Below are 56,541 nucleotides of genomic sequence, written 5' to 3'. Positions count from 1 at the left end.
GACGTGACGTTCCTGCCGCCGTTCTCCGAGGTGATCGCCGCGGGCTGGCAGCTCGCCCAGACCGGTGAGCTCTACGACGACGTCGGTGCAAGTCTGCTTCGAGCCCTGAGCGGCTTTCTGATCGCCATTGCCCTGTTCGTGCCGTTGGGTGTGCTGACGGGATGGTACGCCCGGCTTGGCGATCTCCTGAACCAGATCATCGAGATCGCGCGTAACACGGCGCCGCTGGCGTTGCTGCCGGTCTTCATCCTGCTGCTCGGGATCGGCGAGCTCTCGAAGGTCACCATGGTGGTCTACAGCTGTGCCTGGCCGCTGCTGCTCAATACGATCGCTGCAGTCCGCCAGGTCGATCCGCTTCTGGTCAAGTCGGCACGAACGATGGGCGCGACGCCCAGCCAGCTGTTCCAGTGATCCTGCCGGCGTCGCTGCCGACGATCTTCGTCGGCATACGCTTGGCAAGCGCCTCCGCGATGCTGGTCCTTGTCGCGTCCGAGATGGTCGGTGCGAAATCAGGGCTCGGCTATCTCATCATCAACAGCCAGTACGGCTTCCTGATCCCGCAGATGTATTTCGGCATCCTCGGAATCACCGTGATCGGCCTCGCCTTCAACGCAATCCTCGAGGCGCTGGAGCGCCGTCTGATGCGCTGGAAGGCGTCGGCCGTCTAACCCTGCTTGTTGCGGGCGGTGGCCTGCGTCAAAATAGTCGATATTCTCGCCGTCGAGATCGAACTGCCCATAGTGGCGTGGGAACAGCGCCTCGGTCAGGCCGTCCAGGATGGCTTGAAGGGCCTCGCGCGATGGCGCGCGGCGCGCCTCGCCATCCCGGCGGATGCTGTGGGTCTCCTCGCGGGAGACGCGGAGCGCGGCGACGAGCTGTTCGAGCTGCCAGCGCTTTTGCGCCGGGCTATCGCGCGCCTCATCGTCGTATGGCTCGCGGGGCATTTCGTGCTTCATGCCGCCTCACCTGACATGTGCCAGCGGAATGCTGATCTCGGCCAGCAGGTCGAGGTCGAAATCGTGCTTGACCTCGATGTACTGGCCGTTCCAGTACACCAGCCCGGAGAGCTGGGGCGACAGCTCGAAGCTCAAAAGGCTGCCGACAATGATTCCATGGGAGTAGCGCTCAATGATCTCCTCGACCCGGCATTCAACGGTCGCCAGCAAGTTTCCGAGCAGTGGCACGCCCGAAGTCCCGGCGGACCAGGGAATGCCCTCGAAGCGCTGTGGTCCCTTGAGGCGGCCGTCGCTGAATCGATCCGCCAGATCCTGCTGATCAGAGCCGAGGATATTCACGCCGAATGTACCGAAGCGCTCGATCAGCGCGAAGGATGAGGCCTGCCGATTGACGCTGACCAGCACACGCGGCGGGCTCGCACTCAGCGAGGTCAGCGACGTGACCGTCATCCCCGTGATGTCGTCGTCGCGGCCCGCGGTGATGATGCTGACGCCGCCTGCGAGGCGGCGCATCACGGCGCGAAATTGGTGTTCGATCTCGTTGCTGTCAGTGACGAGATGGATCTCCGACCTTCCCATGTCCGGTTCTCCTGTGTCGGACCGCCGAATGAAGGCCCCTTCCTGCCTAGAAGAAGCCCTTCGCCGGCAGCGGCGTGCCGCTGATTTCGTACTGGCCGATCGAGCGCGCCTTGTAGGTGGTGGGATTGTGCGAGGACAGGGTCCGCGCATTGCGCCAGTGCCGGTCGAAATTGGTGACCTTCTTGGTCGCTGACGCTCCGCCGACATCGAACAGCAGGCTGCCGCCGCGGATCGCGAAATCGTCAGCGACGATCTTGGCTTTGGCCGAGAGCAGGGCGGCGGTGTGGGCGGCCTCCGCGGCGTTCGATGCGCTCGCGTCAAAGGCATCGGTGGCGATGTCGAGCGCTTCGGCAGCCGCCAGCACCACGGTTTCCGCCGCAAACGCACCGCTGGCGATCTGGCCGACGGTCTGCTGAAGCAGGGGGTCGTCGGTCGAGATCTCGGTCGGCGCGTAATAGAAGGTGCGCTTGCGGGAATGGATCAGGGCTGTGGCGTCGCGCAGGGTTGCGCGCGCAATGCCCGCAACGATCGCGGTCAGGAACAGCTGGGCGAACGTGTTGGAGTAAGGCACGCCGTAGCCCGTCTCGGGCGTGTCGAAGACGATCTCCCGGCGTTTGACCTTGACGTTGCGGAAGTGCGTGGTGCCGGTCGCGGTGAGCCGCTGGCCGAGCCCATCCCAATCGTCGACCAGCTCGATGCCGTCGCGCTTGATCGGAACGATCGTTGCGCCGCTGGTGCCGTCAGGATCGGCCGCGCGGACGAGGACGTAATCCGAGTACAGCGTGCCGGTGCTGTAATATTTGGTGCCGTTCAGCAGGTAGTCGCCGTTTCCATCGGGCGTGAAGGTCGTCCCCGGCGTGACGTTGCCGACGCGCGGGCTTTCGAGCTCGGTGGTGGCGAGCCCGATGATCGCGCCCTCGGCGACGGCCTTCTGCCAATCGCGGCTCTGCTCGTCCTTGGGCGTGCGCACCAGCCGCTCCACCACGCTGAAATGATTGCGCAGGATATGGGCGACATTGGCGTCGGCCTCGCCGAGGCGGACGACGAAAGCGAAGAGATCGCGGATCGTGCTGCCCGCGCCGCCGGCGCTCACGGGCAGCCGCAAGGCGCCGAGACGGGCGCGGCGGATGAGATCGATGACCTCGAAGGGCAGCACGCGATCGCGTTCCCGCGCGCTCGCACCTTGGGCGATGTGGTTGAGCAGCGCCTCCAGCTCCGGTGATGCGGTCTTGAGCGGCTCCGATTTTCCGAGGGAGGGAGCGGGCACGGTCTTGTTCATGATTGGCCTGTTGGTCACGTTCTCAGAGCTGGGCGAGATGGTCGGTCACCTTGACCGGCTCGGGCAAGACCTTGCGGGTGACGAGCCAGTCGGCGGCTTTCCGCAACTCGCTGATGAACCGCTCGTCGTTGACGGCGAAGTAGCGATATTGGCGCTTGAGCGCGATGAACTGGTCGCGGACCTCGTCGCTGTACTTGCCGGCTTTCTGGGCGATGTACTCGGCCTCCTTGCCGTTCTCAGAGATCCACTTGCCTTCGGCACGGAACGCATCGTTCACGGCGCGGACGAGGGCTGGGTTGTCGGTCGCGAATTTGCGGGTGGTGAGGTAGGACGTGTAGTCGATCTGGAAGTCGAGATCGCGCCCCTCCAGGAAGATGTTGTGCGCCTTGTATTCGAGCCGGGCGATGTCGACGCCGGGGCTCCACATCGACCAGGCGTCGACCTTGCCGGAGGCGAGCGCTGGCGCCGCATCCGGCGGATTGAGATAGACGAACTTCACCGCGGAGCGGTCGACCTTGTGCTTCTCGAGCGCGGCGACCAGCAGGAATTCGCCGAGGCCGGAGCGGTTGACCGCGACTGATTTGCCGACAAGGTCTTCGACCTTGTCGATGCCGGAGCCATCCTTGGCGATGATCGCCGTGGTGCGGGGCTCGTAGACCACGAACTGGGTGAACACAAGCGGCGAGCCGGCGATGATCGCAGCCAGCGCCGGCGTCGTGCTGCCGCCGAAGCTGAAATCGGCGCTGCCGCCGGTGACCGCCTGCAATGTCGGAGCATGGTTCGGGAAGGGCCCGAGCCATTCGACCTTGATGCCGTCCTTGGCCAGCACCTTCTCGAACTCGCCGCGCTCCTTGGCGATCAGATTGAGGCCGCCCAGACCCCACGTCAGGCGAACCGTGTCGGTGGTCCGGCCAGGCGCGGCCTGGGCGAATTCGCTGATATTCATGCCGGCGAGCGCGCCAATTCCGAAGGCTGCGGAGCCGAGAAAGCTGCGCCGGGATGATTTGGCGATTGAGGAGTCGGACATATTTGCCTTCCGGATGAACTAATTGGGAGAGTGGGAAACCACGCCAAGCTCGCCGAGGAGCTCGGCGCGCGAGATGGGTATCGAGCCGTCACGCACGGCGCGATGCTCGAAAGCGATTGCGCCGTTGCGCATCACCAGGATCCGATCGGCGAGCGCAATTGCCTCATCGACGTCGTGGGTGACGAGCAGAACGCCCGGCTGATGATTGGCGACCAGCTCGCGAACGAGCTCGTGCATGCGGATGCGGGTGAGCGCATCCAGTGCGGCGAACGGCTCGTCGAGGAGCAGAAGTTCGGGCTGCTGGACCAGGGCGCGGGCAAGCGCGACGCGCTGGGCCTGTCCGCCGGAAAGATTGCGCGGCCAGTCGTCGAGACGGTCGCCGAGACCGACCTCGGTCAGTGCTTCGGCTGCGCGTTCGCGCGCGTCCGGCACCTGCAAGCCAAGCGAGACGTTGCGCCAGAGACTGTCCCAGGGCAGGAGCCGGTGCTCCTGGAATACCACCGCCGGCCGGCGCGGCGCCACGATGCGTCCGCCCTGGATGGAGTCCAGACCTGCGAGCGCCCGCAGCAATGTGGTCTTGCCGCAGCCGCTCTCGCCCAGCAAGGCAACGAACTCGCCTCGTTCGATGCGCAGGTTGAGCTTCTCGATGACCACGCGGCTGCCGTAGCTGCGCACGAGATTGCTGACGACGACGGCCGGTCCGGTTTCGAATGAAGCGGCCGATAGCGGAGCGACGTGAGCATTCATCGTGCTGCCCCGTAATTCGGGTGCCAGGCGAGAAAGCGCCGTTCGAGGAAGCGTGCAATTCCGTCGGCTGCGACGCCAATAAGCGCATAGATCACGATCGTCAGCACGATGACGTCGGTGCGCAGGAATTCACGCGCGTCCATGGCGAGAAAGCCGATGCCCGACTGTGCGCCGATGGTTTCGGCCACGACCAGCGCAAGCCATGCCGTCGCCAGCGCATAGCGGACCCCGGTCAGGATCGACGGCAACGCGCCGGGAAGGATGATCCGGTGGATCAGCTGAATGGAGCTCAGGCCCTGCACGCGGCCGAGTTCGAGGAGTTTCGGGTCGACCTGGCGAATACCGAGGACCGTGTTGATGTACATCGGGAAGGTGACGCCGAGCGCCACAAGGAAGATTTTTTGCGTCTCGCCGACGCCAAGCCAGACGATGACCAGGGGAAGCGCTGCCAGAAACGGAATGGCCCTGATCATCTGCACGCTGCGGTCGATTGCGGCTTCGGCGATCTTTGAGAAGCCGACGAGAATGCCGAGGCCGCCACCGACGGCCGTGCCGATCGCGAATCCCGCGGCGGCCCGCAGCAAACTTACGCCGAGATCGTTGAGCAGTGTCCCCGTGGTCGCGAGCTTGAACGCGGTCCGGATCACCTTGCTCGGTGCGGGCAGGACTTGCGGCGAGAGCCATCCCGCCTGCGCCAGCCATTCCCAGATGACGACCAGCACCACCGGCGCCAGCCACGACAGCAGCTGAAGGCCGCGCCTGCCAAGCTTGCTTTTCACAGCGGTCGAAGCGAGTGCGTTGCCGCCGTTTTGCGAGGATGGCGCGCTGTCCGCACCGATCACGCTGCGGCCGACACTGCTCAGTTCCATATTGCTCAAGACGCGAGACCTCGTTTCACGCACTGCATTTGATGCAAGAAGCGTGACGGCAATCACCTGCCGTCTCCGCAAAATGTCCCACGAAATCGGGCGGACAGAAATAGAGCGGTATTTCAATTGTCGTCGGATCCGGAGTGATCTGCTGTCGCCGCCGCGTGGATGCGCGACAAAGAAAATCTTTTGATGCAAGTCTGCTTGAACTTGCGCCGGCCATTGGCGAGAACGCTCAAAGTCGAGAGAGTTACGGGAGAGCACGATGACGGCTGGACCTCTTCGCTTCGGCATCTGGGCGCTGGTGCATGGGCCACGTGCCGCGCATCAGGACCCGGAAGAGCCCTATGATGCCTCCTGGGAGCGCAATCGGGATCTCATTCTCGCTGCCGAGGAGCTTGGCTACGACTCGACGCTGATCGCGCAGCACACGATCAATCCGCATCAGGAGGATCTCGATCAGCTCGAAGCGTGGAGCGCTGCCGCTGCGATCGCCGCGCTGACGCAGCGCATCGAGATCATCGCCGCGATCAAGCCGTATCTGTATCACCCCGTGGTGCTCGCCAAGCTGGCGCTCGGCATCGAGAACATCAGCCGCGGCCGGTTTGCGATCAATCTGGTCAATGCCTGGAATCGTCCGGAGCTGGAGAAGGCGGGGATCGGCTTTCCGGAGCACGATGCGCGCTATGCTTACGGCAAGGAATGGATCACAGTCGTGTCCCGTTTGATGGAAGGCGAGCGCCTTAATTTCAGCGGAGATCACTTCAATGTCTCGGACTATGCGCTGCGACCCACCAGCCTCTACCGCAAGCGGCCAGCCATCTATGTTGGTGGCGAGTCCGAGCCGGCGCGCGATCTCGTCGCCGGCCATGGCGACGTCTGGTTCATCAATGGCCAGCCGCTCGACGATGTCGCCGGATTGATTGCCGATGTCGCGGCGCGGCCGCGCGGTGCAGCGCCGCCGTTGCGCTTCGGTCTGTCCGCCTTTGTCGTCGCGCGAGAAACCCGGGAGCAGGCGCAGGTCGCCTATGAGCGGCTGCTCAGCCTCGCTGCAAAGGATGCGCCGATGAAGGCGATCCAGAAGCAGAACACCGACCCCAAGGTGGTGATGATGCAGACCATGCAGAAGACGTCGCGGGTCGGCAGCAATGGCGGCACGGCCGCGGGGCTGGTCGGCAGTTACGAAGAGGTCGCCGAACGCATCGAAGCGTTTCATGCCGCGGGCATCGAACTGTTCATGCTGCAATTCCAGCCGTTCGAGGCCGAGATGCGGCGATTTGCGCTCGAGGTGATCCCCCGTGTGCGGGCGAGGCAATCGACTGGGCCTTCCGAGCGGCTGGCCCGGTCCCTGGGGTAAGTCAGGCGAACGAAACCTCCGGCGCCCGGTTCGCGAAGCGGCTCGCCGGTCGCGCAAGACCAAAATGATCGCGGAGCGTCGTGCCGGTGTATTCGGTCCGGAACAGGCCGCGTTTCTGAAGGATCGGCACGACGGTGTCGACGAAGGTCTCGAGCCCCGTTGGCAGGACATCCGGCATCAGGTTGAAACCGTCGGCAGCGCCGGCCTTGAACCAGGCTTCGATGTCGTCGGCGATCTGTTCCGGCGTGCCGACGATGATGCGGTGGCCGACACCGCCGCCGAGCGCACGGAGCAACTGGCGAACGGTGAGATTGCCGCGCCGGGCGAGGTTCACGGTGCCCTGGAACATCGTGTGATTGGCGTTGACCGGCAGTGGCAGCGGATCGGGCAGGGGCTTGTCGAGTTCGAGCAGCGCAGGGTCGATCTGGAGCGTGCTGGCCAGTCGCGCCAGGCTGTATTCGATCGGCACCAACTCCCAGAGCTCATCCTGTCGCCGCTTAGCCTCGACCTTGGTGCTGCCGATGACGGTGGCGAGTCCCGGCAGGATGACGATCGAACCGCCAGAGCGCCCATAGGCCGCGGCACGCGCGCGCAGATCGCGCGCATACGCCACGCCTTCCTCGATCGACTGGGCCAGGGTGAACACCGCCTCGGCATAGGCCGCCGCGAAATCGCGTCCGTCATTCGATCCGCCCGCCTGCACCGTGACCGGTCGCCCCTGCGGCGAGCGCGGGACGTTCAGCGGTCCGGCCACCGAATAATGCGGGCCGCGGTGCGCGATCGGATGCACTTTCGACGTATCGACAAATCGCGCGCTGGACTTGTCGCCGACGAAGGCGTCGTCCTCCCAGCTGTCGAAAAGCGCGTGGACGATTTCCGTGAACTCCTTGGCGCGTTCGTAGCGGGCCTTGTGCTCCAGCGCACCCGAGAGGCCGAAGTTGCGGCTTGATGCGGCATCTGCCGTGGTAACCGCGTTCCATCCCGAACGTCCACCACTGGCGTGGTCGAGCGTCACGAAGCGGCGCGCGATATTGTATGGTTCGTTATAGGTCGTGGATACCGTGCCAATCAGGCCGACGTGCGTTGTCACGGCCGCGACCGTCGCCAGTACGATTGTCGGCTCCAGCGACGTGAACGACCGGTAGTCGATGCGGTCGTTCACGGCCGGCGAATCCGCCAGAAAGATTGCGTCCAGTTTGCCGCGCTCGGCAATTTGCGCCACCCGCACATAATGACCGAGATCGAAGAATGCGCGCGGATCGCTGTCCGGCAGGCGCCAGGCCGACGGATAGACGCCAGAGTGAAGCAGGTTGACGTTCAAGTGCAGCTGGCGTGGCGGCATGGGAGTTCCGACGGTCAGCGTGGTGTGCGATCGCGATGTGCAACAGGGGCGGCTGCCGGAGGTCAGGACCCCTTCGGCGACCAGATCTTGATGGTGCTGGTGTCGATCTTCACGGGGATCAGACCTTCAGCTTGGAACGCATCTGCAATGCGCTGCTGTTCTGACAGGCCCGCGCCGGTGACCGCGCCCACCCGGTAGGAGCGGTGGCTGTTGGCCTCTTCGACGGTCGCCGCATCGATACCCCAGAGCCCGGCTAGCAACGTGGCGGCGTCCTTCGGCTGGGCCTTCACCCATTTGCCGGTCTCGGAGAGTTTTGCGAAGATCACGTTGAGCACTTCGGCATGCTTGTCTGCATAGGCTGCCGAGGCGAGATAGTAGCGCTTGTAGCTCGCAAGGCCATTGCTGCCGTCGGCTAGGATGCGGCCCTTCGTTTGGTGCAGGGCGCTGGTCAGGAACGGATCCCAGGCGACCCAGGCATCCACATTGTTGCTGACGAAAGCCGCGCGGCCGTCGGCCGGCGTCAGATAGGCGGGCGTGATGTCCTTGAAGCTCAGCCCGGATTTCGCCAGCGCCGCGAGCAGCAGATAGTGGCTGCCGGCGCCCTTGGTCACCGCGATCTTCTTGCCTTTGAGATCGACAATGGTCTTGAGCGCGGAGGATTGCGGGACGACGATCGCCTGCGCCGCCGGCGAGGCGGCTTCCTCCGCGACATAGGCGAGTTTGGCGCCGGCGGCCTGAGCGAAGATCGGCACGGTGTCGGCGACGTCCGCACCGAAATCGATGCTGCCGATGTTGATGGCTTCGAGGAGCGGCAGGCCGCTGGTGAATTCGTGCCAGGACACCGTGATGCCGAGCGGCGCCAGAGCCTTCTCCAGCTCCCCGTTCGTCTTCAGGATCGCCGTAAGGGTCGAGGATTTCTGAAAGCCGATGCGGATCTCCTCGGACATCGCGGGCTGAACGGACGCCATGGCGAAGAAGCCGAGCGCAGCCGCGGCGAGGGCCCGCAGGCGGGAGGTGGGGCGAGACATGAACAATGATCCTGAAGCTGAGCCGCTTTGGCGACGCGTTTTATCAACTGCAGCACGCAATGTGCGGGCAATCGAGGCCGCGTTGCAATTTCAGAATACGGCGCTGTTGGAGAACGAAGCGTTCCCGGTCGGACGCAATCCGAGAACGGAATTTTCCATGCTATACGGCTCGTCGCCTGAAATCGGCCGCCCAGCTATTCGGCGGCGTCGGACCGAAGCGTGGCGACGGTCGAAGGCGAGCGCCGAAAACTCGCGCCGGGATGTGTCGCGTGCAGTCGTGGACCTCGTCCCGGGAAAAGCTTTTCGCGCAGCGTGCCGTCGCGGTAGGCGGTCTTGTAGACCCCTCGCGACTGCAGCTCCGGCACCACGAGATCGACGAAAGCGTTCAGCGATTCCGGCGCGACCAGGCGGAACAGATTGAAGCCGTCGACGTCGGTCTCGTCAGCCCAGGCGATCAGCTCGTCGGCGACGTCCTGCGGCGAGCCGACCACGAAAGGCGACCGGGCGCCGGCGCGGCTCAATCTGGCGAGGTCGCCAATATTGACCGGCCGGTCGCTCCGGACCGTGAAATTCTCGACCATCGATTGGATCGCGTTGCTCTCTACATATTCGATCGGCTGGTCCGGCCGATAGGTCGAGAAGTCGATACCGGTCCAGCCTGACAGCAAGGCGAGCTGGCCGGCCTGGTCGACATGCCGTGCGTAGTCCTCGAGCAGATCATTTGCCTCGGCCCGCGTCGGCGCCACGATCACGGTCGCGCCGGCAAACAGGCGGATGTCGTAGGGATCGCGGCCATAGGCCTTGGCCGCTTCGCGTATCTCGCGGACGGCGCGTGCCAGGATCGGCTTGGTCTGGCCGTTGAGAAAAATCGCTTCCGAATGTTGGGCCGCGAAGGCGCGGCCGCGCTTCGAGGTGCCGGCCTGATACAGAAGCGGCGTTCGCTGCGGCGAAGGCTCGGCGAGATGAATGCCATCGACCTTGAAGTAAGGGCCCTCATGCCGAACCCGGTGGAGCTTTGCGGGATCCGTGAAGACGCGGCTGCCGCGATCGCGGCGAACCGCATCGTCCTCCCAGCTTCCCTCCCATAGCTTGTAGGCCGCGGTGAGGAAGTCCTCGGCCGCGTCATAGCGATCGTCGTGAGCGCGGCCGGCCGAAAGCCCCATGCCGCGCGCGCCGCTGTCGAGATAGCCGGTAACGATATTCCAGCCGATCCTGCCCTTGGTGAGATGGTCGAGCGTCGAGAACGTGCGCGCGAGTTGATAGGGATGCTCGAACGTCAGGTTCGATGTGACGCCGAAGCCGAGATGCTTGGTGACGAGCGCCATGGCGGACACGAGCAGGGTCGGGTCGGCGTTGGGCAGCTGCACAGCGTGCAGGGCGGCGGCATCGGCAGTGCCGCCATAGACGTCGTACACGCCGAACACATCCGCCAGGAAGATGCCGTCGAGCAGTCCGCGCTCTGCGGTCTTGGCATAATCGACCCAATAATCGAGCGTGTTGTAGTCAATGGACGCGTCGCGCGGATGAGACCACAGGCCAGCCCAATTGTGGCTCGGCGCGGTCATGTTGAAAGCGTTGAAGCGCAGCTCGCGCGGTCTCGTCATGGTCTGGCCCGATCGTCTATTGCGAAGCACATCCGCTGTGCGTGACCGTTTTTAACATTTTGTGCGAGCGAGTTTGTTTTCAATTCGGCGAAGGCGCGGAAACAAACGCGTTGCGAGGCGGCGATGATGCAGCACGCGCATCGCTATTTTTCCGACACGCTCGACAGAGGCGGAATCCGGCCGCATCATTTTCGTCGACAAGTATGGCGAGCCGCGCACAGCGCTCGCTTTCGGGATCGAAAGGGAATTGCAGATGACGTTGGAAACCCGGAATTTCGAGACGCTGGCATTGCATGGTGGATCGTACCGCACCGACCCTGCCACCGGCGCGGTGGCGGTTCCGATCTACCAGACCACATCGTTCCAGTTCGAGAACACCGATCATGCCTCGCGTCTGTTTGCGCTCGAGCAGCTCGGCCCGATCTATACTCGCATCGGCAATCCGACCCAGGAGGCGTTCGAGACGCGACTTGCCGCGCTGGAGGGCGGAGCGGCCGCCCTTGCCGTCGCCTCGGGACAAACCGCCTCGGCCTTCGCGATCTTCAATATCGCGCAAGCCGGCGACAACATCGTGTCGTCGACCGATCTCTACGGCGGGACGTGGACGCTGCTCTCGCAGACCCTGAAACAGTTCGGCATCGAGGTGCGGTTCGTCTATCCGGCGGACCCCGAGAATTTCCGTCGCGCGACCGATGCGAAAACGCGGGCCTATTTCGGCGAGACGCTCCCGAACCCCAAGCTGAACGTGTTTCCGATCAAGGAAGTCGCGGATATCGGCCGTTCGCTGGGCGTGCCGCTGATTCTCGACAATACGGCCTCGCCCCTGATCGCGCGACCGTTCGAGCACGGTGCCGCGGTGGTGGTCTATTCCACGACCAAATATATCGGCGGCCACGGCACCGCGATCGGCGGCGCCATCGTGGATGGCGGCAATTTCGACTGGGCTGCCCATGCCGAGCGCTTCCCGCTGCTGAACAAGCCCGACGAGGCCTATCATGGCGCGATCTGGACCGAGGCCGCGAAGCCGCTCGGTCCGATCGCCTACATCCTGCGGGCTCGCGTCAAGCTGCTGCGCGACCTTGGCGCGTCGATCGCGCCGCAAAATGCCTTCCAGTTCATCCAGGGTCTCGAAACCCTGCCGCTGCGCATCCGCCAGCACAACGAGAACGCGGTGAAGGTTGCGAACTTTCTCGCCAAGCATCCTTCGGTGTCGAACGTGATCTTCCCCGGCCTGCAGAGCGGAGAGAACAAGCGCCGGGCCGACGCGTATCTGAAGGGTGGCTACGGCGCCCTCGTCGGCTTCGAACTCAAAGGCGGTATCGAGTCCGGCCGGCGGTTCATCGATGCACTCAAGCTGTTCTATCACGTCGCCAATATCGGCGACGCCCGGTCGCTGGCGATTCATCCGGCATCGACGACGCACCAGCAGCTTACCCCAGCCGAGCAGCTCGCCGCCGGCGTTACCCCCGGTTACGTCCGCCTCTCGGTCGGGATCGAGCATCCCGACGACATCCTGGCAGATCTCGGCCAGGCGCTGGCGCAAACCGACGCCGGTGCGCGCAAGGCCGCGTGAGACGCGTCATCTGAATTGCAATGGGAATTGAGATAATGAAAATCCTTCGTCGCACCGCCCAGGCCGCAGGTCTCTGGCTCGCGTTCACCGCGGCCACCTTCGCCGGCGAACCGCTGAAGATCGCGACCAGCGCCGGCCCGGTTGGCCAACTGGCCACGTTTGCCGCCAAGCTCGCCAAGGAGAAGGGGCAGGACGTCAAGATCGTCGAGCTATCAGACTGGGTCGCGTTGAACGAGGTCGTGAATAGCGGCGAGGTCGACGCCAATCTGTTCCAGCATGCGACCTATCTCGCGCTTCAGAACAAGCAGCGCGGATTCAATCTGGTGCAGGCCGACAAGGTCGGCGTGATCGCGCCCGTCGGGCTGTTCTCCAAGAAGATCAAGACGCTCGACGAGATCAAGTCCGGCGACAGCGTCGCCATTCCGAACGAGCCGCTCAACGGCGCCCGCGGACTGATCCTGCTGGAGCGGGCAGGCTTGATCAAGCTGACGCCGGGCAAGGGCTTCTCGGTCAGCAAGTTCGACATCGCCGACAACCCCAAGAATCTCAAGATCGTCGAGCTCGATCCGGCGCAGACCTACCGATCGCTGGACGACGTGACGCTGGCGCTCGTCAATATCACCTACCTCATTCCGGCCGGCGGCGATCCCAAGTCGGCGCTGATCATCGACCGCACCGTTGACGACGGGCTCGTGCTGCGCTTCACGGCCCGGCCCGACAAGAAGGACGACCCGCGCCTGAAGGCGTTCATCCAGGTGTTCAACTCGCCGGAGGTGAAGCAGTTCATCGAAGAGAAGATCCCGGCGTTCATTCCCGCGGGGTTCGGAAGCTAGGAGAGCGTCCTTCGTTGGGAAAGCCGCCCCATGATCTATGTCGTCGACGTGAATCGAATGAGTTTTGCCTTCGTGGCGGCAAGCGAGAGGCACGCAACGGAGATTGCGGGCTCGCCAGGGTTTGTACGGGCTCTGAACCGTTTCTTTCTGAAACGACCAGGCTCTAAGGGTTCGAGCCATCGTCCGCGTGCAGCGACGGTTCAGGAACTTGCTCTCTTCAACGATATGTCTTCCGAATTCGCGGATGCAACGGCGGACGTCCTGGTTGCCCGCGTCGGCTAGGCACCCAAACAGATGATCGCTCGATAAGGAGATCGTAGACCATGAGACGTCGCTTGTTCCTCGTGATGGCCGCCTTTGCTCTGTTCACCGCCCCGGCGTCCGCGGATCAGAAGATCAAGGTCGGGATATCGGGCGGCGATGCCGAAATCGTCTGGACCAAGGTCAAGGAGATCGCGGCCAAGGACGGCCTCGACGTGCAGGTCGTCGTCTTCAACGATTATCTGTTGCCCAACGCCGCGCTTGATGTCGGCGATCTCGATGCGAATGCCTTTCAGCACAAGCCGTTCCTGGACAATCAGATCAAGACACGGGGATACAAGATCGTGGCCGTCGGCGAGACGATCGTCGCCTCGATCGGGCTGTATTCCCGCAAGGCCAAGTCGGTTGCCGAGATCAAGGAGGGCGCGTCGATCGGCACGATCCGTCGAACGGCGGCCGTGCGCTGCGGCTGCTTCAGGCGGAAAAGCTGATCGAGCTGAAGGACGGCGTCGGGATCCTGCCGACGGCGCTCGATGTGACCGCAAATCCAAAGAAGCTCAAGATCCGCGAAATCGACGCCGCCCAACTGCCCCGTAGCCTCGACGACGTCGATGCTGCGGTCATCAACACCAATTACGCCGTCCCGGCCGGCCTCATCCCGGGCAAGGATTCCATCGCAATCGAGTCCTCGACCAACAATCCCTACAACAACTTCATCGCCGTTCGCGAGAAGGACAAGGATGCTCCCTGGATCGCGAAGCTGGTGCGCGCCTATCAGAACGACACGATCCGCCAGATCATCAAGGACAAATTGCCGGGGCAGATTCCGGCGTTCTGAACAGATTCAATCCGGAGACGAGCGATGACAAACCCACCTGGTCGCGCCGAGAAGCTGTCGAGTTCGGCAGGGTCCGTCGTGTTCGACGCGGATGTGCTGGTGCTCGGTGGCGGTCCCGCAGGCACATGGGCCGCGATCAGCGCCGCCGAGCGCGGCGCGCGTGTCGTGCTGGCGGACAAGGGCTTTTGCGGCACCTCAGGCGCAACCGCTGCGGCGGGCACCGGTGTCTGGTATGTCGACCCCGCTCCGGAGCGCCGCGAGGCCGCCATGGTCAGCCGTGAGAAGCTGGGCGGTCATCTCCAGGATCGCCGCTGGATGGCGCGCGTGCTGGACCGGACCTATGCCCAGAGCAACCAGCTTGCCGATTGGGGCTATCCTTATCCGGCCGATGACGACGGCAAGCCGCAGCGGAATTCGCTCCAGGGCCCCGAATATATGCGGCTGATGCGCAAGCGGACCAAGCAGGCGGGCGTGACCATCCTCGATCATTCGCCGGCGCTCGAGCTGCTGGTCGATGGCAACGGCGTGGTGGCCGGAGCGGCGGGCTTGCGCCGCCAGAAGGGGAATCGCTGGGCGGTGAACGCCAAGGCCGTGGTGATCGCCACCGGCGGGTGCGCTTTCCTCAGCAAGACGCTCGGGTCGAACGTGCTCACCGGCGACGGCTATCTTCTCGCCGCGGAGGCGGGAGCGGAATTCACCAGCATGGAGTTCTCCAACGCCTATGCGATCTCGCTGGCCTTCGGATCGGTGACCAAGACGTTGTTCTACAGCTGGGCGAGCTTCACCGATGAGCAGGGCAGCGTCATTCCCGGAGCTTCGTCGAAAGGTGGCCGCTCCGTGATTGCGCGCGCGCTCCGTAAGGGCCCTGTGTATGCCCAGCTTGATCAGGCCGATGCCGAGACTCAGCGGCACATGCGCGCGTCACAGCCGAACTTCTTTCTCCCCTTCGACCGCACCGGTATTGATCCCTTCACGCAACGTTTCCCGATCACGCTGCGCCTGGAGGGGACGGTTCGCGGGACGGGCGGCCTGCGGATCATCGACGACAGTTGCGCGACCACCGTGCCGGGTCTCTACGCGGCAGGCGATGCCGCGACGCGCGAATTGATCTGCGGCGGCTTCACCGGCGGCGGCAGCCACAATGCCGCCTGGGCGATGTCTTCGGGGTATTGGGCCGGCCAGGTAGTTTGCGCGACAATTGGGCACAACAATCGGGCGTCAGGCGTTCCGGCGCGGCACCGTTGGCTTGCGTTCCGGCAACGGACGGCCGTTGCAGGGCGGCGCGGTCGCGCGGAGCGTCCAGGACGAGGTGTTCCCCTACGAGCTGAACTACTTCCGCGAGGCCGGACGACTGGGCGAGTCGCTCGGTCGGCTGGATGCGTTGTGGTCCGATGCGTCGGGTGCTGATGCGCCGGACGATCAGGAACTGCTGCGCGTGCGCGAAGCTGCAGCCATGCTTGCGACCGCGCGCTGGATGTATCGCAGCGCGCTGGCGCGTCAGGAAAGCCGGGGAATGCATCGCCGCGACGATTATCCCGAGCAGGACGACCGCTATCTCCATCTGGTGACCACCGGCGGGCTCGACGACGTCTGGACAGCGCCACGTCCGCTGGCGTCTCCGCAGTATGCGGAGGCCGCGGAATGATCGAGGTCATCGACGCCGAACGGTGCACGGCCTGCGATATCTGCGTGAGCGTGTGCCCGACCAATGTCTTCGACAAGACCGACGGCATTCCCAGGATCGCGCGCCAGAGCGATTGTCAGACCTGCTTCTTGTGCGAGCTCTATTGTCCAGAGGATGCGCTGTTCGTCTCGCCGTTCGCCGATGCGCCGCAAGCGATCGACGTCCCGGCGTTGAAGGGGACGACCCTGCTGGGCAGCTATAGGCGAGCGGTAGGCTGGGTCGAGGAGAGCCGGCACCTACGGGTGGCCGACCGAAGCTTTCGGCTGTTTGGCCATTGAAAACCATGTCGTCTCAGGAGGCCGGCCATGAGCGGAGATCGCCTCTTCCTGTTGAAACCGGGATTTGAAGATCCCGAGCAGCCGGGCCGTTTCTTCGTCTGCCCGCACTGCAATGCGATCGAGGGATTGCTGGCGTCGTTTCCCGGACTGGCAACGCAGATCGAAGTGCACCGCCTGCCATTCGCGCGGCCGCGAATGGCGCTCGTCGAGATCCTGAGCGAGCAGCATCAATCGCTTCCGGTTCTGGTCTTCGATGAGAGCCGGCCGGTGCCTGAGGACGCCGGCGTGGCCAACGGCCGGCGCTTCATCGATTCCTCGGAACGAATACTTCGCTATCTGGCCGACCGCTACGCATTCCCGCACGTTCATCGCTAGGCCGCTTGCTGGCGCGGGCACGAGGAGGCGCACGCGCCGGGATTCCGTTCAAGTGATCCGAGGCGAGGCCGTCCTGGCTTGGCCGCGCGTCAGCTTTGCACCTGACCCCAGCGTTGGACGGTGATCCGCGTCAGGCTCCGGAAGATCACGCCCTCCACGAGGAGACCAATCAGGATCACGGTGAGCAGTCCCGCAAAGACGCTCGCCGTCTCCAGCTGCGCGCGGCTGGTGTAGATGAACCAGCCAATTCCGCCGGACCGCGCGCTGACGCCGAACACAAGCTCGGCCGCGATCAGCGTGCGCCAGGCAAACGCCCACCCGATCCGCAAGCCCGACAGGATCTGCGGGAAGGCCGCAGGCACCAGAATTTCCGCGACGAACCGGCCGCCCGAGAGGCCGAGGTTGCGGCCGGCCATTCGCAAGGTCGGCGGCACCGCGAGGAAGCCGCCGTAGCAGGCGAGGGCTACCGGCCACAGAACGGAGTGCACGATGACGAAGATGAGACTCGGCGTTCCCACCCCGAACCACAGCAGCGCAATGGGAAGCAGCGCGATGGCGGGGAGCGGGTTGAACATCGACGTCAGGAGGCCAAGAGCCTCATTGCCCCAGCGCGACAGGGCGGCGAGGGTCGTCAGCACCGCGGCGACGGCAACGCCCAGCGCATAGCCGGGGATGAGAACCCGCAATGAGGTCATTGCACGGTTCGGCAGTTCGCCCGACAGGATGGCCGACCATAGCGCCGACAGCGTCGCGCCCAGGGTTGGCAGCAGAAGTGCGTTGTCGAGCCAGCGTGCATAGAGCTCCCAGGCGAGCGCGAAGCCGGCGAGGATGACGAAGCGCCGCCATGGTGTACCCTCGAGCGCACGCCGCAGCGCTGGCGCACGAACGAGTTTTGGGGCCGCGATGTCAGACATGGTCGACTTCCGGAGCAGAAAACACGGTCTCCTGGATGCGTCGCTCCAGTTCGCCGAAACCTGAGCTGCCGCGGGCGCGAGTCTCCGGCGGGACATCGAAGGTAGCGGCCAGTCGTCCCGGGTGCGGCGTCAGGGCCAGAATGCGGGTTCCGACGCGGATCGCCTCGTCAATGCCATGGGTCACGAACAGGGCGGTGTTTCCGGTCTCCTCGCACAGCTTAAGCAGTTCGTCCTGCATCTGCCGCCGCGTCAGCGCGTCCAGCGCGGCGAAGGGTTCGTCCATCAGCAGCAGCGCCGGCTCCAGCGCAAAGGCTCGCGCGATCGCGACGCGCTGTTTCATTCCGCCAGACAAGGTGTGAGGGAAAGCGTCGACGAAATTCTTCAATCCGACACGCTCGAGCCAGCGCCGCGCAATGCCCTCTGCATCTCGCCGCGGCATTGATTTTCCCCGTTCCAGGGCATAGCGGACATTGCCGAGCACGGTGCGCCACGGCAGCAACTGATCGAACTCCTGAAACACGGTCATGCGGTCGGGCCCCGGGGCTCCGATCCACCGGCCGTTCATGCGAATCTCGCCGGCGCTTGGCTTGAGGAAACCGCCGACGGCGCGCAGCAGCGTGGACTTGCCGCAGCCTGACGGGCCGAGCAGGACCAGCCGTTCGCCGGCCGAGATCGTGAAGCTGACGTCTTCAACCGCCGTGAGGATGCCGTCCGGCGTCGGATAGCTGATGCTGACGTGATCGAGCTCGAGCAATGCGGGCGACGCGATATCGCCGACGAGGCCAGTCAGTCGCGGAGCGACGTTCATATCAGCTTCCCGGCTTCTCTCCGAGGCCGGACCAGAACAGATCCCGCCATGACGCCGGCGCCTGCTTGATCAGGCCGACCTTGGCCTCGAAATCCGCGAACTTCTGGGCTCCCTCGGGCGCGGTGGTGAAGCTCACGTCCTTGTCGCGGATGATGCTCTCGACGAAATCAGGCGTAAGCTTCGAGCCCTCTGCCTTGATGTAAAGCGCGGCGGCTTCCTTCGGATTGGCCCTGATCCATTCGTTGGCGCGGTCGAGACCGTGGACGAACGCCGAAATCGTCTTCGGATTGTCGTTGACGAACTTCGTGGTGGAGTACACCACGTTGAAGGTGTGGGGGCCGCCGAGCACGTCGTAGCTGTTGAGGACCTGGTGCACCTTGCCACTCGCCAGCTGTTGCTGCGAGAACGGCGGCGAGGTGAAATGCGCCGTGATTTCCGAATGGCCCGAGAGGATCTGGGCCGTCGCGTCCGGATGCGGCATGCTGACGGTGAGTTCGTCGAGCTTGTCGTATTTGCCAAACGCCTTGTCCGCCGCCATCTGGAGGACGATCGGCTGGAAGCCGACCTTGACCGAGGGGAGCGCGATCCGGTCCTTCTCGGTGAAATCCGCCAGCGTCTTGATATTGGGATTGTTGGTGGTCAGGATATTCGCCATCGAGCCCAGCGCAGCGATGCCGATGATCTTGGCGGTGGTTCGCGTCTTGTCCCAGGTCAGGATCATCGGCGTGATGCCGGCCGTTGCGAAATCCAGGCCGCCTGAAATCAGCGCCTCGTTCATGGCCGCTGCGCCGGACAGCCGGAGCCATTCGATCTTCGGCGGCGCAATGCCGAGTGCCTTGGCTTCCTCCTCGATCAGCCCCTTCTCGCTGGCGACGATGAGCGGAAGATAGGCGATGCCGAATTGCTGGGCGATGCGTAGTTGCGTTGTTTCGGCACGGACGAGATTTGCGCCACTCAGCGTAATGATCAGCGCAAGCGCCGCCGCCTGCAAAGGCTTCGATTTAATCATGTTGACGTCTCTTGAATTCCCGCTCGCGCGACGGCTCACCACGAGCCTTTGCGGCACACTTCAGGAAATCAGTCATCCGGTCCAGTGAACTGATGTCGCTGCGCCGTTTTCGAAAGAATCGCACTTGGTTGCCATGTTTGATGGGAAGTCTGTTCTCCAATCGCACTCGATCAAAGAAGCCTGTTTCCATGCCTTGAGGAGCTTCGATCCGCTTTCGGGCGTCCGAAGGGACCTGACAATGCAAGGACGTTACGTTTCATTCGCCGTCCTCGCTGGAGAAGTCTGTTCTACGGTGAAATAGACATATTCCCGACATCGAAGACGGCAGGGTGTCTCGTTCGCCGCAGGCTGCCAAAAGAGTTTTGCCTTTCATTGACGCGGCAATGGGCCGGCCCAAACATTGAGCGATGGGCATGGCCCGGCATCTTCACGCTGCCGGCTGAGCCGTCCTGTGTCGCCTGAGGCAGAGATCATGATGTCGTCCGCGCTCGAAGAGCTGTCGCTAGCGACCGACGTGCTGATTGTCGGCGGCGGCATGGCGGGCGCGTGGGCAGCGACTTCTGCGGCAGAGGCGGGGGCGAAAGTCGTGCTGGTCGACAAGGGCTATTGCGGCACCAGCGGCGTTACGGCCGCGGCGGGTCCGGGCCATTGGTGGGTGCCGCCGGATCCTCCGGCGGCACGCGATGCGGCTGTCGCCAATCGTATCGCGAGCGGCCTTGGTCTTGGTGAAGCTGACTGGATGTATCGCATCCTCGACCAGACCTGGCGCACACTGCCGACGCTGGCGCGCTACTACAAATTCGGCGTCGATGACGAGGGACGGGTGAACTACCGGGCCGTGCGGGGGCCCGAATATATGCGTGCCCTCAGGCAGCAAGCGCTGAGCCATGGCGTCACCATCCTCGATCATTCGCCCGTCCTCGAACTTTTGGCGCGATCCGACGGCTCGATCGGCGGTGCTCGCGGCCAGCGCCGACAGGATGGCGGGAGAGCTTATCGGATCGAGGCCGAGGCGGTGATCCTCGCGGCCGGCGGGACCAGCTTCCTGTCTCATCTGCTGGGATCACGCACCAATACGGGTGACGGCTATCTCATGGCGGCCGAGGCCGGCGCGGAGATGTCGGGCATGGAGTTCACCGCGGCCTACACCATTGCACCCGCGCATTCGACCATGACGCGAAGCATGGCCTATTCGTTCGCGGCCTATTACGACGCCGACGGGCACGAGCTCGATCTTCCCTTCGGTCCCGACCAGACCGTACGTCTGGCACGAGCGCTCCAGCGCGGTTCCGTCTACTGCGCGCTGAACCGTCTGCCTGACGATATCAAGGCGCGGCTGCATACGATTTCACCGAACGTCCCATTGGTGTTCGATCGCTGGGGCATCGATCCCTATCGCGACCGCTTCGAGATCACCTTGCACAACGACGGCACCATTCGCGGCATCGGCGGGGTCCGGGTGCACGATGTGGATGGCACGACATCGGTGCCGGGGCTGTTCGTGGCCGGCGACAATGCCTCGCGCGAGAAGGTTGCGGGCGCGATCTCCGGCGGCGGCAATGTCAACTCGGCCTGGGCGCTGTCGTCCGGTGTGTTTGCCGGACGTGCTGCCGCACGCCTGGCGCGCGGCGCGAAGCGGAGCGCGGGCCGACTACGGCCGCTTGGTCGCGTCGGGTGCGAGTCCCGCAGAGGCGCCAGGACGGTCGATCTCGCCGCGCTTCGTGACGGCGTGCGCGCCGAAATGCACCCGTTCGACAAGAATCTGTTCCGAACCGGGGATGGACTTGCAGCATCCGCACGCGTGCTCGAGGGCTTATGGACCGAGCTGGCCGATCACGCCGACACGGGCACAATCGCCTCGCGCGAGACGGCGGCTCTGCTGGCAACAGCGCGCTGGTCCGTCGCCACGGCGGCGGCGCGCAAGGAGAGCAGGGGGCTTCATCGCCGCGAGGACTTTCCTTCGCGAGATCCGGAACTTGCAGTCCGCCTGCTCAGCGGTGGCCTGGATCAGGTCCGGGTCGCGGTTGAAGGTGCACCTGCGAGCGCCAAAGCCGGTCGACTCGAGGCGGCATCATGATCGAACTCATCGTCGCCGACCGCTGCACGGATTGTGGCATTTGCATCGAGGTCTGTCCGGCCAATGTGCTCGACCGAGGGCAAGGCGGTCTTCCGGTTCCCGCGCGTGTCGAGGATTGCCAGACCTGCTTCATGTGCGAGCTCTATTGTCAGGCCGACGCCATCTACGTGGCACCGGATTGCGACCGCCGTGTCGCCGTCGAAGAGGCCGAGTTGGTGGCCTCCGGCCGCCTCGGCCAATACCGCAAGCATTCCGGCTGGGACGAATGGTCCGATCGATTTCCGAACGAGCAATGGCTGATGGAAACCGTGTTCCGTCGTGCCGGCGAGGCCGCGGCGCAGGCGAAGGTGATGTCGGCTGACGCTATCCGCACGAAGTGAGCCCGGACGACCCCACAGAGACAAACTCTTATGTCGTGCCGAGATGCGTCGTCCTGTTGTTGCATGACAGCGACGATCTTTGAAAAGACTATCTTGGGTCGAGCGCCTAGCATGTCCTCGTTGTTGCCATCGTAAAAGCTGCAGGACATGAATACTCCGCGAATTGAAAGCAGACGCGCGCCCGCCAGCGTGCGATCGCCGATCATCGTCAATCAGCTCGGCGCGGAGGTTCGTGCCACGTTGGCCGATCACTGGTCGCGTCCGCTGATCATCGATCATCCCGTCGATCGCGCGCCATGGGAGATCGCGCCGGAGGCGGACGTGCTGCTGACCCGGCCGCTGGCGGGCTGGCACAAGGCGCCCGCGGAGAAGCCGGCCGGCTGGCCGTTCGGCCTGCGCTGGATCCAGACTGCCTCGACGGGCGTCGATTTCTTTCCGGCATGGCTGCTCGACGGTCCCGTGGTTACGGTCGGCCGTGGCATCTCGGCCGATCCGATCGCGGAATACGTCCTTGCGGCGATCCTCGGCTTCGAAAAGCGCATCCACGACATCCGGCCGCGCAACCGCGAACAATGGAAGATTGCTCCGCTCGGTTCGCTCAACGGCAAGACCATCGGGATCGCGGGCTTCGGCGCGATCGGCCGCGCCGTCGTCGAGCGGGTCAAGCCGTTCGGCGTCAACATCAGGGTTTTGCGCCGCTCGGCCTGGCCATATGTCCTTCCGGGTATCCAGCCTGTCGACAGCATCGAGCAGCTGGTCGAGGTCTCCGATCATCTCGTTCTCGCTTTGCCGGCGACGACGAGGACGGCGCGTCTGATCAATGCCGACGTGCTGGCACGCGCCAAGACATCGCTGCACCTGATCAATGTCGCGCGCGGTCGTATCGTCGATCAGAATGCGCTGCTACAAGCGCTCGATGAAGGGCGAATTGCCGGTGCGACGCTCGACGTCACCGACCCCGAGCCGCCGCCGGAAGGCGATCCGATCTATTGCCATCCCAAGGTCGTCCTGACCCCGCATGTGTCGTGGACGGGTGGCGAGGATGCCAAACGGCTGGCCGACAAGACGCTGGTCAACCTCGACGCCTATGCGCATGGCGTGGCGCTGGCCGACGTCTTCGACAGGAATCTCGAATACTAAAAAAGGAGCCGCAACAATGAACAAGGTCGTCGAGAAGCCCAAGAAATACTCTCTGGTCGAGCGCACACCGGCCGCGACGTTCGAGGAAGAGCGGCTGCACCGCAAGCAGCGGCTTGCCGCGACATTCCGCCTGTTCTCGCGCTACGGCTTCGATCAGGGGCTCGCAGGTCATGTCACCGTGCGCGATCCGGAGTTTCCCGAACGGTTCTGGATCAACCCGCTGTCGAAACATTTCAGCCAGATCAAGGTGTCCGATCTTCAGCTCGTCGACCACGACGGCAACATCCTGATCGGTGACAAGCCGATCAACCAGGCCGGCTTCGTGATTCACTCGGCGATCCACGCCGCACATCCGGAGGTGATCGCGGCGGCCCACACCCATTCGACCTACGGCAAGGCCTGGTCGGCGCTCGGTCGTCTGCTCGATCCGTTGACGCAGGATTCCTGTGCGTTCTATGAGGACCACGTGCTGTTCGATCCGTTCTCCGGCGTCGTGCTGGAGGCGGAAGAGGGCCGCAAGATTGCGCAAGCGCTGGGATCGAAAAAGGCGGCGATCTTGCAGAATCACGGCCTGCTCACGGTCGGACCGACCATCGAGGCGGCTGCGTGGTGGTACATCGCCATGGACAATGCAGCGCGCGCCCAGTTGCTCGCCGAGGCCGCGGGGACGCCAAAACCGATCCCGCATGGGATCGCCAGCCTGACCTCGCGGCAGGTCGGTACGCACAAGGGCGGCTATTTCAGCTTCCAGCCGCTCTGGGACTGGATCACCGAGGCCGAGCCGGATCTGTTCAACTAGAGCATGATCCGGAAAAGTGTGGAGCGGTTTTCCGACAAGATCATGCCCAAACAAAGGGAATCTCGATCGCGCGGAGCCGCGCTGCCAGCTCTGCGCATTGCTGCCGGATATCGGGAACGGCAATGATCTCCCAGAACGCGGCCCGCGTGAGCGGGCCGACAGCGTAGAGGCGGCGAGAGGGAGATCCGTCGCGATCGATGATTGCGCAATCGCGTGTGACGTCGATACCGATTCGCAGCGGATCGATGCGGGCAAGGCCCTGGTCGAGCAGGCTGCGCACGGCCGGGTTGGTGCTGGCGCCGGGATCCCGGACGATCCCGGTGCAGTCGACGATGGCTCCGACCTGAAGCTCGGAGGTCTCGCTTTGGCTGCGCCGGCGGTAGCGAACGAGGGCGCCGCCGGGGTTCGGAGTGATGGCGGCGAGCTTGCCGGCGATGATCGTCAACCGTTTTGCCGCGAGAGCCTCCGCAATGCGCGCTTCAACCTCTGGCGCTGTGCGGTGGCGATGGACATCCCACCAGGGCGGGCGTGCTCCAGGAATCGGCGCTTCGAGCTCAGCGGCTGCTCCTGCCAAAGCCGCCTCCCCCGATGACGATCGCGTGCCGTCCCTCCGGACCCATCGTGCCGCCCCCCGCTCTGATCGCTCGGTCAACGTCGCAGGACTGGAGAAGTTCTGCCGCTCAAATGCGTTGATTGTCAGACAAGCGCGGTATTCTCTTATTCGACAAACAAACAGAGGTGGCACTCTGTTGAAGCGCCATTTGCTGGAACGATCTTGTCAAAATTCCTTGCAAACACGACTGACCAATTCGATGAACCAGCGCAGCGCCGGATCCGCGATAGCGCGGCGGGTATGGAGCAGGTCGATATTGAACTCCTCTAAATCGTAGGGAACTGGAACGACGGATACACCGGCGGCGGTCGCAAAGCGGCGCGCGATGCGCTCGGCCATGGTTGCTACCAGATCGGTTCCGGCGACGGCAAATGGCACCGCGACGACGTGGGCGAGCGTGATCGCAGTCCTGCGTTTGCGTCCGTGCCGGCTCAGCATCGTGTCGATAGCGCCAGGAAGCCCGTCGCCGCCGGCGGATGAGAACAGCACATGCGGAAGACGCGTATACTCATCCCGGGTGAGCCGCGCCTTTCGCCTGGCGCGCTTGGCGTCACGAATGCAGACGAAGTTCTCCGCGAACAGCGTGCATCGGGTGATGCGCTGGGAAGCGGGAAGGTGGCCGCCGATCAATACGTCGACATCGCCGCGCTCCAGGCTCGCGACACTCGTAGCCGGGTCGATGATGGGGCGCACCACGAGATCGATCTCCGGCGCCTCCCGTCGAAGCGCCTCGACCAGTCGTGGCACCACGACGAGGTCGCCGTAATCGGTCGCGGCAATCGTCAGGCGACGGCGGGATGTTGCGGGGTCGAACGTCGATGTGGGCGCGAGCACGCCCCTGATCTGTGCCAGTGCGTCGCTGATCGGTTGGGTCAGCGCCAGCGCCTTGGCCGTCGGTTGCATGCCGGAGGCCGAGCGCACGAAAAGCTCGTCGCCGAACAGAGCGCGCAGCCGCGTCAACACGCTGCTCATCGATGGTTGCGCCAGGCCGATGCGTTCGCCGGCGCGGGTCACATGGCGTTCCTCCATCAGCGCTTCGAAGGCCACCAGGAGGTTGAGATCGACTGAAGCTAAATTCATTTGGACAATGATAGATATGGCAATAATCGATTTCAAGAATGCTGCGAGATGTGCTCCTTACGGGCAGACGACATGATTGGACCGGGCGTATGCGACCCTCACTCCTGCGCCTCGTCCCGCGCGGACCGACATTGCTGGCGCTCGGTGTCCTGCTTGGGCTCGCCTTTCCGGCACTTGCGGATCTGGCGCGACCGCTGATGCCGACCACGATCTTCCTGATCGTGCTGGGAACGCTGTTGCGGATCGATAGCCAGGCTGTCATCGCCGCACTGCGGCGGCCATCGCTTTCCGTGCTGCTGCCCGCAATCGTCATGGTTGTTTGTCCGCTGCTGGTTGATGTGGCCGGCCGCGTCCTGAACCTCGATCCTGAGATCGCTCTTGCAATCGTGCTCGCCGTCTCGGCACCGCCGTCGAGCGGAACGGCGGCGGTGGCGCGTATGCTCGGGCTCGACGGTGCGGTGCCGCTCGTGGTGACGGTGTTGTCCATGGTGCTGGCGCCGATCACCGTGCCGCTTCTTGCGAGCTGGTTCGGGGGACTAGAGATCAGCGCGCTCGAGCTTGCGCTGCGCCTGGCGCTGTTGATAGGTAGCGCCGAAGGCGTGGCGTTCCTGGTTCGGCGGCATGCGGCCCCGATGCTCGCGGTCCATGGTGCGGCGGTCGACGGGACTATCATTGCCGCGCTCCTCGTCTTTGCCGTTGCGACCATGGCCGGTATTCGCGCGCAGATCGTGGCGGATGTGCAAGCCGCCACGCTGTGCCTCGGGCTTGCCCTTGCCTGCAATATTGCCCTTCAAGCTGCGGGCGTCGTGCTGCTGCCGGGCAATTTGGGCCAGCGCCTGACTGTCGGCCTCATCCTCGGCAATCGCAATGTCGGCCTGGTCTGGTCGGCGCTGGGCGCTGCCGCCTCGCCACGTATGGCCCTATACTTCGCCGCGACGCAATTTCCGATCTACCTCCTGCCGCGCCTGATCGAGACATTGATCGGCCGAGACACACGAAAGGCCAAGCCGTGACCATGCCCCATCTCACCCACGAACAGGCCTCGCATTTCGCCCGCATCGCGCTCGGCCATGTCACGCGCGAGTATCCCAACAATGTGGACCACGCGCTGGCTGAACCAGCGGATGCTCGCACGCCGAGCGAATTGCATCCAATCTTCTACGGCAGCTATGACTGGCACTCCTGCGTCCACAGCTACTGGATGCTGGCGCGACTGCTGCGGCGCTTTCCGGATTTTGCGGCGGCGTCGGACATTCGCGCGCTGTTCGACACACAATTCGTGCCCGAGAAGGTCGCCGCTGAGCGGGCTTATTTTGCTCGCCCAACTGCTCGCGGTTTCAAGCGGCCGTATGGCTGGGGCTGGCTCCTGAAGCTCGCGACCGAGCTCGCACTCCACCCTGACGATCGGTGGAGCCGCAATCTCGCCCCGCTGGCCGACATCATCGCGCAGCGCTTTCGCGATTTTCTACCGTTGGCGCATTATCCCGTACGCGTCGGAACGCATTTCAATACGGCGTTCGGCTTGCGGATGGCGGCGGACTATTCCGACGTCACGAGGGATGATGCGCTCGCCAGGCTGCTGCGCGAGACTTGCCAGCGCTGGTATGGCGAGGACAGCGACTGCCCGGCCTGGGGCGAGCCCAGCGGCGACGACTTCCAATCCTCGGCTCTCATCGAGGCCGAGTGCATGCGGCGCCTGTTGCCTCCGGACGCGTTCCTGCCTTGGTTCGATCGGTTCCTGCCGCGGCTCGTCGAAAAGCAGCCGGCAACGCTGTTCAAGCCTGCGACGGTCACGGATCGCACGGACGGCAAGATCGCCCATCTCGACGGACTCAATCTCAGCCGGGCCTGGTGCTGGCGCTCTCTCGGTGATGCCTTGCCGGCCGGCGACGCCCGTCGCGCCATTGCTCACGAGACGGCGTGCGAGCATCTGGCCGCGGGCCTGCCGCATATCGCCGAGCACTATATGGGCGAGCATTGGCTCGCGACCTTTGCCGTGCTTGCCCTCGATGAGGCTGACTGAATGGCAGTCGCTTTCCGGGGTTACTCAATCCGCAGTCGCCACCAGCCGAGGACGGGCCTGCGGTATTTCTGCGGCGACGGCGATACCTGACGGGATCGAGGCCAGCAGTGATCTTGTATAGGGCTGCTGAGGATTGTCGAAGATCTCGGCGACCGTGCCCCGCTCGACGATGCGCCCCTGGTGCAACACCGAGACGGTGTGGGCGAGTTGGCGCACCAGCGCCAGATCGTGAGAGACGAAGACATAGGTCAGACCGAGATTGGCCTGTAGCGAGAGCAGCACTTCGACGATGCCGGCCTGGACGCTGACGTCAAGCGCGGAGGTAGGTTCGTCGAGCACGATCACATCAGGCTTGAGCATCAGTGACCGGGCGATGGCCACGCGCTGACGCTGGCCGCCCGACAGGGCTCCGGGCTTGCGGGACAACAGGTGCTCGCCGAGCCCAACCTCCGTCAGCGCCTCGCGAACCCGCTGGTCGCGCTCGTTGCGGGTTCCGATCTTGAAACGATCGAGCGGTTCGCGCACGAGCCGCTCGATCGTCCAGGTCGGATCGAGCGAAGTGAACGGGTTCTGATAGACCAGCTGCAGGTGACGCCACACTGAGCGCAGTGCCTCGGGCGAGCCGCCGGTGATTCGCTCGCCTGCAACCGAGATGTTGCCGGTGTCGGCTTGCTCGAGCCCAAGCAGCAGCCGGATCGCCGTTGTCTTGCCCGAGCCGGACTCGCCGACCAGCGCGTGCGTGGTGCCGGCCGGGACGGTGAATGAGATGTTGTCGACGGCCGTCAGCGTCTTGCCGTCGACGGTGAATGTCTTCGTGACTGCGCTGATCTCGATCTTCGGTGCCTCGCCGCTCTTGAGGGAACGCAAGCCCCTGTCGCGCAGCGCGGCGTAACGGTCGGGGTTGAGGGCCGGAACGTCGCCGCGCAATTTCCTCGCATAGGCCGACGCCGGCGAGGAGAAGACGGAAGCGGTCCGCCCAGCCTCCTGGATGACGCCGTCCTTGAGCACCACGAGCGAGTTCGCCCGCTCGGCGGCGATCGCCAGATCGTGGGTGATCAACAGCAGGCTGATCTTGAGGTCGTGTTGCAGCCGCGTGAGAAGGTCGAGGATCCTTTTCTGGATCGTGACGTCGAGCGCGGAGGTCGGCTCGTCCGCGACCAGCAGTGCCGGCCGTGGAAGGATCGCAAGGCCGATCAGCACGCGCTGGAGCATGCCGCCGGAGAGCTGGTGCGGGTAGGAGTCGTAGACACGCTGGGGGTTGTCGAGCCCGACCTCGGCGAACGTCTCGAGGATGAGCTGCTTGCGGACCGCCTTGTCCGGCTCGGCGAGGAGTGCGGCGGCCTCTTGTGCCTGGGCACCGATCGTGCGTACCGGATTGAGCGAATTGGCGGGATCCTGCGGGACGAACCCGATGGCCCGTCCTCGCAACGGCCGGAAGCCGCGCTCGGACATCCCCAGCACCTCCTGGCCGTCGAACGCGACGTGGCCAGTGGCGCGTCCGCCGCTGGGGAGCAGCCGCAGCACCGCGCGGGCGATCGTCGACTTGCCCGAGCCGGACTCCCCGATGAGGGCGAGGCTCTCGCCGCGGCCCAGTTCAAACCCGACATTGGTGGCGACCTCATGCGGTCCGTAGGAGACCGACAGGCCGTCGACCCGGAGCAGCGGAATCGGACGTAGCGGCACCGGAGCGGCGCGCGTGAGTGTGTTGGCAGTCAGTCTGTCTTGCGCAGCCATCGGCTGATCCTGTTCACGGAGAGGACGGTCGCGATCGTGACGAAGGCGGGCGCGTAGACCAGCCATGGCCATTTGAGGTAGTCCTTGCCGATCGAGATCAGCAGGCCCCAGTCGGAAGCGGGCGGGGGATCGCCGTAACCGAGGAACGCGAGGCTCGCGATCACCAGGATCGACAGGCCGAATTGCAGAACTGCGAGCGGGAGCACCGAGCGCGATGCATTCGGCAGCACGTGCCGCAACAGGATGTGCCAGCGCGAGCCGCCCATCAGGAATGCTGCCTCGACGAAAACGGCCTGCCGGGTCTTGATCACTTCCGAACGCATCACCCGCGCGAAGACGGCCACCGCCGAGACGCCGGTCGCAATTGCGGCGTTGGTGGTGTCGAAGCCGATCGCGGTGAGGACGATGACCGCCAGCAGGAAGTTCGGGATCGCCAGCAGCACGTCGACCAGGCGAGCGAGCACGATGTCCACCCAGCCGCCGAGGAAGCCCGCCAGGAGGCCTGTCAGTCCGCCGGCGACGGCGGCGATGGCGACGGCGATGAGCGCGCTGGTCACCGAGGAGGCCGTGCCATAGACGACGCGGGTGTAGAGGTCGCGGCCCAAATGGTCGGTGCCGAACCAGTGCGCTGAGCTGGGGCTGAGCAGCTTCTCGGATGGGATGCCGCTGACCGGGTTCTGGCTCGTGAACAGGCTTGGTGCGAGCGACCAGGCGATCACGAGCACGATGACCACGAACGCGAGTGCGACGGTCGGTGGCACGCGAAGGGCCGTCAGTCGGCCCGTCGCCGCGACGCGCGAGGCAGAGGAGAGGGAGGCGACAGTCATGATGTCACCGCCGGGGATGTGGCAGCGGCGCTGTCGTCGGCAGTGGTCGGGCGAATCCTGGGACCGCCGATGAGCTTCACACGTGGGTCGAGCAACGGGTAGACGAGGTCGGCGATCAGGTTGACGAGCACGAAGACCACTGCCGCGAGCGAGACAACCGCCTGCAGGACAGGCAGGTCCTGCGTGCTCACCGAACGCTGCACCAGACTGCCGATACCGGTGCGTCCGAACACCGTCTCGGTGATCAGCGAACCGCCGAGCAACTCGCCGACGGCGAGTGCGATGACCGTGACGACCGGGAGTGAGGACGGCTTGAGCAAATGCCTGGCAAACAGGCGCATCTGCCCGAGCCCACGGCTGCGCGCAACAGCGGCGTATTCCTGCTCGGACTCCTTGTCGAGGTTCGCGATCAGCACCTCGGCGATCCGCGCGGAGACCGGGATTCCGAGCGCGATCGCGGCGAACAGAGTCGCCCAGAAGCTATCAGGCGTAATCACACGGAACAGACCGAGCTGGAAGCCGAAGATGTGGATCAGCACCAGACCGATCACGAAGTTGGGCACCGACAAGAATAGCGACGGGAAACCGCGCAGCAGGCCCTGGCCGAGTCGTTTTGGAGCGAACTGCGTGCCGTAAGCGATCGTGACCGCCAGCAGCAACGCGATGGCGAACGCTGTAGAGGCGAGGATCAGCGTTGACGGGAGAACCTCGGCGATCAGGGTTGTCACAGGCCGGTTGGACCGCATCGACAGGCCGAGGTCGCCGGTCACGAAGTTGGACAAGGACGTCCAGAGCTGGATCGGAATCGGCCGGTCCAGGCCCTGGGCGGCGATAATCTCCTTGATCTGGTCCTCGCTGAATCCATTCTGCGGGTCGCGCAGCACGTTGGTGATGGGGTCACCGGGTAAGATGCTGACGACGACGAAGGTGAAGACGTAAGCCAGCAGGATGACGCCAACGGCTTGGGCGAAGCGCTTCGCGGCATAGGACAGGTAGGCGCTTCTCATGCCGGTCGCCTCCTCACGCTACTTGTTTGCACTATGGACTACTCGCCGATCGTTGCCGTGTAATAGCTGGCGTAGGCGATGCCGTTGTAGACCTCTCCCTTGAGCTTCGGGGATTGCACGTAGATCCGCTGGACGATCTGCGTGCGCGGGATGAAGTAGCCTTGCTCGAGAACGTAGGTCTGCAACTCGTCGAGCAGCGGATTGCGAATGTCGAGAGAGGCCGCGCCGGCGATCTTGTCGCGCAGCTCATTGAGCTTCTTGTCGCTGTCGCCGAGGTTGAACCAGTTCTCGCCGTTGTTGGCGTCGGTGAGGATGCTGGCCACTGTGCCGGCGTCGATGAAGCTGCGCGTCACCTCGTAGGCCGGCACGGCCGGCCCGCCGAACCGGACTTTTTCGCCGAACGTCACGACGTCATAGGCGCGGATGGTGACCTTCCAGCCGATCTTACCGAGTTGCTGGGCGATGAGCTCGTCGATCGACTTTGCCGTTGCGAGGTAGGGGTTGGAGTGAAGTGTGAGCGACAGCTGCTTGCCGTCCCTGGTGCGGATACCATTGGCCCCCTTGATCCAGCCAGCTTCGTCGAGAAGCTTCTCGGCCTTGCCGGGGTTGTAGACCAGGAGATCGCTATGGTCGGTCGCACCCGGCACGTTACTCTGGATGAAGGACGTCGCCAGCTTCCAGTCGGGCGTATAGACGGTGTCGATGATCTCCTTCCGGTTGATGCCGGCCTGAAGGGCTTGGCGGACTTTCACGTCATTGTACGGCTCCAGCTTGGTGTTGATCGCGAGGCCATTGACGAAGCCGAGATAGCGCGGCGTTGCGATCGTGAAGCCCGCTTCCTTGAGCGATTTCAGTTCCTGCGGAGAGGGGCTGTAGGCGACATCGGCCTGTCCCGACTGGACAGCGGCGACCCGTAGCGACGGCTCCGATACAAGCTTGTAGGTGATCGAGTTGAGGTAGGCCGGACCGGTGTGGCCGACGGCGGCCGGCCCCCAATTGTAGTCCTTGCGCTTGACCAGCTTGACGAAGTCGCCCTCTTTCCAGGACGCGACCACATAAGGGCCGCTGCCGGATGTCTTGGCCAGATCAGCCTGCTGGGCAGCGGGCTGCGCGATCGTCTTCGGGGAGATGAGGATCGACCCGTGATAGCCGAGAGTCGGGATAAACCCGAGCGTCGGCGCCTTGAAGAAGACCTTCACGGTAGTTGCGTCGACCGCCTCTGCGTGGTCGTAAGTCTTCGGGAAGAGGCCAATCGGATTGATGCCTTCGTTCCGCCGGCCGGCGTACCAGATGTCGAGGTTGGCGACGACCGCCGAGGCATCGAGCGGGGTGCCGTCGGAGAAGGTCACGCCCTTCTTGATGTGCAGGGTGAACTGGGTGGCGTCGCCGTTCTGCTCCCAGCTCTCGGCGATCCAGGGGCTGACCTTGCCGTCGGCATCGACGTAGACAAGCTTGTCGGTCACATGGCCCCAGATGTGGCCCTGGAAGCTGGATATCGCACTGTTGTTCGGAATCCAGGTGCTGCCGAGGGAGTCGATGAGGAAGGTGATGTCACCGCCGTTCGGCGGAGCGCCGGCACTCAGAACTGGAGACAGACCCGCCATGGCCGTCAAGGCGGCGCCTGCCAGCGCGGAGGTTGCGACCAACAGGCGGCGCCGGGAGAGCAAGAGCGAAGAGAAGCGCGCAGACATGGATGGCCCCTGATGATTGATGGCGTCGATCGGATCGCGATGTTTTTCAGCACGATCTGCCTTTCTTCGTAGGAGAGGCGAAACCAAGAGACCTGGCCATTCCAAAGTTTGGGTGAGGTGGGCAACAAATGCCTCGGGATCGGGGGAATGGGCGCAATAGCCGTTTTTTTCTTCGTGAAAACGTGCACGATCGTGGTTTGACTCACGATCGAAGACGCATCGGTTGCGGCCTCGAGCATGCGCAAATTTGAATTCGACTGCGAGATGGTTCGCTTCGACGTGTCAATTCGCGGGGCGCATCGTCGTATTGAAAGGACATTCTGCCAAATCCCGCGCACGGTAGAACGGCATTGATGCCGACGATCGAAAAACGAATTTTGCTACCATCGAATTGCGCGCTGGAGTTTGCGAAGGTGACGCCGTCTCAGCTGAGACGGAGCAAGTTCGATTTCATGACGGATGCGTCGCTACTTTCCAGACCTGCCGATGCGACTGCGGTACCCTCGGCCAGCCGCACGGAGCCATGTCACCGTCCCGGCGAATCTGTAGTGACGGTGGTCGCCGACGTTGCGCGTCCGTCGGAAGTGTCGAGATTGCGCCCGCGTGTCCCGATCTGGCGCGCCGTCGCTTTGCCCTGGCTTCTCCCGATCGGCCTTCTGCTCGTCTGGCAGTTTCTCTCTGCGACCGGGATTGTGTCCACGGCGATCGTTCCGGCGCCATCCGACATTTGGGACGCTGCGCGGCAGCTTGCCGAGCGCGGTGAATTGCAGCACGACATCCTTGTCAGCCTTCGCCGGGTTGCGATCGGCTTTAGCATCGGTGCCTTCGGCGGGCTGCTGCTCGGCCTGGCCGTCGGGCTGTTTGAGCCGGTGCACGATCTCTTCGATCGGTCGCTGCAGATGATCCGGACCATTCCGCACCTTGCGTTGGTGCCATTGATGATCCTCTGGTTCGGCATTGGAGAGGAGCCGAGGCTCATTCTTGTCGCGATGGGTTCACTCTTCCCGGTCTACATCAATACGGTCGGAGGCATCCGCAATGTCGATCCGAAACTGATCGAGCTTGGAAAATCCTACAGCCTCGGGGGTGCCGAACTGGTCTGGTCCATCATCTTGCCGGCGGCGCTTCAGCCCATCCTGGTCGGCATGCGCTATGCGCTTGGCGTGGCCTGGCTCACGCTCGTGGTGGGTGAAACGATCGCCTCACGTGATGGCGTCGGCTACCTCGTGCAGAATGCCCGCGAGCTGCTGCGCATCGACATCATCGTGCTCGCCATCATTCTCTATGCTATCGCGGGCTGGCTGTCGGATTTCATCACGCGGCTGATCGAACGCCGGTTGCTGCGTTGGCATCCGAACTATGCTGACAGGGTGACGGCATGAGCGGAGCCAGTGTCAGCCTGCGCTCGGTCGGCAAATCCTTCGCCGGCCGGAGAGTCCTTGAGAACGTCGATCTCGACATCGCGGCGGGCCAGTTCGTCTCGATCATCGGGCCGAGCGGGGCTGGCAAGTCAACGCTCTTGCGTCTTGTGGCGGGACTGGACGCACCCTCGCAAGGCCGCATTGAGCTTCGGACGACGGGCCACAAGGCGGATGTGCGCCTGATGTTTCAAGAGGATCGCTTGCTGCCGTGGCGGACGGTCCTCGGCAATGTGTTGCTGGGCATCAAGGGCAGGAAGGATGACGCCGGACGCATTCTCGAAGCGGTCGGATTGCAAGGGCGCGAAGGTGAATTTCCGGTCGGGCTGTCCGGCGGACAGCGCCAGCGTGTGGCGCTGGCGAGGGCATTGATCCACGAGCCAGATCTCTTGCTGCTCGATGAGCCATTTGGGGCGCTCGACGCCATCACCCGGGCTGCGATGCAGCTTCTGCTCGGGCAATTGCTCATCGCGTGGCCCCGCACCGTCGTGCTGGTCACGCACGACGTCGAGGAAGCATTGCTGCTCTCCGATCGGGTGCTCCTGGTCAGGGACGGCGGCATCGCGCGCGATCTGATCTTCGACCAGCCGCGTCCGCGGCATCGCGGCGACCCGGCGCTGTCGGCCCTGAAAGAAGAGCTGCTCGACGGTCTGCTGACGGCCGAACGAGTCATGGCTGCTGTTGCATAACAAGACGAAAGGATGACGACATGGTTTTTGATGGTGCGCAGCGCAGAGGCGCTGGTATCTCGCGGCGCTCGATACTGTCGATCGGTGCGGGATTTGCCGCGGCCGCGACCGGCGCGGGCGGGACATCGCGAGCGAATGCCGCCGACTCCGTGCCGCCACAGCTGACCGTCGCGGTCATCGGTGACGGCCGCACCGGCGTCTGGGCATCGCTGCGGGCCGGCGTGGGCGGCCGCAATCTTGAGCAGGAGCTCGGCACCAAGATCGTCTGGCAGCCCGGCTTCACGGCATCGCTGCCGGTCATGGAGGCGATCAAGGCCGGCTCCGTCGATTTCACCTTTGCCACCGCAACGGCGGTCGTGAATGCTGTTCCGGCGCGCGTTCCGATCGTGCCGCTCGCGGCCTATCCATTGCCGGTCGATGAGGTCGATTTCCTGGTGCAGGCCAACTCGCCGATCAAGACGGCGGCCGATCTGAAGGGCAAGAAGATCGCTCATCAGAACGGCACGACCGGGACCTACAGCCTGATCAAATATCTGGAGACCGCCGGCCTCAGATTGTCTGACGTCTCGGCCGTCAGCCTGAGCGGGGCGGATGCGTTTACGGCCTTCGCGCAAGGAAGCATCGACGGCTGGATTCACTGGCAGCCGGCCACGGCGCTGGCGCTGACAAAGCTCGGCGGCAAGGCGCGTTTGCTGCCCGACGTGAAGACCTACGACTACGCCTTCTACGTCGCGCGCAGTGAAGTCGCGGTGAAATATCCGCAGCTCCTCGCCAAGTTCGTGAAGATCATCCGGGAGACCCAGGCCCATATCTTCGCGCATCCGGCCGAATCCGTCGCGCTGTGGGCCTCCCAGGGCGGCTTTCCGCCGAACGGGACCGAGCAGGCCGTCTATGAGAAGCTCGTCCGGGATGCCAGGCTGTCCGAGTCGACCGCCGTTGCGCTCAAACCAATCGATGAAGCGGCCGCGGCATCGACGCAGGATCTCGCCGACAATTTCCACGCGCTCGGCGTGCTCCCGAATAAGGTCGACGTCCGATCGTTCCTGCTGGGCACACAGTTCGACGCTGCGAAGAAGGCCGTTGCGCTGGAGCTCGGCGCATAAGCGGTCACGCCGATAACACGAGAGGAACATCATGAACGCTCAAGCCGGCGAGACGGTGTCGATCAACTCCGCCACCATCGGCCAGTTCGGTCGCTATTTGCTCAGCGCGGGTAGGAACCATTTCATCTCGGACCAGCGTGTCGCCGTCGGCGGTCCAGGTGAAGCGATAAACGCCGGCGAATTGCTGCTGTCGTCGCTCGGCAGCTGTTCGCTCGGGCTGATCCAGAAGACAGCAAAAGAGCAGGGAATCGTGCTGCGCGAGGCCGGATCCGAAGTCTCGTTCCGCCGCCACGCGACCGATCCGACGCGGTACGAATGGATTCGTATCGCGGTCCGTCTGTCCGGCGTGACGGCGGGCGAGGCCGAGACGCTGGTCGCGGGCTTCACCGCCAACTGTCCGATCTACAATACGCTGAGGCGTGGCGGTCCTGTCGAGATCTCCTGGACCGTGAGCTGATCCATGGCTGACAGAAAGTTGCACCTTGCCGCCTTCGTCTCCGCAGGTCCCGTCTCTGGAAGCCATGCCGGATGGCGGCATCCCGAAGCAGACGGCGACCTGCTGTCCGCCGCCTACTATCAGAACATCGGTCGGTTGCTGGAAGAGGGGCGTTTCGATCTTCTGTTCATCGCCGACATCCTTGCGATCCCGGACACGCTGGGCGACAGTCTCGATAGCCAGCTTCGTTACGGCGCGCTGGGCGCGCTGCGGCTCGATCCGCTGGTGGTGCTCTCGATCATCGCGGGCGCGACCAAATATCTCGGTCTCGGCGCCACCATCTCCACAACCTACGCCCAGCCCTATGTCCTGGCGCGTGCGCTCGCGACGCTCGACCATCTCAGCGGCGGCCGCGCCGCCTGGAATATCGTCACCTCTTTTCAGGAGGCAGAGGCGCGCAATTTCGGCCTGACCGAGCAGCTCTCGCGCGAGGGCCGCTACGAGCGCGCCGACGAATTTCTCGAGGTCGTGACCAAGCTGTGGAATTCGTGGGAGGACGGTGCGCTGGTCCGCGATCGCCAGACGCCGCTGTTCGCCGACCCTGCGCGGGTGCACCGGATCGATCATTCCGGCAAATGGTTCAACGTGCGCGGCCCGCTCAATGTCAGCCGGCCACCGCAAGGGCGTCCGGTCTTCATCCAGGCCGGCGCCTCGGATCGTGGCCGTGATTTCGCAGCCCGGTGGGCCGAGATTATTTTCGTGACCCCGGGCCTGATCGACGTCGCCGTCGAATTCCGCAACGATTTGCGCGCCCGCGCCGTGCGATTTGGCCGAGACCCGGACACGATCAAGGTACTGCCCGGCATCGTCCCGGTGATCGCCGACACGGAGAAGCAAGCCAAGGCACTGCACGACCAGCTCCACGAACTCTCGCATCCCGTGTCGGGTCTTTCGACCTTGTCCTATCATCTCGGCGTCGATCTCTCGCGTTTCCCGCAGGATCAGGTCCTGCCCGAGAATCTCGACGTTCCCGGCGTCCAAGGGCATTACCGCGAGGTCTCCGAGCTGACGCGGCGCTCGGGTTTGAGCCTCGCCGAATTAGGACGGCGCTATGGGGCAGGGAGAACCACCAGCGGCTTTGCCGGCACGCCCGGTTCAGTGGCAGACCGCATGCAGGAGTGGTTCGAGGCCGGCGCCTGCGACGGCTTCATGTTGCAGGTCCCGTATCTTCCGGGGGGCCTGGAAGAACTGGTCCACGGCCTCGTGCCGGAGCTACAACGTCGCGGCCTCTTTCGTACCGAGTACGACGGTTCGACCTTGCGCGATTCGCTGGGCTTGCCTCGCCCGGCAAGCTGAGGGGGCGCCTTTTGGCCTATCCGACGTTGTCCTCTTCAGTTTCAGTCGCTCCGACAATACTCAGCGCAGCGAGAATCATGGTCGTACGAAGGATGCCATTTCCGGCCGGATAAGCCTGTTTTGCGACCAGTAAGTCATTGATAACCCTCAGCCCGTGCTGACTCTTAATCAGCGACCGTCGGCACGGCGATGTCATTGACGTCGGCTCATTGATCGACCGCACGATCTGATGAGAACGAGCCACCGATTTCTGTCGGTGCGCGGGATCTGGTCCGTGGTGCTCGCGAATAGACAAGTGTCACATTTGCGCTGCATGGCACATAAAATTCTTCCGGAGGGTGAACCGGAGTGCTCCGCACGCGTTGGGTGTGTTTCTGTGCGCCGCTTCCGGAGCGCTGATGTCTGACCCAGTCGACCTTGCCCAGGCCGCTGACTTCTCCAAGCCGGTGATCGACACCGGCATCGTCGCGCTGGCCATCCTTGCCGCAGTCCACGAAAAGCCCATCGATGTCGAGCAGGCGCGGCGCGAATACGTCGAGCCCGGGGCGTTCGCCAACCGCGATGACTTGCTGCGAGCGGCGAAGGCCGAAGGGTTCAGGGCGCGTTACATCGCGACCAGCTTTGCCCGGCTTGCGCGTTCGCCGCTGCCGGCGATCGCCGAAGCGGTGGATGGCCGTTTCTTCATTCTGGCGCGGATCGATCCGGACGGTGTGCTGGTGCAGGAAGTCGGTCGCCCGCCGGCGCGTTGGACCGAGGCAGAACTGGCGTCGCGCTGGAACGGCGGCCTCATCGTCATCACCTTGCGCGACGCTGCCGGCGGCGGATTTGCCCGCTTCGGAATGACCTGGTTCTTGCCGGTGATCGTCCGCTTCAGGCGGGTCTTCGGCGAAGTGCTGCTGGTGTCATTGTTCATGCAGATCGCTGCGCTGGCGACGCCGCTGTTCTTCCAGGTGATCATCGACAAGGTGCTGATTCACAAAGGCGTCAGCACCCTGACCGTGGTCATGATGGCGCTGGCCGGGCTGGCCGTGCTGGAAATCACGCTCAGCGGCATCCGCACCTACCTGTTCGCCCATACCACCAGCAGGATCGACGCCATTCTCGGCGCCAAATTGTTTCGTCACCTGGTCGGCCTGCCGATCGCCTATTTTGAATCCCGTCCGGTCGGCCAAACGGTGGCGCGGGTCCGCGAGCTCGAGAACATCCGCCAGTTCCTGACCAGCTCCGGACTGATGCTGATCATCGATATCGTCTTCACCGTGGTGTTTTTCGCGGTGATGGCGCTGATCGCGCCCATGCTCACGTTGATTCCGCTCGCCGCCATCCCGCTCTATGTCCTGGTCTCGATCGTCGTGACGCCGATCCTCAAGGCGCGGATTCAGGAACGCTTTGCGCGCGGGGCGCAGAACCAGTCGCTGCTGGTCGAGATGCTGACCGGGATGGAGACGGTGAAGGCGATGGCGATCGAAACCCAGGCGCGGCGCCGCTGGGAGCGTCAGCTCGCGGGCTATATCACCGCTTCATTCCGCACCGTCAGTCTCGGCACCGTCGGCTCGCAGAGCGTGGCGCTGATCAACAGGCTGTCGATGGCGTTGATCCTGTGGCTCGGCGCCTCGGCGGTGATGGACGGCAGCCTGACGATCGGCCAGCTCGTCGCTTTCAACATGCTGGCGGGCCAGGTCAGTCAGCCGATCATTCGGCTCGCGCAGATGTGGCAGGATTTCCAGCAATTCCGCATCTCGATCGAGCGGCTCGGCGACATCATCGATACGCCGGCCGAGACGGTACGTGCCAGCGTCCGCCACGATCTGCCGCCGTTGCGCGGTGACATCAGATTCGAGCACGTCGTGTTTCGCTACAGGCCGACCACGCCGGCGGCGATCGAGGACGTCTCGCTGAGAGTCTCGCCGGGCGAGGTGGTTGGCGTGGTCGGCCGCTCGGGCTCCGGCAAATCGACGCTGATGAAGCTGGTGCAGCGCTTCCATATCCCCGAGGCAGGCAAGGTGCTGGTCGACGGCGTCGACGTGGCGTTGATCGATCCGGCGTGGCTGCGACGCCAGATCGGCGTGGTGCTTCAGGAAAACGTTCTGTTCAATCGGACGGTGCGCGAGAACATCGCGCTTGCCAATCCCGCGATGTCGCTGGAGCGGGTGATCCAGGTCGCCAAGCTCGCCGGCGCCCATGATTTCATTCTCGAGCTTCCTCATGCTTACGACACGGTACTGGAGGAGCGCGGCGCCAACCTGTCCGGCGGACAACGCCAGCGCGTGGCGATCGCGCGGGCGCTCGCAACCGACCCGCGCATCCTGGTATTCGACGAGGCGACCTCGGCACTCGACTACGAGAGCGAGCGGATCATCCAGGCCAACATGCGCGCGATGTGCCGCGATCGCACCGTTCTCATCGTGGCTCACCGGCTGTCGGCGGTGCGTCACGCGGACCGCATCGTGGTGATGGATCGCGGCCGCTGCGTCGAGCAGGGCAGCCACGAGGAGCTGTTGCGCCAAGGCGGCTTCTACGCCGGGCTGGTCCGTCAGGCGGCATCGGATCGCAACGACGAGCAGGGAGGGCAGGCAGCGTGAAGTTGCAGTGGCTCGTGCGCCAGTTCGAGCGGCCTGCGCGCCGCGACGCGCTGGAGCGCGCCTTCCTGCCGGCCGCGCTGGAGATCGTCGAGACGCCGCCCTCGCCGACCTGGCGCGTCACTGGTCTGGTGATTGTCGGGTTTCTCGCCGGTTCGCTGTTCTGGGCGGGCCTCAGTCATATGGACATCATCGCGGTAGCCGAGGGCAAGTTCGTTCCGGTCGGTCAGGTCAAGGTCGTGCAGCCGTTGGAGACCGCGGTGGTCAAGGCGATCCATGTCGAGGAAGGATCCCATGTCCATCGGGGCGACACGTTGATCGAATTGGATCCCACCGACACGTCGGCAAATCTCGGCAGTCTGCGCTACGATCGCAGCCAGGCGCTGCTCGATGCAGAAGCCGCACGCATCCTGCTGGCGGGTGGCGGCGTCGACGGTTTTTCCGCGCCCGAGGGTGCGAACCCGATGCTCGCCGCAGCGGTGCAGGACCAGACCCGCGAGGAACTCGCCCGCTTCGACGCCTCGATGGCGGCGATCGATGCGCAACGCCTGCAGCGCGAGGCGGCGATCCGCTCCGCCCGCGCGCAGCAGGATGTGCTTGCAGAAGTCATTCCACTGCTCACCGAACGTTATGAGGCGCTCAAGGGTTTGTTCGAGCGCGGCAACGGCCCGAAGCCGCCGGTGCTCGCCGTGCAGCAGGAGTTGACCGAGAAGAAGGGCAATCTGATCAGTCTGCAGCAGCAGGAACAGCAGGGGCAGGCCGACCTCGTCGCGTTGGAGGCCACCAAGCGCGGTACGCTTACCCAGTTCCGCGCCAGCGCATCCGACCGTCGCCTCAAGGCGCTGCAACGCGCCACCCAACTGGAGCAGCAGATCGCCAAGGAGGAAATGCGTGACGAGCGCCGGCGTCTGGTCTCGCCGGTCAGCGGGACGGTGCAGGAGCTCAAGACCCACACCGTCGGCGCGGTGGTCACGACCGCGGACAAGCTGATGATCGTGGTGCCGGACGGCACGCCGCTGATGATCGAGGCCTTTGTCGAGAACCGCGACATCGGATTCGTTCGCGAAGGACAGGCCGCGGCCGTGAAGATCGACGCCTATCCGTTCACGCGCTACGGGACGGTGGAAGCAAGGCTCGATCAGGTCGGCAAGGACGCAGTGGAGGAGAACGGCAGGGGCCTGCGCTTTCCGGCGCGACTCGTTCCCGCCAGCATGGAGATTCCGATCAATGGCGAACTGCGTCCCCTGATGCCCGGCATGAGCGCCGCGGTCGAGATCAAGACCGGACGGCGCACCGTGCTCGACTTCGTGCTCGCACCGATCAAGGAGACGTTGCATGGCGCCGGCCAGGAACGCTGAACCAATGCGCCCGGCCGGCAGGAACCGCGATCAGATCATGGCTTCCATGCAGATCGATATCTTCACGAAACCGCCCTTCATTTTCCGCGTTCGTCAGCCAAGACGATGCAATCAGCGGATGTCGCGGACGGCCGGCTGGCGACGGTGGGAGAAACGCAGATGGACGAAGTGAGCGACAGTTCAAACAGTTCCGCGCCCGAGATGTCCGCATTCGGCGCGCGGCTTGCTGCAACCGGCCAGTTGCGACGGTTGTCGCAACAAGACGGATCGCGCGGCACCGATCCGTTGGATGACAGAATCTTGACGGTTTCATCTACCGACGGCGAGCGTGGCTTAGCCATCAAAGGCGATGGCGGCACGATTGCCTTCGGTACCGCCACATCCGGCGCGCCCGAGCTGCCCATCTCAGGTGACGACATGTCGTCGTCACCTGGCACCGATCGGAGCTTGACCATAACCGACTCCTCGGCTTCGCACGTCGGCGACGTGCTTCAGTCGGATCCGGTCGCCGCGCCAATGTTCGACGACTCGCGCGCGTCCCGACAAGCGTCCAGCTCGACCTCCGTCGTTGCCGACCGCTCCATGCCTGCGAACGACGTATTGGAGCCGCCCGCGGCGGGGACCTTGCATGATGCCGGTTCGGCCGCGCATCGAAACGGCGCGTCATCGCGCGGCGCCGGCCTGAATAATGATGCAGGATCAGCCGGCGCGTTCGGCCAGTCACAACATGTGGATCATCGCATAGCTTCGGCGCCTGACGTTCTCCCGCTGGACGACATCCTCGACCCGAGCCCGCATCATTCTGCGGCGGGCGATCACCACAACGTGCCAGCAAATGACGATGCGAAGCCTGCGCACGCCGATGCAGTGAAGATTGCCGACGCTTCCAAAGCTTCCGGTCACGTCAACGCCAATCATGACGACACCACGAGCCATGCGACAAGCGGGCTGGCTTCCGATGGCGCGACGATCGATCAGGCACAGGCTGCACCACCTTCCACCGGCGAACTGGTCGAAGCCGGCGCCAAAGCGATCCTGCTCGCAACGGACGAATCGCCAAACCGGATCGGGCCACACGCGAGCGCGGCTGATATCGCGCCCGGCGCCGCGCAAGGCCACGTCCATTCTTCGGCCCATGCAACCACGGCGTTCAGCCCGGGCGTCATCGGCGCGCGCGATCAGCTTGCCTCGGCAATCGCGACGGCGACACCGGAGACCGCAGCAATCACCACATTGCCGTCCGCTCAGATCACCGGCGCAGCTCTTCCGACGCTTGGCGGCGACGTGCACGCGCTACAGAAACATGCCGCCTGATGCAGGGAACGGCGAGGCGGCTCCTCGAAGGAAGCGTTCAAACAGCAAATCGAGCGGGATCTAAACCATAGGCCATTCCGCTCGCGGCAAGATTAGGCTCAACCTTGGTCCTCGTCCGTGGCATAACAGGCCGGGGGCCTGCAAACCGGACGTGGACCGCAACGACAAGCGGTTTGTGATCGCAAGCCTCCCGGCAATTCCCTACACGGGGAAACATGAGGGACGTGGATATGATGGATCGTCACCTGGCCTTCGCCCTGTTCGAGCGGCCTGTCGTCCTCGATCTCGCGGCGATCGTCGATGTGTTGCGCAAGCGACATCCGGGAATCGAGATTGACCTGGCCGGAGCGGGGTCGGGAGCTGCGGCGCCGGTGATCCGTTGCGCCGGTCAGAACATCGTGCTGATGGTCATGCCGATGCCGGTCCCGCGCGAAAGCTGGGAGTTGCCGGGCCGGCGTGCCGTCGCGACCTGGCCGGCGGCGCTCGAGGTCCTCGGCGGGCACGGCGCCCATGTCGTGGTCTCGACAGTCGGACAGGCCGAGACGTCCGAACAGCAGCTCCAGGCTGCGCGTGCCGTGACCGCAGTCACCGGCGGCTTGATCGCGACCATCCCGGCCGCGGCGGTTTTGTGGGACGGGCTCGTTGCCCATTCGGCCGAACGCTGGGAGCAGCTGTCCCGCGAGGCCTTCGCCGGATATCCGCGCATTCCGTTTCCGCTGTGGGTCAGCATGCATCCCTTCCGCGACGGCAAGATCGTCGGCGCGATCACGTTTGGCCTGATGCCGTTCGGCGGTCGCGAGATCGAGTTCGAGGGCGCAGGCGCAGAGCCGAACCAGATCGTGACCAAGGTTGCCGGCCTCATCGTCTACGTGCTCGAACATGGCCCTGTGCTGCGCGACGGCGACACGCTTGGCGCCGGCGAATCCGACCGCATCCAGATCCACCACGTCATCTCGCGTCGTGTCGAAGGGTTGCCGGTGTTGCGGGCCACCGTGCCGGCCGCGGCTTAGGAGAGAGTATCGGCGATGGCGAAAGCACCACGACGGGTTTACGAAATCACGCCAGCATGGCCGTTCGGCACGCGGGTGGTGATGGACGTGGCCGGTTGGAACGTCGCGCTCACGACGTCGGTCGGCTTCGAAGAGGTCGAGCGCTGGTACGACAAGCAGCTTCCGTCCGAGGCGCGCCTGCTCTCGAAGCCGCGCAAGCAGATACCGGAGTTGATCCTGACGGGTGCCAGGACGCCGGTGGTCAGCGCCAAAATGAAATTCGTGCTGGAGGACGCCGCGGCCGGGCAGAGCGAATTCCGCCCCTTTACCCTGCAATGGGAAGACGGCACGGCGGTGCCGGGCGAATGGCATTTATGCAACTTGCTCAAGCGCATTGATTGTTTCGATTACGCCACGATGAAAATGGAGCCACCGGATCCGGTGGCCGTCGAGAAATCGCTTGAGCAAAAGCGAACCGACCCGATGAGCGCGGATGAATACTGGCTGCGCGAGGGCTACATCAATCGAATGATGGGCCCAAGATATGTCGACCTCGCGGCCATAGGCGACGCGCAGATCTGGCGGCCGAGGTGGCATCCGGCGTCGATCTTCGTCACCGACAAATTGCTGGCCGCGCTCAAGGCGGCCAAGATTCGCGGCTTGCAGGCCGAGCGGCTCGGCACACGCGAAGAACCACTGCCGACGCTGGAAGAGATCCGCACGAAGGCGCAATCGACACGCCTGAAGTCTGAACAACAACCATCCACCAAAACGGAGGCCTGATCATGCCAAAATCCGTGCGTGGCTTTACCGGTCTGCTTGACATTCCCACGGACTATCAGGCGCACCACAGGCTTCCTCAGCAATTGGCCGACAACCCGTTTCTGAAGCAGCTCGGCGGGGTGGTGGATATAACGGACTTCGGCACCAACGGCATCGCGCTGCCCAAGGATGTGGCGACCGGCGTGACCTCCGGACAGACGCCCCATCTGGGCTCGCATCCGGCCTACACCAATTTCATCGAGGGTCTGCTCGACACCGCGACGTCGAATTACGATCCCAGCGTGCCGCTGACGCCATCGCAGCTCGACGAGTTTGGCGGACGCGTCAATGCGATCCAGGCCTATTCGCGCATGGCGCTGTCCGGCCTGCTTCCGGATTCGAACGTTACGCCGAGCGGACGCGTGCCGTTGAACTCCCGGGATCCGATGATCCTGTCGGGTGACCCAGCGGAGGTCAGGGCATTTTACAATCAGCTGGACGGGGATCTGCAGAGCAAGGGCTTCACCACACCGGAGAGCCTCGACCGGCTTGTTGATTTTCCGCGCTATGAACTGCTCAACCAGGCGAACGCGTTCGATCCGAATCTCACCGCTGCGCAACGAACCGATCTTGCGCGTAACGTCGACGACGTCCGCGCTTCGCTCGAGGCCGGTGGGCGGACTGATCTCACCAGCGCGCTGAACGATGCCGCGCGCGGTCGCTACACGTTGAACGGATCGACACAATCCGGTGCCCCTACCGGTGCAAGCCCGGACCTGCTGCAAGGGGTCGAGAGCGCAACCGGCCGATCCTTTGCCACGGGACTGACCGCGCCGGAAAGCCTGGGAACAATTGGATCGTCCGACTTCACGCCGCTCCAATCCGTCTCACCGCCCGACGTGGCGACGACGCCGCAGATCGAGCAACCCTCGCTATTGCCGGAGCAACCCTCGCTCTCACCGGACGCGGCTCCCACGATCCAGAACAATCCGGTCGTACAGGACAACCAGGCGCCGGTGCGGAATGCGACCACGGATCTGCCGGAGATGCGCGCGCCGGCTATCGCCGCGGAGGTGCCTGAGCTTGGTTCGGCGCTGCCCGAGACGCCCGCGCCTTTGGAGCTTCCGTCGACCTCGCCAGCGCGCGAAAGCGCGACCGTCCCCGACCTGACGCCGAGGGCTCCGGCGTCGGAGCTTCCGGCCGAAATCAATGGCGCCGCGACCGGACGGTTCACGCCGAACTTCGTGGGCGTGATCGGCCAATCGCCGACCGCGTCGAAGATCTTCACTGGCGCCGGCGTCCTCGGAGCGGTCGGCCTCGCTGCGGACGCCGGGATCACCGGCTACAACGCCTATCAAATGTACGATCAGGGCGACACGCTGGGAGCGGGCCACGAGGTCGCCGGTTTCGGCGGCCGTCTGGGCGGCTCGCTGACCGGTGCGTATCTGCTCGGTGAAGCCGGCGCTCTTGGCGGACCGTGGGGCGCGCTGGGCGGCGCGATCGTCGGCGGCATCGGCGGCGCGATCCTCGGCGACAAGGGCGTCAAGTCGCTCTACGACAGCCTCACCGGCTATCAGCCGCCGGCCGCCGCCGCCGCGCCGACACCGGCTTGGCCGGACCAGTTCGCCGCCGAGTTCGATCTTGCCAATGGCGGCGGGCCGTTCAGCGATCCGATGACCGGCTTCCAGGTGGAAAGCCAGGCCGACTACGACGCGCGGCGGCAATCCTATGTCGATTCCAAGATGGCGGATCAGCAGACCCAGGGTCAGCAGATGCTGGATACGCTGAGGCTGACGCCCGGCGTTGACCCGAACGCATTGCCTGCCGACCCCACGGCGAGCCCGCTTCCTGCGGCACCGACTGAGCCGACACCGGATGCGCCGCTGGATACGCCGCCCGCCAATACCGGCTCGTCTCTCGCGCCCTTGAACGCCGATCCGGAAGCAATTGACGGGCTCACCCCCACCTCCATTGGTTTTGACGGCAATCTCGGCGGCGTGACGACGGCCGTGCCTGATTTATCGCTGTCGCCGGACACGACCGGCCTGTCGCTCGACGGCGGTTTGAATACCGGCCTCGACCCCGCCCTTGGTTCTTTCGACACCGGCCTGAATTCGAACCTTGGCCTGGGCTCCAGCCTCGATACCGGATTGACGTCGGACGCGACTGGCGGCGCGGCCCTCGGTTTGAACTCCGGGCTGGACAGCAGCTTCAATTCAGGCCTCAACTCGGGCCTCGATAGCGGCTTCAACTCCGGGCTGAACAGCGGCTTGAATTCGAGCCTCGACAGCGGCTTCAATTCAGGTCTCGATAGCAGCTTCAACTCGGGTCTCGACAGCGGCTTCAACTCGAGCCTCGACAGCAGCTTCAACTCAGGTCTCGACTCGGGCCTCGATAGCGGCTTCAACTCCGGGCTGAACAGCGGCTTGAATTCGAGCCTCGACAGCGGCTTCAATTCAGGTCTCGATAGCAGCTTCAACTCGGGTCTCGACAGCGGCTTCAACTCAAGCCTCGACAGCAGCTTCAACTCGGGTCTCGACAGCAGCTTTAACTCAGGCCTCGACAGCAGCTTCAGTTCCGGCAGCAGCTTCGACAGCGGTCTCGGCTCATCATCGGGCTTCAGCGATTTCGGTGACAGCAGTTTTGGCGGCGATTCGTTCAGCAGTGGCTCGTTCGGCGGCGACATGGGGCCGGTGGTGCTCGACCTTGCCGGGCAGGGCATTCGGATCACCGACCTCGGCGATTCCCACGCCGCGTTCGACGCCGATGACAACGGCGTGCGGAATCGGATCGCCTGGACGACGCCTGACGAGGGCCTGCTCGCATTCGACGCCAACGGTTCGGGCACCGTCGACCAGACCAGCGAATTGGCACTGCAGCAGTGGACGCCCGGCGCCCAGACCGATCTCCAGGGTCTCGGCATCTTCGACACCAATCACGACGGCGCGCTCGATGCGCCGGATCGGGACTTCGGCCGCTTCGGCGTGTGGCGCGACGGCAATAGCAACGGCGTCAGCGATCCCGGAGAGCTCAATTCGCTGGTCGAGGCCGGCGTGAGCGCAATCTCGCTCGCGTCCGATGGCATGCAGAGCCATCTGCCGGACGGTTCGACGATCTACGGTCAGGGATCGTTTACCCGCACCGACGGCACCAGCGGCCGGCTGGCCGACGTGGCCCTTGCCTATGGGCCCGACATCAATGCCGCGCGCGACCAGCTTGTTGGCGCGATGGCTGTCGGGCCCAGCGGGGCGGCGGGTGCAACTGCGCCGATGTCTTCCCCCGTCGCGGTTGTCGGGCCGATGCTCGCGGCCGACGTCGTGTCGCCGTTTCATGCAAGACCTGCGTAGCCGCGCGGCGCACCGCAGCTCGCGTTTCTCGACGAAGCCCGTCTAGACCACATTGCGGTCGGGCGAATTCGGCCGATGGCTTGATTTGAAAGCCGCCTTCGCGCGCTCGCGTATGCGTTGGAAGACCACATAGAGCATCGGCACCAGGAAGATCCCGATCGAGCTCGCGGCCAGCATGCCGGCAAACACCGCCGTGCCCACCGCGCGGCGGCTGAGCGCGGCAGCGCCGGTTGCGACGACGAGCGGCAGCAGGCCGAGGATGAAGGCGGCCGAGGTCATCATGACGGCGCGAAAGCGCATATGGGCGCCCTGGACTGCGGCCTCGTCGAGCGCCATGCCCGCCTCGCGCTGCTCCTTCGCGAATTCGACGATCAGGATGCCGTTCTTGGCGGCGAGGGCGATCAGGACCACCAGGCCGATCTGGCCATAGAGATCGAGGTTGAGCCCCGCGACCTTGATGCCGAGATAGGATCCGAGCACGCCGACGACGACCGAGAGCAGCACGGGGATGGGGATCACCGTGCTCTCATAGAGCGCGACCAGGAACAGATAGGCGAACAGGACGGCCAGCATCAGCACGATGCCGGTCTGGCCGGCGGCCTGTTGCTCCTGATAGGCGGTGCCGGTCCATGCGAAGGTGTAACCCGACGGCAGCACGGCATCGGAGATCTCAGTCATGGCAGCCATCGCGGTGCCCGAGGAGATGTTCGGCGCCGGGCTGCCGTTGACGGTCACCGAACGGTAGTTGTTGTAGCGGGTGATGACTTGCGGCCCGGTTACGATCTTCAGCCCCGCCAGCGATCGGAGCGGCACCATCTCGCCGGTGCTGCTGCGCACATAGATTCGCCAGATGTCCGAGGTGTCGGCCCGGTCGAACGCCTCGCCTTGAAGATTGACCTGCCAGGTCCGGCCGAACAGGTTGAAGTTGTTGACATAGATCCCGCCAAGCGTGGCTTGCAGCGCAGTGAAGATGTCGCTGATGGTGACGCCCAGCGCCTGGGCCTTGCGGCGATCGATATCCAGATAGAGCGACGGGTTGGTCGCTGTGAATGTCGAGAACACGCGCGCAAGCCGTGGATCGGCATTGGCGGCGCCGATCAGCGCGTTGGTGACGCTGGAGATCGCGGCTGGAGTCTGTCCCTCCAGCGCCTGCAACTGATATTCGAATCCGCCTCCGGTCGAGAGCCCGATGATCGGCGGCAGGTTGAACGGCAGCACGTTGGCCTCTCGAATCTGTGCGCCGGCTGCAAACATCCTGGCGATCAGCGCCTGCGCCGAATCCGCCGCCGCCTTTCGGTCGGCGAAGGGTTTCAGCCGTGCCACCACCAGCGCGCTGTTCGGCTCGGAGGCGCCGTCGAGCAGCGAAAAGCCGATCACCGCCAGGACGTGGTCGACGGCCGGTATCTGTTTCAGGATGTCCTCGACTTGACGCGTGACGGCGCTGGTCCGCGCCACCGATGCGCCGTCGGGCAACTGCACCGAGGTGAAGAAGGCACCCTGATCCTCCTCCGGCAGGAAGCCCGTCGGCGTGACCAGCGACAGGCCGAAGATCCCGCCGGCAAAGACCGCCACGAGCAGGAGCGACAAGGAGGCCATGCGCACCAGGTGGCGGACGCCGCCGCTGTAGCGATCGCGCACCCAGTCGATCCCGCCGAGCACGCGGCCGATGAGGCCCCGGCGCGGGCCGCCGTGGCGCAGCAGCAGGGCGCACAGTGCCGGCGAGAGCGTCAGAGCATTCAATGCCGAGATCATCATCGCGGCGCTGATGGTCACCGCGAACTGACGGAACAGCGTGCCCGAGATGCCGGGAATGAATGCGATCGGGACGAACACCGAGAGCAGCACCAGGGTAATGGCGATGATCGGCGCGGTGATCTGCCTCATGGCCTTCTTGCTGGCCTCCGCCGGCGACAGGTCGGGCTCCTCTGCCATGACGCGCTCGACATTCTCCACCACGACGATGGCGTCGTCGACGACGATGCCGATGGCGAGCACCATGGCGAGCAGGGACACCGTGTTGGCCGAATAGCCGAGGGTCAGCAAGACGGCGAAGGTGCCCACCAGGCTGACCGGTACGGCGATGGCCGGAATCGCCGTGGCTCTGAGGTTTCCGAGGAACAGATAGACCACGACCACCACCAGGACGAACGCCTCGCCCAGCGTCCGCAACACCTCCGCGATCGTATCGCGGACGAACGTCGTGGAGTCGTATTGCACGAGATAGCTGAGGCCCGCGGGAAACCGGGCGGACAGCCGCTGCATCGTCTCCGCCACCGCGCGCGCGGTGGTCACCGCATTGGCGCCCGGCGCGAGATAGATCGCGATCGGAACAGCGGCGCGTCCGTCGATGCGCGCTTCGCTGTCGAGATTCTGCGCGCCCATCTCGACCCGGGCGACGTCCTTCACCAGCAGCGATGATCCGTCCGGATTGGCGCGCAGGACGATGTTGGCGAACTGATCGACGGTGGCGAGCCGGCCCAGCGTCTGCACGTTGAACTGGAACTGCTGATCGCTGCTGATCGGCCGTGCGCCGATACGGCCGACGGGAGCCTGGACGCTCTGCGCGCGAATTGCGGCGATCACATCCGCCGGGGTCAGGCCGAGGCTGGTGAGCCGCTGCGTATCGAACCAGATCCGCATCGAATAGTTCATCTTGGCGAACAGATTGGCCTGGCCGACGCCGGGTGTGCTGGCAATCGCGTCCAGCACGTTGATGATGGCGTAATTGGTGATGAAGAGCGGATCCTGCCGGCCATCGGCACTGTACAGCACCAGAAACTGCAGGATCGACGAGGACCGCTTCTGCACCGTCACGCCCTGCTGCTGCACCTCCGTGGGCAATTGCGACAGCGCGCTCTGCACGCGATTGTTGACGTTGACGGTGTTGATGTCGGGATTGGTGCCGAGCGCGAACGAAACCGTCAGCGTGTAGCTGCCGTCATTGGCGCTGGTCGATTTCATGTACAGCGCGCGGTCGACGCCGATGACCTGAGCCTCCAGCGGCTGGGCGACGCTGCTCTCCACCACTTCGGCAGAGGCGCCGGGGAAGGTTGCGGCCACGGTAACCTGAGGCGGCACGATATCCGGAAACTGCGCCACCGGAATCTGCGTAAGCGCCAGCGCGCCGGCGATGGTGATGATGAAGGCGATCACCATCGATAGCCGCGGTCGGTCGACGAAGACGTCCGATATCATGGGCTGCCGTCCGCCGGGCGGGTCGGGGGACGGGTGCCGTGGTCGGCCGGCGGCGCCGGCCCGCCCGCTGCGCCCTTCATGCTCGACAGAATGAGTGCGCTTGCCGGATCCGGGGCGACGGTCTGGCCGGCACGAACCCGCTGCAGGCCCTCGGCGATCACCTTGTCGCCGGCCGCAAGCCCGTCGATGACCGCGGCAATCGTCGATGTCGATTGTCCGAGCTGAATGCGCCGCTGCTCGGCCTTGTTGTCCGTGCCCACCACGAGAACGTAGTCGCCCCGCTGGTCGGACAGCACCGCCGAGCGCGGGATCGCCAGCACCTCGATCGGCTGGACGCCTTCGAGCACGACGGTCACGAACTCGCCGTCGGTCAGCTCGTGGGCGATGACGCCTGCAGCGGACGGGGCGCGCAGGATCGGATTGGCGATTTCGCCCCGCACCGTGATCGTGTCGGTGTTTTGCGCGATGCTGTTGTCGACGAAGTTCAGCTTGCCGGACTGGCCATACATGCGCCCGTCGGGCAGCCGCAATCGGATCACCACCGCCTCAAGTCCGCCTTGCGGACCGTATCGCTCGCGCAGCTCGAGCCCCTGGCGCAACGGCACGGGAAACGTGACGTACATCGGATCCTGGCTGACGATCGTGGTCAGCACGCCGGACGAGGGGCTCACAATGTTGCCTTCCGTCACCGCCGTGCGCCCGATCTTGCCGTCGATCGGCGCGCTGATCACGGTGTAGTCGAGGTTGATTTGCGAGGCCTGGACCTGCGCCTGCGCGGCCTGCACCTGGGCTTCCAGGCTGCGCTGGTTTGCAATCGCGGCGTCGTAGGTCGACTGCTGCCCGGCCGGTCCTCCGAGCAGGGTCCGTGCGCGCTCCGTCGTCAGCCTGGCATTCTCCAGCGTTGCCTCGAGCTGTGCCACCTGCGCCTTCTTGGCCGCAAGATCGGCTTCGAATGGACCGCGCTCGAGGCGATAAAGCTGGTCGCCCTTCTTGATCTCGGCGCCCTCGTCGAAGAGCCGCTGTTCCAGAAAAGCGGTGACACGGGCGGCAACGTTGACCCGGTTGATCGCCTCGATGCGGCCGAGAAATTCGCTGCTCTCGGTGATCGGCCGCCGTGTCGCTTCGACGATCCCGACTGAAGGCGCGGAAGCGGCAGGCTGCGTCCGGGCGGCCCCGCCGGTCAGCACGGTCATGAGACCTGCCACCAGCAACCGGATCAGGACGTCCGCATGGTTCATCGTCCGCTCCTTGCTCCAGGCTCAGAACAGCGGACTGGGTCACTCCCGCGCGGCCCTGTCGCTGCGCGCGGGTTCGTCGTAGCCCTTGCGATGGCTGTAGAACATCAGTGCGATCAGGCCGCAGCCCGACACCAGGATGAGGACCGCGGCCCCGGCCAGGATGATATTGCCGTAGACCGGCATCGCCGGCGTCGCGCGCCAGACCGATACGCAAAACCAGGTCGCCGCAACGAGAAGCGCGGCCAACACGGCGGCGAGGACCCATTGGTAATTGTTGCGCACGATTCCCTCCATCACCTTGGCAAGGGGCTTGGGAAGCGTCCTAGCGCCAGCGCCATCCGCAATGACGACGGCCGCGATGCCACCAGCACACCCAGCGGCGACGGCGACGCGGCGGTGGAGGGCGCCAACCGGGACGCGGTGGCGGGGCGCCCCAGCCCGGGCCTCCCCAGCCCGGACCGGGCCCCGGTCCCCACTGCGCCGGCATGACAGGGGTTGCTGACCCGCCGGCCCGCCCGGGATCGGGATCGACCGGCATCGCCTCCGCGACGCCGATGAGGCGAGCGCCGACGGTGCCGATTGCGGCCGCGGCAATGGCATTCGTTGCAAGACCGAGGAAGGCGCGGCGGTTGGGGGCATTCATTGTGCTTCTCTCCTTTGTGATTCGGCCGTCCGCAGCGATTGCAGCGCGTAGAGCAACCACGCGAGGCCATGCGAGATCAGGTCGACACCGAGCAGGAAGCCAAGCGCCCAGACACTGATATCGGGGAAGCCGAACAGGATGAGCACGCCGGCGATGACGGCAAAGACGCCGGAGATCAACATCATCCAGCCGTTCTGATGCCAGTAGGCAAAACTCAGCACGCACCGGATGACACCGGACGCGAACAGCACCGCGCCGAGGAAATAGGTGAGGATCAGCGCGCCCGAGGCGGGCTGTGTGAGCAGCAGCAGGCCAAAGACGAGGTAGAGCGCGCCGAGAACGATCCGCCACAGGAAGCCACCCCATTCCTTGGTCCAGAACGCATGCGCGATCTCGAACCCGCCGGCGGCGATCGCGGTAAGGCCGATGAACTTGACGCTGATGATGGTCGCGAACGCAACGTCGCCCAGAGCGAAGATACCGGCGGCAATCAGGACGGCACCGAGGAGAGCACAGACCCAGAGTGGCGGAGGGCCCAGCGCTGCGATACCGGACCGGCTGTCATAGGCCGTCATGCGATCCTCCCGGATAACGATGGTTCCATCGACAGACGGTGAATCCTAGCGGCGAACCCACCGCGCCGACATCAGACGAAACCCTGAGGCACCGGGCGGGAATGTTCGCATCCCCCTTCGGGTCTGTACCCGGCCGGACGCAAGCTGATCCCTACGGACCTCATTGCAGGAATTGCCGGAAGCGACGCAGGGACAGGAAGAACAACAGTCCGCCGATCACCAGCAATGCCGCGAGCTGCGGCCATACGACGGCGAGCCCGGCGCCGCGGAACAGGATGGCCTGGGCCATGATCACAAAATGGGTGTTCGGCGCGGCGAGCATGATGTTCTGGATCAGCTCGGGCATGCTCTCCCTCGGCGTCGTGGCGCCCGACAACATCTGCAGCGGCATCAGCACCAGCATCAAGAGCAGACCGAACTGCGGCATCGTGCCGGCGGACGTGGCGAGAAAAATGCCCATGCTGGTGGTGGCAAAGAGATAGAGCGCGGTGCCGAACAGAAAGAGCGGGACCGAGCCGCCGATCCGGACGGCCAGCAGTCCCTGCACGACGAAGATGAGCGACACGCTGGCCGCGACGAGGACGACCAGGCCCATCGACCAGATCTTGCTGGCCATGACCTCGAAGGGCGTCACCGGCATGACCAGCAGATGCTCGATCGTGCCGTGCTCGCGCTCCCGGATCAGGGCCGCTCCGGTCAGGATGATCGACAGCATCGTGACGGAGGAGATGATGTTGTTGATGGCTCCGAACCAGCTCTTGTTGAGTTCGGGATTGAAGCGCGCGCGCAGCGCCAGATCGATCGGCAAGGGGGCCGCCGAACGGTAGCGGGACAGGAACTCGCTGACCTCGTCGCCGACGATGGACTGGATATAGCCGCTTCCCGTGAAGGCCTGCGACATCCGGGTCGCATCCACATTGAGCTGGATGGCCGGCGATCTCCGCGCAAGCAGGTCGCGCTGGAAGTTGGGCGGGATGTTGAGCGCGAAGGTGTCGAGGCCCGCGTCCATGCGGCTCATCATGTCCGACTGCGATATCAGTCGCGGAACCGCGAAATAGGGCGGGCTGAACGCCGTGATGATGCGCGTGGCCGCGGGCGACTTGTCCTCGTCGACGATGGCCAGGGCTGCCTGGTTGAGCGTCTCCGGCTGGGCCCTGGAGGCGGTGTAGATCGAGACGGTAAAGGCATAAATGATCAGCACGAGCATCATTGGGTTGCGCACGAGGCCGCGCAATTCCTTGATGCCGAGCTGAACGATATTGCCGCTGCGCATCTAGTTCGCCTGCTTCTTGAGGAGCGCGACGCCGAGGGTGAGCAGCACCGGGATGGTGACGAGAAGTGCCAGGAACGGTCCGGAGAGATCGCCGAAGTCGAGCCCCTTGGAGAATGTGCCGCGCGTGATGGTGACGAAGTGCGCGGCCGGATAGATCCGGCCGATAATCGCGCCCGCGCCCTGGAGCGAGGATACGGGATCGACGAGTCCCGAATATTGCGTGGCCGGAATCATGGTGAGCAGCGCGGTCGCGAAGATCGCAGCGATCTGGCTTGTCATGAACGACGAGATCACAAGACCCATCGCGGTGGTGATGATGACGTACAGCAGCGCGGCCGATGTGAACGCGACGAAGCTGCCCGTGAAGGGCACACGGAATACGAATACTGCAAAGGCGGTCAGCAGGAAGAAGTTCAGCATGGCGAGCGCGACGTAGGGAAGCTGCTTGCCGACCAGGAACTCGATGCGCGTCACCGGCGTGACGTAGAAATTGATGATCGATCCGAGCTCCTTCTCGCGCACGACGCTCAGCGTCGCCAGGATTGCCGGAATGATCAGCAGCAGGATCGGGATCACGGCCGGCGCCATCGCGACGATGCTCCGGATGTCGGGGTTGTAGAGGAAGCGGACCTCGAGCTGGAAGTCGCCGGTGGCGGCGGCATTGCCATAGAGTTGCCGGGCGCGTTGCGCCAGCCAGGTCGCGTGCATTGCCTGCACGTAGCTGCGCACCGTCTCGGCACGCGACGGCATTGCGCCGTCGACCCATGCGCCGATCTGGACGTTGCTGCCGCGTGCGACGTCGCGGCCGAAGCCCGGAGGAATTTCGATGGCGAGACTGAGTTCGCCGCTGCGCATGCGGCGGTCGAGATCCTCATAGTCGGTGATCGGCGCAAGCTCGGTGAAATAGCGCGAGCCCGCGATCTGGAGGATATAGTCCCGGCTGACCGAGGTGTCGTCGCGATCCATGGCGGCGAAGGAGAGGTCTTCGACGTCCATGTTGATGCCGTAGCCCATCACGAACATCAGGATGAGGCTGCCGAGGATCGCAAGGGTGGCCCGGATCGGATCGCGCTTGAGCTCGAGCGCTTCCCGTTGCGTGTAGGCGAACATGCGGCGCGGATCGAAGAAGCTCAATGCGCCATGCATCGCGCCGTGCGTCTTCGCGGCAGTGGTGGTTGCCATGTGCGGTGTGGGAGCGGCCGCGGTCGTCTCCGTCGCGGCGATCGCGTCCTTGAGGTAGGCGACAAAGGCCTCCTCGAGGCTTCCATTGCCGCGCCGTGCCGCGATGCGTTCCGGTGTATCGCTGATCATGACCTTGCCGGCGTGCATCAGCGAGATGCGGTCGCAGCGCTCGGCCTCGTTCATGAAATGGGTGGAAACGAAGATCGTGACGCTGTCCTGCCGCGACAGGTCGGACAGGATCTGCCAGAACCCGTCGCGCGCCACGGGATCGACGCCCGACGTCGGCTCGTCGAGGATCAGGATATCGGGCGCATGGATCATGGCGACGGCCAGCGACAGGCGCTGGCGGACG

Annotated in this window: 51 protein-coding genes and 1 pseudogene (2 of these 52 only partly in view); 28 read left to right on the top strand and 24 right to left on the bottom strand. The window is 64.4% G+C overall.

What is annotated here, in order from left to right:
• Together ACVJ19_RS39555 and ACVJ19_RS39550 are read left to right on the top strand one after the other, a co-directional pair.
• A protein-coding gene (locus ACVJ19_RS39555) for an ABC transporter permease (RefSeq protein ID WP_453954444.1) crosses the window boundary here: on the top strand, positions 1-411 show its 3' portion. Its footprint begins 195 nt before the window's first position; only the last 411 of its 606 coding nucleotides appear in the window; its start codon lies beyond the left edge, outside the window; the stop codon is at positions 409-411.
• Positions 408-668 carry an ABC transporter permease gene (locus ACVJ19_RS39550; RefSeq protein WP_453954442.1) on the top strand — a complete coding sequence of 87 codons (261 nt, stop codon included), beginning with the start codon at positions 408-410 and terminating at the stop codon, positions 666-668. Before ACVJ19_RS39555 ends, ACVJ19_RS39550 begins: the two co-directional genes overlap by 4 nt.
• 294 nt (positions 669-962) lie before the next feature.
• Here the strand turns inward: ACVJ19_RS39550 and ACVJ19_RS39545 are convergent, their stop codons facing one another.
• The 5 genes from ACVJ19_RS39545 to ACVJ19_RS39525 are packed head-to-tail and all read right to left on the bottom strand — an operon-like array spanning position 963 to position 5,457.
• A complete protein-coding gene (locus ACVJ19_RS39545) occupies positions 963-1,535 on the bottom strand; it encodes a flavin reductase family protein (RefSeq protein WP_453954441.1) in 573 nt (190 codons plus the stop codon).
• Between the two features lie 46 nt (positions 1,536-1,581).
• Positions 1,582-2,814 carry an acyl-CoA dehydrogenase family protein gene (locus ACVJ19_RS39540; protein ID WP_453955301.1) on the bottom strand — a complete coding sequence of 411 codons (1,233 nt, stop codon included), beginning with the start codon at positions 2,812-2,814 and terminating at the stop codon, positions 1,582-1,584.
• A 22-nt stretch (positions 2,815-2,836) separates the two neighbouring features.
• Entirely contained in the window at positions 2,837-3,841 is a 1,005-nt protein-coding gene (locus ACVJ19_RS39535) for an NrtA/SsuA/CpmA family ABC transporter substrate-binding protein (protein ID WP_453954440.1), read from the bottom strand.
• A gap of 18 nt (positions 3,842-3,859) precedes the next feature.
• Positions 3,860-4,588: an ABC transporter ATP-binding protein gene (locus ACVJ19_RS39530; RefSeq protein WP_453954439.1), complete on the bottom strand. Its 729-nt coding sequence runs from the start codon at positions 4,586-4,588 to the stop codon at positions 3,860-3,862.
• Entirely contained in the window at positions 4,585-5,457 is an 873-nt protein-coding gene (locus ACVJ19_RS39525) for an ABC transporter permease subunit (protein ID WP_453955300.1), read from the bottom strand. Before ACVJ19_RS39525 ends, ACVJ19_RS39530 begins: the two co-directional genes overlap by 4 nt.
• A gap of 265 nt (positions 5,458-5,722) precedes the next feature.
• Here ACVJ19_RS39525 and ACVJ19_RS39520 point away from each other — a divergent pair, with 265 nt between their 5' ends.
• On the top strand, positions 5,723-6,814 hold the full coding sequence (locus tag ACVJ19_RS39520; protein ID WP_453954438.1) for an LLM class flavin-dependent oxidoreductase: 1,092 nt from the start codon (positions 5,723-5,725) through the stop codon (positions 6,812-6,814).
• A gap of 1 nt (position 6,815) precedes the next feature.
• Here ACVJ19_RS39520 and ACVJ19_RS39515 read toward each other — a convergent pair whose 3' ends face one another.
• The 3 genes from ACVJ19_RS39515 to ACVJ19_RS39505 form a co-directional block, all read right to left on the bottom strand.
• A complete protein-coding gene (locus ACVJ19_RS39515) occupies positions 6,816-8,156 on the bottom strand; it encodes an LLM class flavin-dependent oxidoreductase (protein ID WP_453954437.1) in 1,341 nt (446 codons plus the stop codon).
• Positions 8,157-8,218: 62 nt separating this feature from the next.
• Entirely contained in the window at positions 8,219-9,184 is a 966-nt protein-coding gene (locus ACVJ19_RS39510) for an aliphatic sulfonate ABC transporter substrate-binding protein (RefSeq protein ID WP_456739506.1), read from the bottom strand.
• Between the two features lie 194 nt (positions 9,185-9,378).
• Complete coding sequence (locus ACVJ19_RS39505) at positions 9,379-10,788, bottom strand: LLM class flavin-dependent oxidoreductase (protein WP_453954436.1); 1,410 nt, start codon at positions 10,786-10,788, stop codon at positions 9,379-9,381.
• Between the two features lie 253 nt (positions 10,789-11,041).
• Between ACVJ19_RS39505 and ACVJ19_RS39500 the strand changes: the two genes are divergently transcribed.
• The 8 genes and pseudogenes from ACVJ19_RS39500 to ACVJ19_RS39465 all read left to right on the top strand — a co-directional run bounded on the left by ACVJ19_RS39500 (position 11,042) and on the right by ACVJ19_RS39465 (position 16,630).
• Positions 11,042-12,361 (top strand): O-acetylhomoserine aminocarboxypropyltransferase/cysteine synthase family protein, encoded by a 1,320-nt coding sequence (locus tag ACVJ19_RS39500; RefSeq protein ID WP_453954435.1) that lies wholly within the window; start codon positions 11,042-11,044, stop codon positions 12,359-12,361.
• Between the two features lie 35 nt (positions 12,362-12,396).
• Positions 12,397-13,194, top strand: a complete 798-nt coding sequence (locus ACVJ19_RS39495; RefSeq protein WP_453954434.1) for a MetQ/NlpA family ABC transporter substrate-binding protein — start codon at positions 12,397-12,399, stop codon at positions 13,192-13,194.
• Between the two features lie 30 nt (positions 13,195-13,224).
• A complete protein-coding gene (locus ACVJ19_RS39490; protein ID WP_453954433.1) occupies positions 13,225-13,476 on the top strand; it encodes a hypothetical protein in 252 nt (83 codons plus the stop codon).
• Between the two features lie 41 nt (positions 13,477-13,517).
• A pseudogene (locus ACVJ19_RS39485) lies at positions 13,518-14,293 on the top strand (MetQ/NlpA family ABC transporter substrate-binding protein).
• Between the two features lie 24 nt (positions 14,294-14,317).
• The gene (locus ACVJ19_RS39480; RefSeq protein ID WP_453954432.1) at positions 14,318-15,700 is read left to right on the top strand and encodes an FAD-dependent oxidoreductase; all 1,383 of its coding nucleotides are present in this window, start codon (positions 14,318-14,320) and stop codon (positions 15,698-15,700) included.
• Positions 15,603-15,938, top strand: a complete 336-nt coding sequence (locus ACVJ19_RS39475) for a hypothetical protein (RefSeq protein ID WP_453954431.1) — start codon at positions 15,603-15,605, stop codon at positions 15,936-15,938. The genes ACVJ19_RS39480 and ACVJ19_RS39475 overlap by 98 nt, the downstream gene beginning before the upstream one ends.
• Positions 15,935-16,255, top strand: coding sequence for a 4Fe-4S dicluster domain-containing protein (locus ACVJ19_RS39470; protein WP_453954430.1), 321 nt, complete (start codon positions 15,935-15,937; stop codon positions 16,253-16,255). Before ACVJ19_RS39475 ends, ACVJ19_RS39470 begins: the two co-directional genes overlap by 4 nt.
• Before the next feature lie 27 nt (positions 16,256-16,282).
• The gene (locus tag ACVJ19_RS39465) at positions 16,283-16,630 is read left to right on the top strand and encodes a DUF3088 domain-containing protein (protein WP_453954428.1); all 348 of its coding nucleotides are present in this window, start codon (positions 16,283-16,285) and stop codon (positions 16,628-16,630) included.
• Between the two features lie 89 nt (positions 16,631-16,719).
• Here the strand turns inward: ACVJ19_RS39465 and ACVJ19_RS39460 are convergent, their stop codons facing one another.
• Genes ACVJ19_RS39460 through ACVJ19_RS39450 form a run of 3 tightly spaced genes read right to left on the bottom strand, consistent with a single transcriptional unit; the run spans position 16,720 to position 19,361 of the window.
• Positions 16,720-17,544, bottom strand: a complete 825-nt coding sequence (locus tag ACVJ19_RS39460; protein WP_453954426.1) for an ABC transporter permease — start codon at positions 17,542-17,544, stop codon at positions 16,720-16,722.
• The gene (locus ACVJ19_RS39455; RefSeq protein WP_453954425.1) at positions 17,537-18,352 is read right to left on the bottom strand and encodes an ABC transporter ATP-binding protein; all 816 of its coding nucleotides are present in this window, start codon (positions 18,350-18,352) and stop codon (positions 17,537-17,539) included. Before ACVJ19_RS39455 ends, ACVJ19_RS39460 begins: the two co-directional genes overlap by 8 nt.
• Position 18,353: 1 nt before the next feature.
• Entirely contained in the window at positions 18,354-19,361 is a 1,008-nt protein-coding gene (locus ACVJ19_RS39450) for an ABC transporter substrate-binding protein (protein WP_453954424.1), read from the bottom strand.
• Between the two features lie 451 nt (positions 19,362-19,812).
• Here ACVJ19_RS39450 and ACVJ19_RS39445 point away from each other — a divergent pair, with 451 nt between their 5' ends.
• The 4 genes from ACVJ19_RS39445 (at position 19,813) to ACVJ19_RS39430 (ending at position 23,757) form a co-directional block, all read left to right on the top strand.
• Complete coding sequence (locus tag ACVJ19_RS39445; protein ID WP_456739505.1) at positions 19,813-21,438, top strand: FAD-dependent oxidoreductase; 1,626 nt, start codon at positions 19,813-19,815, stop codon at positions 21,436-21,438.
• Positions 21,435-21,818 carry a 4Fe-4S binding protein gene (locus ACVJ19_RS39440; protein ID WP_453954422.1) on the top strand — a complete coding sequence of 128 codons (384 nt, stop codon included), beginning with the start codon at positions 21,435-21,437 and terminating at the stop codon, positions 21,816-21,818. The genes ACVJ19_RS39445 and ACVJ19_RS39440 overlap by 4 nt, the downstream gene beginning before the upstream one ends.
• Positions 21,819-21,965: 147 nt before the next feature.
• On the top strand, positions 21,966-22,958 hold the full coding sequence (locus ACVJ19_RS39435) for an NAD(P)-dependent oxidoreductase (RefSeq protein ID WP_453954421.1): 993 nt from the start codon (positions 21,966-21,968) through the stop codon (positions 22,956-22,958).
• A 16-nt stretch (positions 22,959-22,974) separates the two neighbouring features.
• The gene (locus tag ACVJ19_RS39430) at positions 22,975-23,757 is read left to right on the top strand and encodes a class II aldolase/adducin family protein (protein ID WP_453954420.1); all 783 of its coding nucleotides are present in this window, start codon (positions 22,975-22,977) and stop codon (positions 23,755-23,757) included.
• 40 nt (positions 23,758-23,797) lie between these two features.
• Here ACVJ19_RS39430 and ACVJ19_RS39425 read toward each other — a convergent pair whose 3' ends face one another.
• Both ACVJ19_RS39425 and ACVJ19_RS39420 read right to left on the bottom strand, forming a co-directional pair.
• Complete coding sequence (locus ACVJ19_RS39425; protein ID WP_453954419.1) at positions 23,798-24,202, bottom strand: hypothetical protein; 405 nt, start codon at positions 24,200-24,202, stop codon at positions 23,798-23,800.
• 333 nt (positions 24,203-24,535) lie between these two features.
• Positions 24,536-25,486, bottom strand: a complete 951-nt coding sequence (locus ACVJ19_RS39420) for a LysR family transcriptional regulator (protein WP_453954418.1) — start codon at positions 25,484-25,486, stop codon at positions 24,536-24,538.
• A gap of 53 nt (positions 25,487-25,539) precedes the next feature.
• Here ACVJ19_RS39420 and ACVJ19_RS39415 point away from each other — a divergent pair, with 53 nt between their 5' ends.
• Together ACVJ19_RS39415 and ACVJ19_RS39410 are read left to right on the top strand one after the other, a co-directional pair.
• The gene (locus tag ACVJ19_RS39415; protein WP_453954417.1) at positions 25,540-26,463 is read left to right on the top strand and encodes a hypothetical protein; all 924 of its coding nucleotides are present in this window, start codon (positions 25,540-25,542) and stop codon (positions 26,461-26,463) included.
• A 2-nt stretch (positions 26,464-26,465) separates the two neighbouring features.
• On the top strand, positions 26,466-27,473 hold the full coding sequence (locus tag ACVJ19_RS39410; protein ID WP_453955299.1) for a DUF2891 domain-containing protein: 1,008 nt from the start codon (positions 26,466-26,468) through the stop codon (positions 27,471-27,473).
• A gap of 24 nt (positions 27,474-27,497) precedes the next feature.
• Here ACVJ19_RS39410 and ACVJ19_RS39405 read toward each other — a convergent pair whose 3' ends face one another.
• Genes ACVJ19_RS39405 through ACVJ19_RS39390 form a run of 4 tightly spaced genes read right to left on the bottom strand, consistent with a single transcriptional unit; the run spans position 27,498 to position 32,732 of the window.
• Positions 27,498-29,207: an ABC transporter ATP-binding protein gene (locus ACVJ19_RS39405; protein WP_456739504.1), complete on the bottom strand. Its 1,710-nt coding sequence runs from the start codon at positions 29,205-29,207 to the stop codon at positions 27,498-27,500.
• Positions 29,186-30,034, bottom strand: coding sequence for an ABC transporter permease (locus ACVJ19_RS39400; RefSeq protein WP_453954416.1), 849 nt, complete (start codon positions 30,032-30,034; stop codon positions 29,186-29,188). Before ACVJ19_RS39400 ends, ACVJ19_RS39405 begins: the two co-directional genes overlap by 22 nt.
• Complete coding sequence (locus tag ACVJ19_RS39395; RefSeq protein WP_453954415.1) at positions 30,031-31,041, bottom strand: ABC transporter permease; 1,011 nt, start codon at positions 31,039-31,041, stop codon at positions 30,031-30,033. The genes ACVJ19_RS39400 and ACVJ19_RS39395 overlap by 4 nt, the downstream gene beginning before the upstream one ends.
• Before the next feature lie 38 nt (positions 31,042-31,079).
• Entirely contained in the window at positions 31,080-32,732 is a 1,653-nt protein-coding gene (locus ACVJ19_RS39390; RefSeq protein WP_453954414.1) for an ABC transporter substrate-binding protein, read from the bottom strand.
• Positions 32,733-33,085: 353 nt separating this feature from the next.
• On the opposite strand from ACVJ19_RS39390, the gene ACVJ19_RS39385 reads away from it, so the two are divergent.
• The 11 genes from ACVJ19_RS39385 (at position 33,086) to ACVJ19_RS39335 (ending at position 48,083) form a co-directional block, all read left to right on the top strand.
• The gene (locus tag ACVJ19_RS39385) at positions 33,086-34,114 is read left to right on the top strand and encodes an ABC transporter permease subunit (RefSeq protein WP_453954413.1); all 1,029 of its coding nucleotides are present in this window, start codon (positions 33,086-33,088) and stop codon (positions 34,112-34,114) included.
• Positions 34,111-34,839, top strand: coding sequence for an ABC transporter ATP-binding protein (locus ACVJ19_RS39380; RefSeq protein ID WP_453954411.1), 729 nt, complete (start codon positions 34,111-34,113; stop codon positions 34,837-34,839). The genes ACVJ19_RS39385 and ACVJ19_RS39380 overlap by 4 nt, the downstream gene beginning before the upstream one ends.
• Before the next feature lie 20 nt (positions 34,840-34,859).
• Positions 34,860-35,942, top strand: coding sequence for an ABC transporter substrate-binding protein (locus ACVJ19_RS39375; protein ID WP_453954410.1), 1,083 nt, complete (start codon positions 34,860-34,862; stop codon positions 35,940-35,942).
• Positions 35,943-35,973: 31 nt separating this feature from the next.
• Positions 35,974-36,399: an OsmC family protein gene (locus tag ACVJ19_RS39370; protein ID WP_453954409.1), complete on the top strand. Its 426-nt coding sequence runs from the start codon at positions 35,974-35,976 to the stop codon at positions 36,397-36,399.
• 3 nt (positions 36,400-36,402) lie between these two features.
• Positions 36,403-37,734, top strand: coding sequence for an LLM class flavin-dependent oxidoreductase (locus ACVJ19_RS39365; protein WP_453954408.1), 1,332 nt, complete (start codon positions 36,403-36,405; stop codon positions 37,732-37,734).
• A 398-nt stretch (positions 37,735-38,132) separates the two neighbouring features.
• Positions 38,133-40,316, top strand: coding sequence for a type I secretion system permease/ATPase (locus ACVJ19_RS39360; RefSeq protein WP_453954407.1), 2,184 nt, complete (start codon positions 38,133-38,135; stop codon positions 40,314-40,316).
• Positions 40,313-41,671: an HlyD family type I secretion periplasmic adaptor subunit gene (locus tag ACVJ19_RS39355; protein WP_453954406.1), complete on the top strand. Its 1,359-nt coding sequence runs from the start codon at positions 40,313-40,315 to the stop codon at positions 41,669-41,671. The genes ACVJ19_RS39360 and ACVJ19_RS39355 overlap by 4 nt, the downstream gene beginning before the upstream one ends.
• A 159-nt stretch (positions 41,672-41,830) precedes the next feature.
• Positions 41,831-42,985: a hypothetical protein gene (locus tag ACVJ19_RS39350; RefSeq protein WP_453954404.1), complete on the top strand. Its 1,155-nt coding sequence runs from the start codon at positions 41,831-41,833 to the stop codon at positions 42,983-42,985.
• A gap of 230 nt (positions 42,986-43,215) precedes the next feature.
• Positions 43,216-43,995: a DUF4261 domain-containing protein gene (locus ACVJ19_RS39345; protein WP_453954403.1), complete on the top strand. Its 780-nt coding sequence runs from the start codon at positions 43,216-43,218 to the stop codon at positions 43,993-43,995.
• A 15-nt stretch (positions 43,996-44,010) separates the two neighbouring features.
• A complete protein-coding gene (locus ACVJ19_RS39340) occupies positions 44,011-44,757 on the top strand; it encodes an imm11 family protein (protein ID WP_453954402.1) in 747 nt (248 codons plus the stop codon).
• A 2-nt stretch (positions 44,758-44,759) separates the two neighbouring features.
• Positions 44,760-48,083, top strand: a complete 3,324-nt coding sequence (locus ACVJ19_RS39335; RefSeq protein WP_453954401.1) for an AHH domain-containing protein — start codon at positions 44,760-44,762, stop codon at positions 48,081-48,083.
• Positions 48,084-48,125: 42 nt separating this feature from the next.
• On the opposite strand, the gene ACVJ19_RS39330 is transcribed toward ACVJ19_RS39335, so the two are convergent.
• From ACVJ19_RS39330 to rbbA, 7 genes are all read right to left on the bottom strand, one after another.
• Positions 48,126-51,278, bottom strand: coding sequence for an efflux RND transporter permease subunit (locus tag ACVJ19_RS39330; RefSeq protein ID WP_453954400.1), 3,153 nt, complete (start codon positions 51,276-51,278; stop codon positions 48,126-48,128).
• Positions 51,275-52,516 (bottom strand): efflux RND transporter periplasmic adaptor subunit, encoded by a 1,242-nt coding sequence (locus ACVJ19_RS39325; protein WP_453954399.1) that lies wholly within the window; start codon positions 52,514-52,516, stop codon positions 51,275-51,277. The genes ACVJ19_RS39330 and ACVJ19_RS39325 overlap by 4 nt, the downstream gene beginning before the upstream one ends.
• Before the next feature lie 39 nt (positions 52,517-52,555).
• Positions 52,556-52,798, bottom strand: coding sequence for a hypothetical protein (locus ACVJ19_RS39320; RefSeq protein WP_453954398.1), 243 nt, complete (start codon positions 52,796-52,798; stop codon positions 52,556-52,558).
• 40 nt (positions 52,799-52,838) lie between these two features.
• Positions 52,839-53,159 (bottom strand): twin-arginine translocation signal domain-containing protein, encoded by a 321-nt coding sequence (locus tag ACVJ19_RS39315; RefSeq protein ID WP_453954397.1) that lies wholly within the window; start codon positions 53,157-53,159, stop codon positions 52,839-52,841.
• Entirely contained in the window at positions 53,156-53,734 is a 579-nt protein-coding gene (locus ACVJ19_RS39310) for an HdeD family acid-resistance protein (RefSeq protein ID WP_453954396.1), read from the bottom strand. Before ACVJ19_RS39310 ends, ACVJ19_RS39315 begins: the two co-directional genes overlap by 4 nt.
• Positions 53,735-53,894: 160 nt before the next feature.
• Positions 53,895-55,007 (bottom strand): ABC transporter permease, encoded by a 1,113-nt coding sequence (locus tag ACVJ19_RS39305; protein WP_456739503.1) that lies wholly within the window; start codon positions 55,005-55,007, stop codon positions 53,895-53,897.
• Positions 55,008-56,541, bottom strand: the 3' portion of a protein-coding gene (gene rbbA, locus ACVJ19_RS39300; RefSeq protein WP_453954395.1) for a ribosome-associated ATPase/putative transporter RbbA. Its footprint extends 1,244 nt past the window's final position; 1,534 of the gene's 2,778 nt are visible here — the last part of the coding sequence; its start codon lies beyond the right edge, outside the window; its stop codon occupies positions 55,008-55,010.

It is taken from the genome of Bradyrhizobium sp. USDA 376, assembly GCF_054063675.1.
The sequence above is the reverse complement of the archived record's forward strand: the minus strand, read 5'-3'. Positions and strand labels throughout refer to the sequence as shown.

Bases quoted from the DNA above. Each gene is read 5' to 3' on its own strand.
- ACVJ19_RS39390 (WP_453954414.1), bottom strand. From the start codon at position 32,732: ATGTCTGCGCGCTTCTCTTCGCTCTTGCTCTCCCGGCGCCGCCTGTTG.
- ACVJ19_RS39470 (WP_453954430.1), top strand. From the start codon at position 15,935: ATGATCGAGGTCATCGACGCCGAACGGTGCACGGCCTGCGATATCTGC.
- ACVJ19_RS39410 (WP_453955299.1), top strand. From the start codon at position 26,466: ATGCCCCATCTCACCCACGAACAGGCCTCGCATTTCGCCCGCATCGCG.
- ACVJ19_RS39340 (WP_453954402.1), top strand. From the start codon at position 44,011: ATGGCGAAAGCACCACGACGGGTTTACGAAATCACGCCAGCATGGCCG.
- ACVJ19_RS39435 (WP_453954421.1), top strand. From the start codon at position 21,966: ATGAATACTCCGCGAATTGAAAGCAGACGCGCGCCCGCCAGCGTGCGA.
- ACVJ19_RS39520 (WP_453954438.1), top strand. From the start codon at position 5,723: ATGACGGCTGGACCTCTTCGCTTCGGCATCTGGGCGCTGGTGCATGGG.
- ACVJ19_RS39325 (WP_453954399.1), bottom strand. From the start codon at position 52,516: ATGAACCATGCGGACGTCCTGATCCGGTTGCTGGTGGCAGGTCTCATG.
- ACVJ19_RS39530 (WP_453954439.1), bottom strand. From the start codon at position 4,588: ATGAATGCTCACGTCGCTCCGCTATCGGCCGCTTCATTCGAAACCGGA.
- ACVJ19_RS39510 (WP_456739506.1), bottom strand. From the start codon at position 9,184: ATGTCTCGCCCCACCTCCCGCCTGCGGGCCCTCGCCGCGGCTGCGCTC.
- ACVJ19_RS39345 (WP_453954403.1), top strand. From the start codon at position 43,216: ATGATGGATCGTCACCTGGCCTTCGCCCTGTTCGAGCGGCCTGTCGTC.
- ACVJ19_RS39335 (WP_453954401.1), top strand. From the start codon at position 44,760: ATGCCAAAATCCGTGCGTGGCTTTACCGGTCTGCTTGACATTCCCACG.
- ACVJ19_RS39375 (WP_453954410.1), top strand. From the start codon at position 34,860: ATGGTTTTTGATGGTGCGCAGCGCAGAGGCGCTGGTATCTCGCGGCGC.
- ACVJ19_RS39305 (WP_456739503.1), bottom strand. From the start codon at position 55,007: ATGCGCAGCGGCAATATCGTTCAGCTCGGCATCAAGGAATTGCGCGGC.
- ACVJ19_RS39370 (WP_453954409.1), top strand. From the start codon at position 35,974: ATGAACGCTCAAGCCGGCGAGACGGTGTCGATCAACTCCGCCACCATC.
- ACVJ19_RS39395 (WP_453954415.1), bottom strand. From the start codon at position 31,041: ATGAGAAGCGCCTACCTGTCCTATGCCGCGAAGCGCTTCGCCCAAGCC.
- ACVJ19_RS39460 (WP_453954426.1), bottom strand. From the start codon at position 17,544: ATGTCTGACATCGCGGCCCCAAAACTCGTTCGTGCGCCAGCGCTGCGG.
- ACVJ19_RS39515 (WP_453954437.1), bottom strand. From the start codon at position 8,156: ATGCCGCCACGCCAGCTGCACTTGAACGTCAACCTGCTTCACTCTGGC.
- ACVJ19_RS39330 (WP_453954400.1), bottom strand. From the start codon at position 51,278: ATGATATCGGACGTCTTCGTCGACCGACCGCGGCTATCGATGGTGATC.
- ACVJ19_RS39365 (WP_453954408.1), top strand. From the start codon at position 36,403: ATGGCTGACAGAAAGTTGCACCTTGCCGCCTTCGTCTCCGCAGGTCCC.
- ACVJ19_RS39495 (WP_453954434.1), top strand. From the start codon at position 12,397: ATGAAAATCCTTCGTCGCACCGCCCAGGCCGCAGGTCTCTGGCTCGCG.
- ACVJ19_RS39440 (WP_453954422.1), top strand. From the start codon at position 21,435: ATGATCGAACTCATCGTCGCCGACCGCTGCACGGATTGTGGCATTTGC.
- ACVJ19_RS39315 (WP_453954397.1), bottom strand. From the start codon at position 53,159: ATGAATGCCCCCAACCGCCGCGCCTTCCTCGGTCTTGCAACGAATGCC.
- ACVJ19_RS39350 (WP_453954404.1), top strand. From the start codon at position 41,831: ATGGACGAAGTGAGCGACAGTTCAAACAGTTCCGCGCCCGAGATGTCC.
- ACVJ19_RS39455 (WP_453954425.1), bottom strand. From the start codon at position 18,352: ATGAACGTCGCTCCGCGACTGACTGGCCTCGTCGGCGATATCGCGTCG.
- ACVJ19_RS39535 (WP_453954440.1), bottom strand. From the start codon at position 3,841: ATGTCCGACTCCTCAATCGCCAAATCATCCCGGCGCAGCTTTCTCGGC.
- ACVJ19_RS39400 (WP_453954416.1), bottom strand. From the start codon at position 30,034: ATGACTGTCGCCTCCCTCTCCTCTGCCTCGCGCGTCGCGGCGACGGGC.
- ACVJ19_RS39405 (WP_456739504.1), bottom strand. From the start codon at position 29,207: ATGGCTGCGCAAGACAGACTGACTGCCAACACACTCACGCGCGCCGCT.
- ACVJ19_RS39310 (WP_453954396.1), bottom strand. From the start codon at position 53,734: ATGACGGCCTATGACAGCCGGTCCGGTATCGCAGCGCTGGGCCCTCCG.
- ACVJ19_RS39380 (WP_453954411.1), top strand. From the start codon at position 34,111: ATGAGCGGAGCCAGTGTCAGCCTGCGCTCGGTCGGCAAATCCTTCGCC.
- ACVJ19_RS39465 (WP_453954428.1), top strand. From the start codon at position 16,283: ATGAGCGGAGATCGCCTCTTCCTGTTGAAACCGGGATTTGAAGATCCC.
- ACVJ19_RS39360 (WP_453954407.1), top strand. From the start codon at position 38,133: ATGTCTGACCCAGTCGACCTTGCCCAGGCCGCTGACTTCTCCAAGCCG.
- ACVJ19_RS39430 (WP_453954420.1), top strand. From the start codon at position 22,975: ATGAACAAGGTCGTCGAGAAGCCCAAGAAATACTCTCTGGTCGAGCGC.
- ACVJ19_RS39450 (WP_453954424.1), bottom strand. From the start codon at position 19,361: ATGATTAAATCGAAGCCTTTGCAGGCGGCGGCGCTTGCGCTGATCATT.
- ACVJ19_RS39540 (WP_453955301.1), bottom strand. From the start codon at position 2,814: ATGAACAAGACCGTGCCCGCTCCCTCCCTCGGAAAATCGGAGCCGCTC.
- ACVJ19_RS39385 (WP_453954413.1), top strand. From the start codon at position 33,086: ATGCCGACGATCGAAAAACGAATTTTGCTACCATCGAATTGCGCGCTG.
- ACVJ19_RS39500 (WP_453954435.1), top strand. From the start codon at position 11,042: ATGACGTTGGAAACCCGGAATTTCGAGACGCTGGCATTGCATGGTGGA.
- ACVJ19_RS39490 (WP_453954433.1), top strand. From the start codon at position 13,225: ATGATCTATGTCGTCGACGTGAATCGAATGAGTTTTGCCTTCGTGGCG.
- ACVJ19_RS39525 (WP_453955300.1), bottom strand. From the start codon at position 5,457: ATGGAACTGAGCAGTGTCGGCCGCAGCGTGATCGGTGCGGACAGCGCG.
- ACVJ19_RS39545 (WP_453954441.1), bottom strand. From the start codon at position 1,535: ATGGGAAGGTCGGAGATCCATCTCGTCACTGACAGCAACGAGATCGAA.
- ACVJ19_RS39480 (WP_453954432.1), top strand. From the start codon at position 14,318: ATGACAAACCCACCTGGTCGCGCCGAGAAGCTGTCGAGTTCGGCAGGG.
- ACVJ19_RS39505 (WP_453954436.1), bottom strand. From the start codon at position 10,788: ATGACGAGACCGCGCGAGCTGCGCTTCAACGCTTTCAACATGACCGCG.
- ACVJ19_RS39415 (WP_453954417.1), top strand. From the start codon at position 25,540: ATGCGACCCTCACTCCTGCGCCTCGTCCCGCGCGGACCGACATTGCTG.